This window comes from Pseudomonas sp. FBCC-B545, assembly GCF_059134095.1.
In genome coordinates this window covers 5471201-5528871 of sequence record NZ_CP101441.1, presented here as the reverse complement: position 1 = coordinate 5528871, position 57671 = coordinate 5471201, and the positions used below count along the sequence as shown (strand labels likewise).

Genomic DNA, 57671 nt, shown 5'->3' with positions numbered 1-57671 from the left:
GCGACTGTTCAACCGCCATGCCGGATTCGAACAGGATGCGCAGCAACGGAATGAATGTGGAGATCTCTCGTGCGATGCGTTCCTGGCGGTATTTCGCGCTGAGGACCAGCACGCGCTTGGGCAACAGGTAACCGACCCCCAGGGCAATGGCCGGTGCGATCCACGGCGAGCCCGCATGGGCAAACAGCAGTTGCTGGCCGAGCACGGTCAGGCCCAGCAGCACGATGGGCACGCCGACCTGGCAGGCGGCGAACATGGAGCGCTGGTTGGGCTTACGCCAGCCGACGCGGTTGAGCAAGGTCTGTGTTTCGTTGTCCAGGCTGACCGAGCGCTGTGCCACCGCGCTGGCGCCCAATTGGCGCATCAGGCTGCCAAGTTTGTCTTCGCGGGCCAGTTGGCCTTGCAGGCGTTGGTTGACCATGCGTTGGCGGCGGCGTTGCTCCAGCAGGTTGCCGGCGATCAACACGACGGCGGCGAGTAGCAGCATCAGGCTGATCAGGATGGCCATCTCAAATACTCCGCAACATGCGCCACATGACGAAGGTGCCCGTGATGTCGAGCGCTACCGCACCGAGCAGCAGGTAGCGCCCCGTGCCGTCATTCCACATGCTCATCAGGTAGCCCGGGTTGACCATCAGGAAGTAGCCGACCATGGCGATGGGCAATCCTGCCAATACATAGGCGGTCATGCGTGTTTCACCGGTCATGGCCTTGAGTTGACGGGCACCCTGCTCGCGCTCGCGGATCATCTTGATCAGGTTTTCCAGCAACTCGCTGGCATTGCCGCCGTAGCGGTGGTTGACCTTCAGGCCCAGGGCAAACAGACGAAACTCATCGCGCTCGTAGAACTCGGCAAAATCGCTGGCGGACTCCGGCAGGCTCACGCCCATTTGCACATTGCGCTGGATGCGGCTCATCGCTTGCTTGAGGGGCGCCTCGGTGCTTTCGATTGCACCCAGCACGGCATCGGCCAGGGTGCGTCCGGACTTGAGGCTGCGCACGCTGTGGTCGAGCAGTTGCGGCAATTGTTCGATCATGCGCTGCACCCGCCGTTGGTAGCGCCAGGCGATGTACAAGCGCAACAGCAACGGTGGCACCAGCAGCATGGCAAGCAGGCCCAGCCAGTCGGCCAGCAAGTAGCCCAGCACCATGGCCACCGCCCAGCCGCTCAACCACAGCCCAAGGCGATCGGTGGGTTTGCCCAGGCCGGCGCGCTGGAACATCCGTTCCATGGCGACCCAGCTGTTGTTCGATTCCTGAGGGGCGGGCTGGCCCTCGGCAAGGCGCTCCAGCACGCGGTCGGTGCCGGCCTGGCGCAGCCCGCGCTGGAACAGCCAGATGGACAGGCTGACCAGCAGAACGCAGATAAGCAGCAGGATAAGTCCGGTCATGACGCCTCCCTACAACGGCAATGGCGTTTCGCGCCGCAGCTTGTCGCCGGCCGGGTGCAACGCTTCGCGCAGGAAGCCAAAGCCGGCACGGCGGTCGAAGCGGAACAGGGTATTGGTGACATACACGTCGTCGCGCACGCCGACCACTTCCACCACCTCGCTGACGCAGCGGCGCCCATCGGGCAGGCGCGTCAGCTGAATCACCACATCCAGTGCGGCACAGATCATCTGGCGCAGGGTTTTTTCCGCCACCACGCGCCCGGTCAGGCCCACCAGGGTTTCCAGGCGCAGCAGCGCGTCCTGGGCGTTGTTGGCGTGCACGGTGCTCATGGAACCGTCATGGCCGGTGTTCATGGCGGTCATCACGTCGAGTACTTCGACGCCGCGAATCTCGCCGAGGATGATGCGGTCCGGGCGCATCCGCAGGGCGTTGCGGATCAGGTCGCTGGCCTTGACCTCGCCATGTCCTTCGGCATTGGGTGGGCGGGTTTCCAGGCGCACGACGTGGGGGTGGCCCAGTTGCAATTCGGCCACATCTTCGATGGTGACCAGGCGCTCGTGGGGGTTGATCAATTGGCTGAGAATATTCAGCAGTGTGGTCTTGCCGGTCCCGGTACCACCGCTGATTAGGATATTGCAGCGTTTGCCCACCGCTTCCTGGAAAAACTCGAAGATGCTCTGGTCGATGGTCTGCATCGCCACCAGGTCGCTGCTCTTGAGCATGTCCTTGCGAAATTTACGGATCGACAGGCAGGGGCCGTCCAAGGCGATCGGCGGGATGATCGCATTGACCCGGCTGCCGTCGGGCAGGCGCGCATCGACCATCGGCGACGACTCATCCAGGCGCCGCCCGAGGGGCGCGAGGATACGCTGCATCACCCGCTCCACATGGTGCGCATCGATAAAGCGCAGGTCGCTCTGGTGCAGCACACCATCACGTTCGATAAACACCCGGTGCGGGCCGTTGACCAGGATCTCGGTGACCGACACATCGCGCAGCAGCACTTCCAGCGGGCCGAAGCCGGTCAGCTCATCGACGATTTCTTCGGCCAGGCGCTCCATCTCGTAACGCGAGATCGCCAGGTGCATACGCGTGATGTACTCGGCCACCTTGTCGATGACAAATTGCGCCAGGGATTGGCGCGAGCCTTCCAGCAGGTTCTGTCCGGTCTCTTCGATGGCATCGATGATGTAGCGGTGCAGCACCATTTTCAGGCTGTCGTGGTCGTTGCGCCCGGCGGCTCCACGCGTGGGGGCGCCGAAGAGCTTTTCACCGTTCATCGACCTGACCCCAGTAGACGTTCGAACCAGCGCGTGGACGGTTTTTCCATGCCCTCGGAACGTTTTGCCAGGCGCTCGCCCAACTGACGCAAAGTGTGGGTAAGGGCTTCGCGCGGGGCCAGGGTGAACAGACTTTGCCCCTGGTTCTTGGCATTCAGGCGCACTTCAGGGCTAAGCGGCAGCACCGCGATGCACTCCAGGCCGAAGCTTTTTTCCAGGGTTTCGGTGTCGGGCGCGCAACCCTTGATATAGCGGTCGACCAGCAGTCGGGCGTGGTCGAGCTTCATGCCTTTTTCGCGCCACAGGTTCAGCACCGCGAGGTTGCGCCGGCAGTCGAGCACGCCTTGGTCGGTGCACCACAGCAGTTTGTCGCAGTGGCTGACAAAGGTGCGCAACGGCTCGCTGTCTGCCTGCCCGGTGAGGTTGACCACGATGTGCTGGAAGTGCTGGCGCAAGGCGCTGAGCAACATGTACAGCTCGGCGGCGCTGGTCATTTCCAGGGGCTCGTCGCTGGCGGCATACGCAAGAATGCGCAGGCCCTCGTCGGTGCTGGTAAAGGCGCTGTTGATCAGTGTGGTGTCAAGGCGGCGCAGGTGGCGCAAGGCGTCACCGAAATTGAAGGTACTCTCCAGGCCCAGCAGCGCCAGGCTGTCGCCCCGCGGCAGGCCGAGGTCGAGCAGCAGTGTCTGCTGACCGCTCTTTTGCACCACCATCGCCAAGTGGCTGGCGATCAGGGCGCCGTCGGTATTGCCTTGGGTGCCGTATAGCACCGTCAGGCCACCAAGGTGGGCGTTCGGCGCGGTAGACGGCAGGCGCTTGCTCATGCGTCGCACCAACCCGGCCACTTCGCTGGAGCGTGAACCATAGGCGACAAAATCCCGGGCGCCGGCGCGCATCGCGTTGAGTACCAACTGGTTGTCCATGCCGTCACCGAGGGCGACTACGGCCAGCATCGGCTTGGCTTCCAGGGCGCCTTCGATCAGTGCGCTCTGGGCCACCAGGTGTTCGCGGTCCAGGCCCACGAACACCAGGTTGGCGAAGGTCACGTCCACCAGTGCCAGCAATTCATCCAGGCTGCCACCGCCGACGCTGATCACTTGGCCAAGCGGGGCCAGCGCGCCCTGCAGCCACTCCAGGTCGGTGTTGTTGCGGGTGATTGCCAGGAAGGTCTGGCCCAGGTTATCGCTCATTGGGAAAGTCCACTGCGACGGTCGAAGTTGCCGTTTTCAAGAAAGAACAGGCGGAACCAGTTCGGGTCGTAGTTGCGCAGTTTTTCCCCGGGCAACGACGGCAACTGTGCGTTGGCCGCCAATGGCCGGACCAGGTGCGGGGTGACAATCATCAGCAGCTCTTTTTCCTCGCTGCGAATATTGGAGTCGCGGAAAAACGCGCCAATGATCGGGATATCGCCCAGGCCCGGGAGCTTGGCGATGGTGGAACGGTTGGTACTGCTGATCAGGCCGCTGATGACAAAGCTTTCGCCATCGGCCAGCGACACGCTGGTGTCGGTGCGCCGTACGGTCAGGGCGGGCACCTGGATGCCCTCGATCTGGATCGCGTTGTTGTAATCCAGCTCGCTGACTTCCGGTGCGACTTTCAGGGCGATGCGGTTGTGATCGATCACCGTGGGCGTCAGGGTCAGGCGGATGCCGAACTCCTTGTACTCGATGGAAATGGTATCGCTGCCGGCACTGGGTACCGGGATCGGCACTTCACCTCCAGCCAGGAAGGTCGCGCTCTGGCCGCTCATGGCCACCAGGCTCGGACGCGCCAGGGTGTAGGCAAAGCCACTGCTTTCCAGGGCGTTGATCAACGCCTTGACCCGGCCACCGCCAAACCCGATGTTGAAACTGTCAGCGCTCACCGGCAGCTTGAACACGCTCTCCGCTGGGGAGAGCAGGTCGGGGCTGCCGAGGAAGAAATTCTTGCCCATGCCGAGGATCTTGGTGCTGGCCTCCTTGAGCTTGGTGCGGCTGACTTCGACGAAGCGGATATCGGTCTGTACCTGGCTGGGCAGTGTCGGGTCTTCCGAAGGCGACAACGATTGGCTGGTCAGCGCCGAGGTAGCCTTGCCCTTGACGAATACCATGCTCTGGCGCGGCGCGGTCGAGCAGCCGGTCCACACCATCAGGCTGGTGGCGCCGCTGCCGACGCCGGTCAACAGGAAGTTACGCTCGCCATTGACCCGCACATCGGCGATCTTTGGGTCACCAATGGCCAGGCGCGTGATCGCTACCGGCGATTGCAGCTCGGTTTGCAAGCCTTCGCCCACCTCGACCACGGCGGGCAACTGGCCCAAGGTGCTGCAATTGCCAGGTGCTGCCATCGCCAGGCCCACGGGCAGGCACGGTAGCATCAAGGTCAAGGCCAATTGAGCGTAGCGTGGGCTCATTCAAAGCATCCTTGTTCAATCAGGGGTTTGTTGGGCCGCCGAAGCGCCACGAATCACTTCGACGCCCCGACGCTGGCCGGTGTCGGCAACCGTGGGGGCGATTTTTTTCGGCGGGCCGGTGAGGGCCAGTTGGGTGAATTGGTAGAGGTCGCGGTTGGCGCTTTGCACTTTGTCCGGCGTGTCGCTTTCGCCGGCCCAGTAGCGGCTGAGCAACTGTTCGTCGGCACTGCGCACGGCCAGGCGTAGCGTGCCGGCTTGGGAGGCGAGCATCAGCCGGCTCAGCAACGGTTCGGGCACTGCCAGCACAACGCTGCGCGCAGCGGTACGCCGTTGTGCAGCCTGGGCGCGCTCTTCGGCAGTGGCCGGTGGGGGCACTGCCGGTGTGCCGTCGTTGGCCAGCCCCAATTGGTCGCCGACGCTGAGCAGGCGAATCGCGGGAATGATCACCTGCGCCGATTGCTCGGCATTGGCGTTGTCCTGGCGCAGGAACAGCAAGACGTCGACGTAATCGCCGGGGCTCAGTTGGCCACCGGCACCGATGACCTCATCGACGGCGACCGCCAGCGCACGTTCATTTGCACGGATCATGCGGGCCAGCGGCCCACCGGCGGTGAAGCTTTCATCGTTTAGCCAGGTGCCGGCGCCCAAGGCGCGCAAGGGCGTGCGACCGATGGCCTGGTCGAGGCTGGTCAGGCTGCCGGCCGGAACGGTGCGCAGTTTTTCCACGGCCACGTCGGCAGCGGTAAGGGGGGCAAAAGCGGGCACCGCGTGTACCAGTACCACCACCGGTTGGCGGGTTTGGTCTTCCACGGCAGTCAGGGTTTTTTCAACGGAAATGACAGGTTCCGGCGATGGGGCCACTACGGATTCCGGAGGACGACTCAGCACCAGCCCCCAATACCCTGCAATTAAAGCTGCGACAAGCAGCAAGCCAGCCAGGACCATGCTGATGCGACTGTTCATGACGGCTCTCCCTATCCCGTTGCACTGCTTATGCCCGTTAATACAAACGAGTTAATTTCGCAACTTAGCTGTGATGAACAACTAACGATTTGGCTATTTGAAGGTAGCTCAGCTAGGACGAAATGCCATTACCGTATGAAAAAATTATCTGTAGGCTAAATCTGACCCCCGTAAAATCGGATTTGGGGCGGCAGCGCCGCGACTAATACTTTGTGATTAATTCGTTCTTACAGTTGTGAGTGTCAACTTTGTTGACAATGCTCTAGTGGCACACGGCAATCATCGTGCGGGCCAGCAGTAACGGCGCTTTGTGGCGCATGAAGGAGAAGTCTTATGATCCTTGATCTGTTCTTGAAGTTTTACATTCATGCTCAGTTATTCTTGCGTCGCAGAGACGGAGCATCAGCCATTGAGTATGTGATTATCGTGGCGATAGTTGCGTTGGTGATCATTGGGTTCGGTACTGGGCTGGGCGATAAAATAAAAGGCGTTTTCCAGAAGGTGTCCGATGCACTGCCGGCAGCGACATAACCGTAAGTACTGTAGGTTGTCGTTTCGATGATCTTTTTAATCAGGTACTGCCCATGAGCCCCCCGTCGTCAGCCCGCCAACAAATCCTATTGGTGGACGACGAGGAGGATGCGCTGGTCGAGTTAGCCGAATCCCTCGAAAACGAGGGATTCGTCTGTTTCACTTCCACGTCCGTGACTTTCGCCCTGCAAGAATTGACACTTCATCCTGATATAGCGTTGGTCATCACTGACTTGCGCATGCCCGAGGAAAGCGGGATTTCCTTGATCAAGCGCCTGCGCGAACACACATCGCGCTCGCATTTGCCTGTGATCGTGATGTCCGGCCATGCCGAGATGGATGATGTCAGTGACATGCTGCGTCTGCAGGTGCTGGATCTGTTTCGCAAGCCGATCTATCTGGTGCGCTTGATCGATACCCTCAACAGCCTGTTTCCTCTGCCGAAGTCCCGTCGGTAGTTGGCCCGCGCAGTTCCAAAAAAATGTGGGAGAGGGCTTGCCCCCGATGGCGGTGTGTCAGTCACAGATTTGCTGGCTGGCATTCCCTCATCGGGGGCAAGCCCCCTCCCACATTTTTAGTTAAGGCATCGGCTGGGTCAGAGCTGATAACTGAAACTCAACGTATACCGCGGCCGCCGGTTGTAGCTGTCCAGGGCTATGTCCGACATCGGTTTGGCCGCTTCCAGGGCGATGTTGTAGTACTTGTTGTCGCCAAAGCGCAGGCCCACGGCCGCCGATGACATATCGCTGGCCTTCACCGGCAGCTCGTTGAACCAGGTCTTGGCGCGGTCGAGCACTACATAGGGTTGCAGGACTTTTACCCAGTCACCGGCGCGGTTGTAGCTGTAGTTGACCTCGTAGGCCGCGCCCCAGCCCTTGTCGCCCGAGCCTTGGTCATCGGGGTAGCCGCGGCCGAAGTTCTGCCCGCCGAAGGTGGCGCGCTCGCTGTCGGGCAGGGTGTCGTTACTCCAGTAGAAGGCTCCTGAAAGCACGCCTTGCCAGTTATCGAAGAACTTGTTGCTTTGCACCCCGGACAGGCGCAGGCGGAAGAAGTCGAGGTCGGGCTTTGCCACGTCCAGGTCACTGCGGGCTTTGGCGCCCAAGCCGTCGATACCCCGGTACAAGCCTCCGCTGATAATGCGCAATTGCCGCGCATCAGCCTTGCGCCAATCACCCTCAAACGCCAGGGCACGCAGGTTCGATTCAATATCAAAACGCAGCGGGTAGCCCACCAGTTTGTAGCGGGTGGTCTGGTCCACGGCGTACAGGCGCGTACCCAGGGTCAGCGACTCGGTGGGCGAGGCAATCAGTGGGTGGCTCAGGCCAATGGAGTAGCGGTCCACGGACTGGTGCGGCTTAAGTTGGAAGCCGCCGTCCAGTTGCACATTGGCATTGGGGTCGGCGCGGTAACGTTCGGCGGCCAGTGCGAACTGGCTGCCTTCGGCATTGATGAACTGGTTGTAGTCCACGCGGTAGTAATGCTCTTTATCCTCACCCGGCGGGAACAGGCCGCTGACGGTGAGCTGCTCGCCCATGAAGGTTTGCGAATTGCTGGTGGCACTGAGCAACGCCTGGGTGCCGCCACGGCTTTTCTGCACCAGGCTCATGCTGGTGGTGAAGGGCTTGCGGCTGGCCTGGATCTGCATGTGCGTGGCGCCATCGGTGGTGCCAGGCGGCGGTACTTGCGCTTGCACGGTGAGGCCCGGGATGCGGCTCATCAGGGTGGTATAGCGCTCGAAGGTCTTGCGCGTCAGGGGGCGTTCGGCCAGGAGTTTATTTGCCAGCTTGTCGACGTAGGCCGACACCGAGCCGATGTCGCCGGTCTGTTGGTAATCCTTGATGTAACCCTCCACAAGGACTACGCGGACCAGGCCGTTTTCGAAGTTCTGTTGTGGCAGGAACGCATAGGACAGCAGGTAGCCGTCCTGCTGGTAGCGGCGGGTGATGCCACGGGTGGCTTCGATCAGTTGCGCGAGGTTGGTCTCACGTCCAATCAATGGCGCGTAGGCCTTGGCCGTTTCGGTGAGCGGATAGATCGTCCCGCCTTCGATTTGCAGCTTGCGGATGGTGACCTTGGTGTCCATCAGCAGCGGCTGGCCGGCCGTCGGCGGCGCCTCGGGCACCTGGGTTTGCGGGGTGGCCGGTCGGTAAGCGTCAGCGGGCAGGTTGGGGACCGGCAGGGTGCGGATCGTGTCGTTACTGTTCAGAAAGCTGGGAAGGGGCTCGGCCTGTACGTAGGCACTGAGGGTCATCAATAACAACGGTGTCAACACGCGCATAGGACACTCCATGGTCAACTGCAGCAGCGCTTCGGGCCCGCCGGGTTCTGGAACGCGGTTCGGCAGGGCGGCGGTTCATCACCTATGTCGCCGCCCATAAAAAAGACGAGAGACTGATGAGGGTCTCTCGTCTCAACCAAGCGTAGGCGCTGTAGGGGAGGCCGTCTAATCGGCCAGGTGCAATTCTATTTTCCGGTCAGGCCGTTCAACAAACCGCCAAGACCGCCCGTTGTTGTGGTGCCGCCGGTTGTTGTCGTTGCAGTACCGGTGGTTGTGGTGCTGGCGCCGATGTTCAGGCCGCCAAGCAGGCCACCGCTGGTGCCGCCAGTGCCGCCGGTGACCAGGCCACCCACCGAGCTCACGGTGTTGCCGACCGCCGTAACGGTGGTGCCGAGGGTGTTGGTGACCGGGTTGGCGTTGGCTGTGGTGAGGTTAGTGCCCAGGCTGCTCACAGCGCCGCCGACTTGCGTCACCAGGCCGTTGACTGGAGCACCAACGCCAGTGGTGGTACCAATGTTTTGCGTCAGCGCAGTGACGCCGGAGGTCACGGGGTTCAGGGCTGCGCCGACATTGGTTGCGACTGCTGCGACCGGTGCCGTGGCGCCGGTGTTGGCGACGCCGGTACCACCCAGCACGGTGCCTACGGAGGCGATGGTGTTGCCCAGCGCGCCACCGGTTACACCGGCTGCACTGACGGTGCCGTTGGTGTTGCCCACATTCAGGCCAGTACCCACGTTACTCACAAGGCCACCCACCAGTTCCGGTATGCCGGGGGCTGCAGTGCCACCCGTTGGTGCGACATAACCGCCGGACTTATCGAGTGTGCCACCGACGCCGGTCAGCACGCTGCCGACCACGCTGGTGACAGGGTTGCCGGTGCCGCCAGTGCTGGCGACTTGGGTACCCAGGCTGGTGACCGTCGAGCCGACTTTATCCAGCAGGCCATTGACGGGAGTGCCCAGGCCGGTTGCGGTGCCCAGATTGCCGGTGGTGTTTTCCACCAGCGACACCACAGGCACCACTACTTTGCCACCCAGGGTGTTGGTCAGCGAACCCAGCGGGCCAGTGGTGCTGGCGGTGCTCAGGGTATCGCCGAGCATGGTCACCGTGGTGCCGACTTTATCGACTACGCCGCCGACCGCACCGCCGACACCGCCGGTCAAGCCACCGACCACAGGGACACCGCCGAGGGTGGTCGACAGCGATTGGCCGGTGGTCGAGAGGCCGCCGCCCAGGTCGGCGACGCCATTACCTACGCCTGCCACGGTAATGCCCAGGGAGTTGCTATTGGTGCCCAGCGAGCCCAGGCCGGTGGTCACGCCGGTACCGATACTGGTGACAGCAGTGCCTGCCGAGGTCACCAGGCCGCCAGCGGTAACGCCGACGACGGGTACACCGTTCAAGGTCGAGCCAAGATCACCCACGGCTGCGCCTACATTGCCTACGGTGGTGCCGAGGGTGCCAGCGATCTGGCCGGTGATCAGTGGGGTGGTTGTCGAGCCAGTTCCGCCGCCAGTACCACCACCCGTTCCGCCGGTGCCGCCACCTGTGCCGCCAGTGCCTCCGCCGGTCCCACCAGTACCGCCACCTGTGCCGCCGGTTCCACCCGTGCCGCCGCCCGTACCACCTGTCCCGCCGTCAGTGCCGCCAGTGCCACCGCCAGTGCCGCCAGTGCCGCCAGTGCCGCCGTCAGTGCCGCCGGTGCCACCGCCAGTGCCGCCCGTGCCGCCGTCAGTGCCGCCGGTGCCGCCGCCCGTGCCGCCCGTGCCGCCGTCAGTGCCGCCGGTGCCACCGCCAGTTCCGCCCGTGCCACCACCCGTGCCACCGTCACCGCTACCTGTGCCCGCACCTGCTCCGGCATCCGGTGAGGACGCTGCCACGCTGGATTTATGCCCGCCACCACCGCTGCTGCAGCCACCGAGGCTCATCGCCATGATCAGGGCCAGAGCGGTACTTGCTTTCCAAAACACTACTTGAGTTTTCATGATTGAGTTCCTTGCACCTGGTACAACCTTGGTTGTTTCAAACCTTCGTTACTTCTTGGGGCAGCGATAGGTTTGTCCGTGTGGTCATCACAGACCCAGGTACTCTTTCGTGCAACGCTCAACTTGGTATTAACGATTTATATACATAAGGTCTTAGTCGGCTTAACGACTAATACGAAGGGTGTAATGGAGAATAGGTTGATAAAGCCTTAAATGTTTTAAATCAGTGAGTTGAATAAAAAAACGGACCTCGTGAGGTCCGCTATAACTTTGGGTGTATATATACAATTAAGCAGTATGTTTCAGGCGATCGGCTGCCACTTGCCGAGCATATGCTGAATGTCGCCCGCGCCTTTGAGTGCCAACTCGCCACTGGAACCGGCCGCGCTGCTCATCAATATCACTTCACTGGGCAGGCGCACGGGCTTCTTGAACTCGACTTCGATCTCAATATTGGCAGCCGGCAGATGTTCTCCCAACGCTGCCAGCGTGCGGGCCTTATTCCACAGCCCATGGGCAATGGCCTGGGGAAAACCGAATAACTTGGCCGTCGGCGCACTGAGGTGGATCGGGTTGTAATCGCCCGACACGCGGGCATAGCGGCGGCCGATATCGGCAGGCGCTTTCCAGCGTGTCAGCTCGCTGGTCGGGCCAGGGGCCAGGAAGGTTTTATCCACGGCTTCGCCTTCAAGCTTCACGCCGCGACATAGCATTTGGCTTTCGGCCTCCCAGAGCAGCCCAAGCGCATCCTCGACGACGGTCACAATGTCAAAGGTCGCGCCTTTGGCGTGGGGCTTCAGGTTATGCGCATAGACGCCGATGCTCAGGTCGCCCACGCCACCCAAGGGGCGATGAATGCGGATGCGATTGCTCAGGTGAACCAGCCCCAGCAAGGGGAACGCAAACGTCTTGTCAGTCAGCAACTGCATCTGCAGGCCGAACGCCAGGATATGCGGATAGGTCGCCGGTAGCATCGGGCCGTCGGCAAACCCGCAGACCTTTCGGTAAGCCGCGACGGCCTTGGGGTTGACGCTGACCCGGCAACGCAAGCCGTGTTCAGGCAATGTGCTGCCGGTGATCTTGCGCTTGAGCGCCGCTCGCCAATACAGCGGCAGTAGAGAGGGCGAGCTGTCTAAGGTGTGCCATTGCATGCTTACGCTCCCAAAAGACTTTGCCCGCATACCCGCAGCGCCTGCCCGCTGACCGCACCAGAACCCGGTTGACCGAGCCAGGCCACCGCTTCGGCCACGTCCTGGGGCAAGCCACCCTGGCCTAATGAACTCATGCGACGCCCGGCTTCACGCAGGGCGAACGGGATATGCGCGGTCATCTGGGTCTCGATAAAGCCCGGCGCCACGGCATTGATGCTGATTCCGCGTTCCTTCAACAGGGGCGCCCAGGCCTGGGCCAGGCCGATCAAGCCGGCCTTGCTCGCGGCATAGTTGGTTTGCCCGCGATTACCGGCAATGCCGCTGATGGAGGCCAGCAGCACCACGCGTGCGTTGTCATGCAGGGTGCCGCTGTCGAGCAGGGCCTTGGTCAGCACCTGCGGGGCATTGAGGTTGACGGCCAGCACGGCGTCCCAGTATTCCGGGGTCATATTGGCCAGAGTTTTATCGCGGGTGATGCCGGCGTTGTGTACCAGGATATCGAGACCGTCGGGCAGGTGTTCAACCAGTTGGCTGGCGGCGTCTTCGGCGCAGATATCCAGCACCACCGTGCGCGCATTCAGGCGCGCAGCCAGGGCTTCGAGATCGGCCTTGGCCTGGGGCACGTCGAGCAGAATCACCTCGGCACCGTCGCGGGCCAGGGTTTCAGCGATGGAAGCACCGATGCCACGGGCGGCTCCGGTGACCAGGGCTGTGCGCCCCGCGAGCGGGCGCGTCCAGTCCTCGACCGGGGTGTCGCAGGCCGTCAGGCGGATGACCTGGCCCGAGATATAAGCGCTTTTCGGCGACAGGAAAAACCGCAGCGCACCTTCCAGCTGGTCCTCGGCGCCGTCGCCCACATACAGCAATTGCAACACACCGCCGCCGCGCAACTCCTTGGCCAGGGAGCGGCTGAAACCTTCCAGGGCATGCTGGGCGCTGGCAGCAAACGGATCGCTGAGGCTTTCCGGCGCCCGGCCGAGGATCACCACGTGGGCACTGTGATCAAGGTTTTTCAGCAGCGGCTGGAAGAACTCGCGCAGTTGCTTGAGCTGGTCGGTGTGCTGCAAGTGGCTGGCGTCGAACACCACCGCCTTGAGTTTGGGGCCGTGCCCGGGAATCCAAGCGGTTGCTGTCGAGGCTTCGGTGCCGTAGCTGTAAACCGCGTCGGTGAGTCGATTGGCAAACGCCAGCACCTGGGTCGTCAACGAGCCCCCGCCGAGCAGCAGTGCACCCTCGACCGGGCGCAGTCGTCCGGCCTGCCAGCGTTCCAGGCGTACCGGCGACGGCAGGCCAATGGCGGCGACCAGGCGATGGCCGAGGCTTGAGTTGGCGAAGTCGATATAACGGTCAGACATGGAACGCTCTCCGAAGGCTGGGGTTCAAAGGTTGACCACCCTGGGGTGGCAGTCGTTCGATTGAGCCTAGGCTAGGCTTGATGATTCCACCCACCTTCACAAGGGAGCTTTCCATGACTCAATTGCGCCGTGTAGCGATCATTGGCGGTAATCGCATTCCTTTCGCCCGTTCCAATGGCCCTTACGCCACGGCGAGCAACCAGGCGATGCTGACCGCCGCGCTGGAGGGCTTGATCGAGCGCTATAACCTGCACGGCCTGCGCGTGGGCGAGGTAGCCGCCGGCGCGGTGCTCAAGCACTCCCGAGACTTCAACCTGACCCGCGAATGCGTGCTCGGCTCGCGCCTGTCGCCGCAAACCCCTGCATACGATATCCAGCAAGCCTGCGGCACCGGGTTGGAGGCGGCGTTGCTGGTGGCCAATAAAATTGCTCTGGGCCAGATCGAATGTGGGATTGCCGGCGGCGTAGACACCACGTCCGATGCACCGATCGGGGTGAACGAAGGCTTGCGCAAGCTTTTGCTGCAAGCCAATCGCGGTAAATCCATGGGGGATAAACTAAAAACCTTGTTACAACTTCGTCCCCAACATCTCAAGCCGGAACTGCCGCGCAATGGCGAACCACGCACCGGCTTGTCCATGGGCCAGCATTGCGAACTGATGGCGCAGACCTGGCAGATTCCCCGCGCCGAACAGGACCAGCTTGCGCTTGAGAGTCATCAGAAAATGGCCGCGTCCTACGCCGAAGGCTGGCACAACGACTTGCTCACGCCCTTTCTTGGCCTGACCCGCGACAACAACCTGCGGCCCGACCTGACCCTGGAAAAACTCGCCAGCCTCAAGCCGGCCTTCGAGCGCAGCGCAAAGGGCACGCTCACCGCCGGCAACTCCACGCCGCTCACCGATGGCGCCTCCCTGGTGCTGCTGGGCAGTGAAGCCTGGGCCAAGGAGCGTGGCCTGCCGATCCTGGCGTACCTGCGCGATGGCGAAGCGGCTGCGGTGGATTTCGTCAACGGTGCCGAGGGCCTGTTGATGGCGCCGGTGTATGCGGTGCCGCGCTTGCTGGCCCGCAACGGCTTGACCCTGCAGGACTTTGATTACTATGAGATTCACGAAGCCTTCGCCGCCCAGGTGTTGTGCACGCTCAAGGCGTGGGAAGATGCGGACTATTGCAAGACCCGCCTGGGTCTGGATGCGCCCCTGGGGTCCATCGACCGCAGTCGACTCAACGTCAAGGGCAGTTCCCTGGCGGCGGGCCATCCGTTTGCCGCCACCGGCGGGCGCATCGTCGCCAACCTCGCCAAACTGTTGGATGCGGCGGGCAAAGGTCGCGGGCTGATTTCGATCTGTGCTGCTGGCGGCCAAGGGGTGACGGCGATTATCGAACGCTGATTAACGACAAAATTGGCCCATTGCATGCATTCTTCAGTGGTCAGAGGTCGGTAGCCTCTCCCACCGGCGAGCCGATTGCCGTATAACGAGTGCCACACGCGTGTTTGGTAATACAGGACCCACAATAAAAGCTGATGAAGACTCCTAAACGCATTGAACCCCTGATCGAAGACGGTCTGGTCGACGAAGTGCTGCGCCCACTCATGAGTGGTAAAGAAGCAGCTGTTTATGTGGTGCGCTGCGGCAACGAATTGCGTTGCGCCAAGGTTTACAAGGAGGCGAACAAACGAAGTTTTCGTCAGGCGGCCGAATACCAGGAAGGCCGTAAGGTTCGTAACAGCCGCCAGGCCCGGGCCATGGCCAAGGGCTCCAAGTTCGGCAAGAAAGAAACCGAGGACGCCTGGCAGAACGCCGAAGTTGCGGCGCTGTTCCGCCTGGCCGGTGCCGGCGTTCGCGTGCCCAAGCCGTATGACTTTCTTGAAGGCGTGCTGCTGATGGAGCTGGTGGCCGACGAGTACGGCGATGCGGCGCCGCGCCTGAACGACGTGGTGCTGGAGCCTGATCAGGCGCGTGAATACCACGCCTTCCTGATCTCCCAGATCGTGCTGATGCTATGCACCGGCCTGGTGCACGGCGACCTTTCTGAGTTCAACGTACTGCTCACGCCAACGGGCCCGGTGATCATCGACCTGCCCCAGGCGGTGGATGCGGCGGGCAACAACCATGCATTCAACATGTTGGAGCGCGACGTTGGCAACATGGCTTCCTACTTCGGGCGCTTTGCCCCGGAGTTGAAGAAGACCAAGTACGCCAAGGAAATGTGGGCGCTGTACGAAGCCGGCACCTTGCACCCGGCCAGTGTATTGACCGGTGAGTTCGACGAACCGGAAGAACTGGCGGATGTGGGCGGTGTGATCCGCGAGATCGAAGCGGCGCGGCTGGATGAAGAGCGTCGTCAGGCGATTCGTGCGGCGGATGATGCGCCACCGAGCAAAGTGCCGGACGAACCACCGCCGCCGCCTTGGATGCAGTGATCTTCGGGTAGATGAAGATCAAAATGTGGGAGGGGGCTTGCTCCCGATGGCGGTGTGTCAGCGACAGATGTGTTGACTGACACTCCCTCATCGGGAGCAAGCCCCCTCCCACATTTGGATTTGCGTGTAGCCAGTTAGAGCATCAGGCGCAGCAGTTGCCCGCTGCCAACTCCTTGAGTATCGGGCAGTCCGGTCGATGATCGCCCTGGCAGTGCTCCATCAGGTCCTGCAAGGTATCGCGCAGTTGCCCCAATTCGCGAATCTTGTGATTCAGCTCGTCGATGTGCTGGCGCGCCAAGGCTTTTACGTCGGCGCTGGCGCGTTGGCGGTCTTCCCACAGGGTCAGCAGCTTGCCGACTTCTTCCAGTGAAAATCCCAGGTCCCGCGAGCGCTTGATAAACGTCAGGGTGTGCAGGTCGTCATGGCCATACACGCGATAGCCGCTGTCAGTGCGATGGGGCGTTTTCAGCAGGCCGATGGATTCGTAGTAGCGAATCATCTTTGCGCTCAGCCCGCTGTTGCGGGCGGCTTGGCCGATGTTCATGGGCGTTGATCCTCCAAGTCCTTGGGTTTCCAGGTTTTCAACAACAGTGCATTACTCACCACGCTGACGCTGGACAAGGCCATCGCCGCTCCGGCCAGCACCGGGTTGAGCAGGCCGAAGGCGGCCAGGGGAATGCCGATCAAGTTATACACAAAGGCCCAGAACAAGTTCTGGCGAATTTTCGCGTAGGTCTTGCGGCTGATCTCCAGGGCCGCCGGCACCAGGCGTGGGTCGCCCCGCATTAGGGTGATGCCGGCCGCATGCATGGCCACGTCGGTACCGCCACCCATGGCGATGCCGATATCGGCCGCGGCCAGGGCCGGGGCGTCGTTGATACCGTCGCCGACCATCGCCACCACGCCGGTTTTTTTCAGTTCGGCAACGGCAGCCGCCTTGTAGGCGGGCAGTACCTCTGCGTGCACATCGTCGATACCCAAGGCCTCTGCGACGACCCGGGCACTGCCGTGGTTATCGCCGGTAATCAGGTGGCTGCTGATGTGTTGTGCTTTGAGCTGTTGCACGGCTTCCAGCGCGCCGGGCTTGAGGGTGTCGCCAAACGCGAACAAGCCCAATACGCGGGGCTGCGTGCCTTGCTCGATCAGCCAGGACAAGGTGCGGCCTTCGGCTTCCCAATCCTTGGCGCGCTGAGCCAATTCGCCCGCCTCCAAGCCCGTCTCTTCCAGCAAGCGTCGATTACCCAGCGCCAGTGGCCGACCGTCCAGCGTGCCGGCAATGCCGCGTCCGGTCAGGGACTGGCTGGCGCTCACGTCGGCCACGTCCAGACCTTTCTCCTGGCACGCATCCAGCACGGCCTTGGCCAATGGGTGTTCACTGCCGCGTTGCAACGCGCCGGCCTGTTGCAACAAGAGTGCTTCGTTACCATCCACGGCCGCCAGGTGCGCAATTTTCGGCGCGCCGGAGGTGAGGGTGCCGGTCTTGTCGAACACCACGGCGCTGACCGCATGGGCGCGCTCCAATGCTTCGGCATCCTTGATCAGAATGCCGTGGCGCGCGGCAACGCCGGTGCCGGCCATGATTGCGGTTGGTGTGGCCAGGCCCAGGGCGCAAGGGCAAGCGATCACCAGCACGGCAACCGCATTGATGATTGCGGTTTCCAGGGATGCCCCGTACCACCACCAGCCCACCACCGTGATCAACGCCAAGACCAATACCGCCGGTACAAACACCTGGCTGACTTTATCTACCAGTTTCTGGATCGGCGCCTTGGCGGCCTGAGCGTCTTCGACCAGGCGAATGATGCGCGCCAGCACGCTCTCGGCTCCCAGGGCCAGGGTGCGCACCAATAAACGGCCTTCACCGTTGATGGCGCCACCGGTGACCGGGTCGCCTGGCTGTTTCGGCACCGGCAGGCTTTCACCGCTGATCAGCGCCTCATCGGCATGGCTTTGGCCCTCCACCACTTCACCGTCCACCGGGAAGCGTTCGCCGGGTTTGACCAGCACCAGGTCACCGTGCTTCAACGCATTGATCGCGACGTCTTCTTCGCGGCCATCCTGCACGCGGATCGCCCGTTCCGGACGCAAGGCTTCCAGGGCGCGGATCGCGCTGGCGGTCTGGCGTTTGGCGCGGCTTTCCAGGTATTTGCCCAGCAGCACCAGGGCGATGACTACCGCTGAGGCTTCGAAGTACAGGTGCGGCGTCACGCCTGGGGCGGCGGTGAGCCATTCATAGATGCTCAGGCCGTAGCCGGCGCTGGTGCCGATAGCCACCAGCAGGTCCATATTGCCAGCGCCGGCGCGTACGGCTTTCCATGCGGCAACATAGAAGCGCGCACCGAGGATGAATTGCACCGGCGTGGCCAGGGCAAACTGTATCCAGGCGGGGAGCATCCAGTGCAGGCCGAAGGGTTCCACCAGCATTGGCAGCACCAGCGGCAACGCCAAAATAATCCCCGCTACCAGCGCCCAACGCTCGCGGCGCAGGCGTCGGGCCTGGTCGGCCTCGGTGGCGGTTTCGCTTTGGGGCAGGGTGGCGGTGTAGCCAGCCTTGTCGACTGCGGCAATCAGTACGCTGGCGTCCATCTGGCCGAGCACTTCGATATGGGCGCGTTCGTTGGCCAGGTTGACGCTGACACGCTGTACCCCCGGCACCTTGCCCAGCGCGCGTTCGACGCGGCCGGCGCAGCTGGCGCAGGTCATGCCGCCGATGGGCAGGTCAAATGTGGTGGATCCATTCATGGGACAGTCCTCCAGGAAAAGTTGCCATTAGGATCAACCTTAACCTGTGGGGAAGGTCAAGCGTCTTCAGTATTCCAATGCCGCCGGCTTGAGGTACATGCCGTCCGGGCCTTGGGCGATACGCAATTTGCGTACATCGCCAGCCTTCAAAGTAATGTTCTGCGCGGGTGGCGCCAGCAGGCTGGGCAGGCAGCCTCGGGACTGACCCGGTAGCAGCTTGAGACGCAGCGATACATCGCCCGCAGGCAGATTGAACGAGGTGGCCTGTTCCTGGAACAGGCGCCCGGCCAACTGGTCCTGGATATACAGGCCGATCTCGCAATTGGTCGGCACCTCCAGGCGCTCGCGGGAAATGATCAGCACTGCATAATCTTCAGCGGCGAGGGCCTGGGGCGCGGCGGCAGACAAGTTCAACAGGCCGGCAAAGGCAAAAAATGACCAGCGCATGGCGAATGCTCCGTGGTTCACAGCGAGGAAAGTTGAAGCTTGGCCGACGTCGCCTCCGAATACCAGCCCGGCCGATTTTTTTGAAACTTGACCTTGCCATCGTGGCAAGCTCCAAACTGTGCCCAACCTCATCAAAGGAGTCATGTCATGCAAATATTCAATGTTGAAGGAATGACCTGCGGCCATTGCGTTCGATCGGTGACCCAGGCGGTACAGAGCCAGGACCCGGCAGCGAGTGTCGAAGTTGACTTGGGCGCCAAAGAAGTGCGCGTGGCAAGCAGTTTGCCCTCGGATAAGGTCATCCAACTGATCACCGAAGAGGGCTACACCGCCAAGCTGGCGTGATTTTCTGATCGTTAGCGACCTAACGTAATGTTCACGGCACCCAAGCGCGGCTAGACTGTCGAGCTGCCGACTCACTTGGGTGTCTGATGAACCTTCGCATAATCCTGATTTTGGGCGCCTTGAGCGCCTTTGCGCCGTTGGCGATCGATTTTTACCTGCCGGGCTTTCCGGCGATGGCCACGGCCTTTGCCACCGATGAAAAACATATCCAGTTGACCCTGGCGGTGTACTTCGCCGGCCTGGCCATTGGCCAATTGATCTACGGCCCGCTGGCCGACCGTTTTGGCCGGCGTATACCGCTGCTCAGCGGCGTCACCCTGTTTACCCTCGCGTCCTTCGCCTGTGCCTACGCACCGTCCCTGGAATGGCTGATCGGTGCGCGCTTCGTGCAGGCCCTTGGCGGTTGCGCGGGCATGGTGATTTCCCGGGCGGTGGTCAGTGACAAGTGCGATGCGGTGGGCTCGGCCAAGGTGTATTCGCAATTGATGCTGGTCACCGGCCTGGCGCCGATCCTTGCACCTTTGGCGGGTGGGTTGATGGTCGGGGTGTGGGGCTGGCAATCGATCTTCCTGGCACTGTCGCTGTTCAGCGTAATGGCGGCGATTGCCGTGGCAGTCGGGTTGCCGGAAACTTTCCCGGCCGATCAGCCGCGCCAGCCGTTGTCTGGCTCGTTGCGCCGCTACGGCTCGCTGTTGTCGGACCGCGTATACCTCGGCTATGCCTTGACCGGCGGCATCTCGATTGCCGGGATGTTTGCCTACATCGCCGGCTCTCCCTTCGTATTTATCAAACTCTACGGCGTGCCTGCCGAGCATTACGGCTGGCTGTTCGGTTCCAACGCCGCCGGCTTTATCCTGGTGGCGCAGTTGAATGCGCGGTTGCTGGCCAAGCGCGGCCCGGCGTTTTTGCTGTCGCGCACGGTGTGGGTCTATGTGGCGGCCGCGTTGACGCTGCTGGGTATTGCCGCGCTGCGCACCGAGGCCTTGTGGCCTTTGCTGGTGCCACTGTTTATCTGTATCGCCAGCCTGGGCTGCATTTTGCCCAATACCTCGGCGTGCGCCATGAGCGGGCAGGGCGCCCGGGCCGGCAGTGCGTCGGCGTTGCTCGGTTGCATTCAGTTCGGTGTGGCGGCAGGGGCTGCGTCGTTGGTCGGCGTGTTGCACGACGGCACCGCGATGCCGATGGCCATGGTCATCAGCTTGTGTGGTGTGCTGGCGGTGACGATTGCGATGTCGACCCAGCGCCTGCAACGGGCAAGGGCCGAACAGGCGCAGGTCTGAAATGGGTCAGCCAGCGGCGCAGCGTTGCTGGCCGAGCGGAAAGCGGTGGGGCGCCTGGATACGGGCTTGCAGGGTTTCGGCAAAGGCGCGGGCCTCGGCTTCACTGCGAAAGGTGATGGCTTCGCCGTCGAGACGAACCTGCCATTGGCTGCCTGGGGATTTTGCTAACGCTTTTATCAGGATCTTCATTGCTGACTTCCTCGCGTAAAAGACTCGTGGCAAAGGCGGCCAATATAAACCCGAATCCCCGCAAAAATATGACAAGGGTCAACTCTCGGACTAATGGTGTCGTCCATTACTTACATAAATAACGGACGACACTGACAGTCGTTTTTTCAGAACCCTTCCAGCACGATCTTGCCTTTGGCCTTGCCGCTTTCCAGCAGCGCGTGGGCACGCCGCAGGTTGGCCGCATTGATTACACCGAAGTGCTCGCCCACCGTGGTTTCCAGGATGCCGGCATCGATCAGTTCGGCCACGCGGTTGAGCAAGTTGTGCTGCTCGATCATGTCCGGCGTTTCGAACATCGAGCGGGTGTACATGAACTCCCAGTGCAGCGACAGGCTCTTGCGCTTGAGCTTGCTCACATCCAGCGCCTTGGGGTCATCAATCAGCGCCAGCTTGCCTTGGGGTTGCAGCGCCTCCACCAGTTGATCGAGGTGATGTTCGGTCTGGGTCAGGCTGGCAACGTGGGTCACTTGCGGGTGACCGGCCTGTTTCAGCGCTTCGCTCAGCGGCTGGCTGTGGTCGATCACCAAGTGGGCACCCAGGGCCTTGGCCCAGGCCTGGGTCTCGGGGCGCGAGGCGGTGCCGATGACTTTCAGCGCGGTGAGCTGGTTGGCCAGTTGCGTCAGGATCGATCCCACGCCGCCGGCAGCGCCGACGATCAGCAGGCTCTGGCTTTGATCTTCCTTGCCTTCAATTATCTGCAAGCGTTCGAACAGCAGCTCCCAGGCGGTGATGGCGGTCAACGGCAGTGCAGCGGCTTCGGCAAACCCCAGGCTCTTGGGCATATGGCCGACGATGCGCTCATCTACCGTGTGCAGTTCGCTGTTGCCGCCTGGGCGTACCAGGGAACCGGCGTAGAACACCTTGTCGCCAGCCTTGAACAGCGTCACGGCGCTGCCAACGGCCTTGACCACACCGGCTACATCCCAGCCCAGCACCTTGGCGGCGCCGTTTTCGGGAGCGACGTTCTGGCGCACCTTGGTGTCCACTGGGTTGACTGAGATGGCTTTGACTTCCACCAACAGGTCACGCGGGCCGGCCACGGGCTCCGGCAGTTCGATGTCTTGCAGGGATTTTGGGTCGTGGATCGGCAGTGAGGCGTAGTAGGCAATGGCTTTCATGGCGGCTCCGGTAAAGGGGGCGTGATGCGGACTTGATGTGGGGATCAGGCGAGAAATTTCAGGCGCTTGAGTTCGAAATGTTCGAGCACGTCAGCGGCTGTGGCGCGAAAGCTCTGGATATGCGCGCTCTGGTCATGGTCGGCCAGTGCTGCCTCATCGCTCCAACGTTCGAGCATGTAGAAGGTCTCGGGGTGTTGCAGGTCCTGGTGCAGGTCGTACTGCTCGCAGCCGGCTTCCAGGCGAGTCGGTTCCAGCAAGCCGCGCAGCAAGGGCTCCAGGGTGGCTTGTTGGCCGGGTTTGGCGATCAGCGTGGCGATGACGTTAAAGGCAGTGGACATATTCGACTCCTGGCACGTGATAACGGGATAGAGAGATGATTGGCTATTTCCCGTGCAGATAAAAGCCGCTAAAACAGCAGTCTGTTTCAACCAAATTTTGATAATGGGTGCCAAAGCATGCTGCGTTTTGATGATTTGCAGTTGTTCGTGCGGGCGGCGGACCTGGGCAGCCTGTCTGCAGCAGCGCGGGGCATGGACCTGTCGCCAGCGGTAGCCAGTGCCGCCTTGAAGCGTATCGAGCAGCAACTGGGCGCACGCTTGCTGGCGCGCTCCACTCGCAGCTTGCGCCTGACCGCCGAGGGTGAAGGTTTCCTGGAGTATGCCCGTACCGCGCTGAGCGCTCTGGATGAAGGGCGGCGTCTGTTGGCCAGCGGCCAGGATCATGTCAGTGGTGTGTTGCAACTGTCGGCTCCTTCGGATTTCGGGCGAAACCAGTTGCTGCCATGGTTGGATGAATTCCAGCAGGAACACCCGCAGTTAAACGTACGATTGTTGCTCGGCGATCGCATTGCCGACCTGTTCCGCCAGCCGGTGGACATCGCCTTGCGCTATGGCGAACCCGAAGACTCCAGCCTGATTGCGCTGCCCATCGCCCCGGACAATATCCGAGTGCTGTGTGCCGCCCCCAGTTACCTCGCCCGCCATGGCGAGCCGCGCCATCTGGAACAACTGGCCCAGCACAATTGCCTGCTATACATGCTCGGTACCCGCGTGCATGACCACTGGGGGTTTCATGACGGCAAACGCCAAGTGAGCTTGACGGTCAGTGGTGATCGGTTCAGTGATGATGCCGACGTCGTCCGCCGCTGGGCGGTGGCGGGGATGGGGATTGCCTATAAGTCCTGGCTGGATGTAAGCGCCGACGTGCTGGCGGGGCGCTTGCGCTTGATCCTGCCGGAGCTGCAGGGCGAGCGCACGCCGCTCAACTTGCTGTGTGCCCACCGTGCGCAATTGAGCAAACCGATCAATCTGCTGCGGGGGATGCTCGTGGCACGTTGTGCGACATTGACCGCGCAGCGACCGGGGCGAATGGCTGCTCGGCAATAGCCTGCGCCACGGTCGGAAGTTTCACTCATATCCTGTCCTGATCTGCTCTGTCAGACGCCGCGGAACCGCTGGCCTGCGCACCTATACTTTGGCCTCAACCGCAGCAGAAAATGGTTTAACAGGGAGTGAATACATGGAAGCAGCACCTTGCATCAGTCAGATCGCCAGCTTGCTCGCCGAGCCCAAACGCACGGCCATACTCTGGGCCTTGATGGACGGCTCGGCGAAGTCTTCAGAAGAGCTGGCGACCCTGGCCGGACTGTCGCCGGCATCGGCCAATGCGCATTTGGCGCGTCTGACCGGCAGCGGCCTGCTGCGAACCGAGGCTCGACGGGGCAAGCGGTTGTTTCGCGTGGCGGCTGCGGATGTCAGTGTCGCTATTGATGCGCTGGCCAGTACCACCATGGCCAGCGCGGCGCGCAGCACGCCGAATACCTTGCCGCCGGCGCTTATGGCGCCACCGCTGCTGCGGCGTGCCCGCCTGTGCCACGGCCATCTCGGCGGCGAGCTGGCGGCTGGGCTGTACCAGCGGATGTTGGAGGCAGGCTGGGTAGAACGCCATGAGCAGCGTACCGAGGTCACGGTCAAGGGCGCGCAGTATTTGGCAGGCCTGGGTATTTTTACCCAGGCCCTGGCGGCGCCGCTGGTCTGCGATTGCTTCGACTGGAGCCAGCAGCAGCCGCATCTGGGCGGGGCGTTGGGAGCGGGGTTGTTGCAGCTGTTCCTGCAGTCGGGCTGGATCAGTGTGGTCAACGAGTCGCGGGCCTTGCAGGTTTCCGCTATCGGGCTCGCGGAAATCAACCGGCTGGCGGCAGTGTAGGTGCCTCGTCAGTGGTTTGCGTCGTTCAGGGTTTCAGTCAGGTCGCATCCAGCAATAGCCAGGGATAACGATGTCGCACACTCGCCGAGGGATTTTTCACAAGGGGGTGTGGCATGGGTATACAGGGCTATAGCGCAGCGGAACGGTTGGAGCGGCTGCCGATCAGTGGTTACCATCGAATCATTTTCATCATCATCGCCTTGGCGTTTTTCTTCGACTCCATGGACTTGGCGATGATGACCTTCCTGTTGGGCTCGATCAAAACCGAGTTTGGCCTGAGCACCGCCCAGGCCGGATTACTGGCCAGTTCGAGCTTTTTCGGCATGGTGGTCGGCGCTTCGCTGTCCGGCATGCTTGCCGATCGCTTCGGGCGCAAGCCGGTGTTCCAGTGGAGCATCGTGTTGTGGGGCGTCGCCAGTTACTTGTGTTCCACGGCGCAGACGGTGGAGATGCTGACGTTGTTTCGTATTCTGCTGGGCATTGGCATGGGCATGGAGTTTCCCATCGCTCAGTCGATGCTGTCGGAGCTGATTCCGGCCAAGGGGCGCGGGCGCTATATCGCGTTGATGGATGGTTTCTGGCCGTTGGGTTTTGTGGCCGCAGGCGTGCTGTCTTACTTCCTGTTACCGGTGATTGGCTGGCGCGACATCTTCCTGGTGTTGGCGGTGCCGGCGGTGTTTGTGTTGGCCATCCGGTTCTTTATCCCGGAATCACCGCGCTGGCTGGAACAGGCCGGAAAGCATGACGCGGCGGACAAGGTGTTGCTGGGCATTGAGCAGAAGGTACGCGAGTCCCTGGGCCAAGCTGATTTACCCGAGCCGGTTGCCCTGCCACGGGTCGAGACTGTGCCGGGGACTTTCTTCTCCGCGTTCCAGCAGCTGTGGTCGGCGCAGTACCGCCAACGCACAATGATGATCTGGAGTGTGTGGTTTTTTGCCTTGCTCGGCTTTTACGGGCTGACATCGTGGTTGAGTGCGTTGTTGCAGCAATCGGGTTTTGCCGTGACCCAGTCGGTGTATTACACCGTGATCATTTCCCTGGGCGGGATCCCGGGCTTCCTGATGGCGGCGTGGCTGGTTGAACGCTGGGGGCGTAAGCCGGTGTGCGTTGTGACGCTGCTGGGCGGCGGGGTGATGGCGTTTTTGTATGGGCAAAGTGCGGTGTTTGGCGGCAACGTCGGCCTGCTGATTACTTCGGGGCTGCTGATGCAGTTCTTCCTGTTTGGCATGTGGGCCGTGCTGTACACCTACACGCCGGAGTTGTATCCCACTTCGGCGCGGGCGACAGGCTCTGGGTTTGCTTCGGCGGTTGGCCGGGTTGGCTCATTGCTGGGGCCGTTGGTGACCGGGCTGGTATTCCCGATAACAGGGCAGGGCGGGGTGTTTGCCCTGGGCGCGCTGTGCTTTGCAGTCGCGGCGCTGGTGGTGTGGGTGTTTGGGATGGAGACGAAGGGCAAGACGTTGGAAGAGCTCACCCAAGTCTAAAGCTCAATACAAAACCTATGTGGGAGGGGGCTTGCCCCCTCCCACATTTAGCATGCATTCATTTAATGATGGCTGGTTATGGCTTTACGAGCCGCGCATCCAGGCTGTTTTGCGCCAGGCGCTTGGCCTGGTCCTGGGTCATGCCCAGGGAGGTGTACAGCGCGTGGAAGTTCTCGGTGACATAGCCGCCGAAGTACGCCGGGTCATCCGAGTTCACAGTCACCTTCACGCCACGCTCGAGCATGTCGAGGATGTTGTGCTGGGCCATGTCGTCGAACACGCAGAGCTTGGTATTGGACAGCGGGCACACGGTCAACGGAATCTGTTCGTCGATGATGCGCTGCATCAGGCGTTCATCTTCGATGGCACGTACGCCATGGTCGATACGCTGGATCTTCAGCAGGTCGATGGCTTCCCAGATGTACTCGGGCGGGCCTTCTTCACCGGCGTGGGCCACGGTCAGGAAGCCTTCGTGACGGGCACGGTCGAATACGCGCTGGAACTTGCTCGGTGGGTGGCCCATTTCCGAGCTGTCCAGGCCCACGGCCACGAACGCGTCACGGAACGGCAGGGCCTGGTCGAGGGTTTTCTCGGCTTCGGCTTCGCTCAGGTGGCGCAGGAAACTGAGGATCAAGCCGCTGGTGATACCCAGTTGCTGCTCGCCATCCTTAAGTGCCGCGGCGATGCCGTTGAGCACCACTTCGAACGGCACGCCACGGTCGGTGTGGGTCTGCGGGTCGAAGAAGGGTTCGGTATGAATCACGTTCTGGGCCTTGCAGCGCAGCAGGTAGGCCCAGGTCAGGTCGTAGAAATCCTGGGACGTGCGCAGCACATCGGCGCCTTTGTAATACAGGTCGAGAAACTCTTGCAGATTATTGAAGGCATAGGCCTTGCGCAGGGTTTCGACGTCGTTCCACGGCAGCGCAATCTTGTTGCGCTCGGCCAGGGCGAACAGCAACTCAGGCTCCAGCGAACCCTCCAGGTGCAGGTGCAATTCAGCCTTGGGCAGGGCGTTGAGCCAATCGTACATTTTTAAAATCTCATCAGGTGCAATGGCGGCATTCTACAGGCCATGGCTGAAATAATCGGCAAAACCTGACCAGCAGGAGAGTATTTGTCTCACCCTCGCAAGGTTGATGTGAACTAAGGTGTAACGAAACGTTAGCGGCTTGGCGCAGTCTGTACCCCATCAATGACTGATTCGCCGTATGAAAAGGCCCGGAATGCTCACATCCCTCAAGCAAGAAAAATTCATGTTGCTGGCGCTGATTGCCGCCATTGCCGCCTACCCGCTGGAGCACTGGATGCTCCACAGCGGGCAACTGGTGGCGCTGCTGGCAGGCTTGGCGCTGATCGCCTTTATCGTGATGGCTTCGATGCGCGTCGCGCACCATGCCGAGCAACTGGCGGAAAAGGTAGGTGACCCCTACGGCACCATGATCCTGACCCTCGCCGCGGTATTGGTGGAAGTGGTGATCCTGGCGATCATGATGAGCAACGAGCCATCGCCCACGCTGGTGCGTGACACCATCTACTCGGCGGTGATGCTCGATATCAACGGCATCCTCGGTCTGGCCGCGCTGATGGGCGGCATCAAGCATGGCGAGCAGTCTTACAACGATGATTCGGCACGCACCTACAGCGTAATGATCCTTACCGCTATGGGTGTGTCGATGGTGGTGCCGGAGTTTATCCCCGAAGCGGATTGGAAAATCTACTCGGCCTTCACCATTGGCGCGATGGTGGTGCTTTACACCTTGTTCCTGCGCATGCAGGTGGGGCCGCACAGCTACTTTTTCAGCTACAGCTACCCGGAAAAGCGCCGCAAGAAAACTCCGGAGGAGGAGCAGGCGCCGCCGGTCAACCTGGCGTTTTCCATCGGCACGCTGGTCTTTGGGGTAATCGTGATCGGCGCATTGGCCGAGGTGATGTCCAAGACCCTCGACCTGGGCCTGGAAGGCACCGGCGCACCGCCGGTGATCACGGCGATTGTGGTGGCGGCTATTTCTGCCGCACCGGAAATCCTGACGGCACTGCGCGCTGCGTTGGCTAACCGCATGCAGTCGGTGGTGAATATTGCGTTGGGGGCATCGTTGTCTACGGTGATCCTGACGGTGCCGGTGATGGAGGCCATGGCCCTGTATTCCGGCCAGCCGTTCCAGATGGCGATGACGCCGGTGCAGACGGTGATGGTGTTTATCACGCTGATTGTCAGTGCGATCAACCTGAACGATGGCGAAACCAATGCCATCGAGGGCATGACCCATTTTGTGTTGTTTGCGACCTTTATCATGTTGTCGTTGCTGGGGCTGTAACCAGACTTCTAAGAACACCCTAGAATCAAATGTGGGAGGGGGCTTGCCCCCGATGACGGTGTTTCAGGCACTTATATGTCACTGATCCACCGCTATCGGGGGCAAGCCCCCTCCCACATTTTGAACCTCGTTTGGCTTAGGTTCCGGCGATTAACTGCCGCGCCGCCTGGCTGTGATCGGCGATCAAACCTTTCAGGTCCAGGCCTTCGACCTGCCCGTCGATGACTCGCCACTTTCCGCCAATCATCACCCGATCCGCCCGATCCGCACCGCACAACAGCAGCGCTGAAATCGGATCGTGGCTGCCGGAGAAGCGCAGTTCGTCCAGCTTGAATAGCGCCAGGTCAGCCTGCTTGCCTACCGCCACTTCACCAATATCCGTACGCCCCAGCAACTGCGCCGAACCTTTGGTTGCCCAGCCCAGCACGCCTTCTGGGGTGATCTTTTCTGCGCCATAACGCAGGCGCTGAATGTACAGGGCCTGGCGCGCTTCAAGGATCATGTTCGACGCGTCGTTGGAAGCGGAACCGTCCACGCCCAGGCCGATGGGGGCGCCGGCGGCAAGCAGATCGAGGGTCGGGCAGATGCCGGAGGCCAGGCGCATGTTCGAGCTTGGGCAATGGCAGATGCCTGTACCGGCGGCGCCCAGGCGTGCGATTTCATCCGGGTTGAAGTGAATGCCATGGGCCAGCCAGGTGCGTGGGCCGAGCCAGCCGACGCTGTCGAGGTAATCCACGGTACGCAGGCCGAAACGTTGCAGACAGAAGTCTTCTTCGTCGAGGGTTTCCGCCAAATGGGTGTGCAGGCGCACATCCAGACGGTTGGCCAGCTCGGCGCTGGCTTGCATGATCTCGGGGGTGACCGAGAACGGCGAACACGGCGCCAGGGCTATCTGGATCTGTGCTCCGTCGCCACGCTGGTGGTATTCGCGGATCAGGCGCTGGCTGTCGTCGAGGATCACCTGGCCTTGTTGTACGGTCTGCTGCGGCGGCAGGCCACCATCTGCTTCGCCCAGGCTCATGGAGCCGCGGGTGAGCATGGCGCGCATGCCCAGTTCGCGCACGCTTTCTACCTGCACATCAATGGCGTTTTCCAGGCCATCGGGGAACAGGTAGTGGTGGTCGGCTGCGGTGGTGCAGCCTGAGAGCAGCAATTCAGCCAAGGCGACTTTGCTGGCCAGGGCAAGTTTTTCCGGGGTGAGCCGTGCCCATACCGGGTACAGGGTTTTCAACCAGGGAAACAACGGCTGGTTGACCACCGGGCCCCAGGCGCGGGTCAGGGTTTGATAGAAGTGATGGTGGGTGTTGATCAGCCCAGGCAAGACCACATGCTCGCGAGCGTCGAACACCTGTGCACAGGGTTGTGCCGGTTCTTGGCCTTGGGCCAGCACTTCGGTGATCACACCGTCTTGCAGCACCAGGCCGCCGCGGGCATCGAGGCCATTGGCAGTGAAAATCGCGAGAGGGTTTTTTAACCAGATACGGGTCGCAGGCATTGGCCGGCTCCTCTGAATGATGGGTTCAGGTTTGCCAGCTCAGTGTTGCCCTGTCTGCTGATCCAGGGTCGCCGGGGAGGGCGAGGTGGCTAGATTACGTGTAGTTCATTACCGGGTCTAGCTGTAGGAGCAGGGACAGTGTGGGAGGGGGCTTGCTCCCGATGGCTGAGTGTCAGTCAATGCTGTGTGGACTGGCCCACCGCTATCGGGAGCAAGCCCCCTCCCACAGTTGATCTGTGTATTTACCAGGCGATGGTGTCGCCCTTGTAGTCCACGAAGTGGTGGCCGCCTTTGCCGGTGTAGGCATTCACCTGATCCACCAGGCCGCGCACGCTGGTGTCGACGTCAATATGTGCATTTTCGCCGCCCATGTCGGTCTTCACCCAGCCCGGATGCATCGACAGCACGGTCAGCTTGTGATCGCCCAGTTGGGTGATAAAGCTGTTGGTCATCGAATTGAGTGCAGCCTTGCTGGCCTTGTACAGCGCCAGATCCGAACCGTCGGGAATGGTCACGCTGCCCAGTACCGAGCTCATGAAGGCCAGCACACCGGTGTCTTTGCGGATCTGCCCGACAAAGCGCTGGGCCAGGTTAATCGGTGCCACTGCGTTGGTGAAGAACAACTGGCCGACTTCCGCCAGGGTGGCGTGGCCGGGCTCCTGGTTCGCCGGACCCTTGACGCCAGCGTTGACGAACAGCAGGTCGAAGGTGCGGTCTTTCAGGCGTTGGGCCAGGGCGATCACGGCTTGCTGGTCGTCCATGTCCAACTTCTCGACCTGCACCGGCCCCACGGCTTTCAGCGCATCGGCTTTGTTCGGATCGCGCACGGTGGCGGTCACGTCCCAGCCATCCTGGAGCAATTGCTTGACCAGGCCAAGGCCCAGCCCGCGTGAGGCGCCGATGATCAGTGCGGTTTTTGGCGTAGACATGAAAGGCTTCCTTTGAAATCGCGGTTCAGGGAGTTCAGCACGTAACAGTAGCAGTTTCAGCGTTGCAGCAGGATGCGCCCACGGCTCAGGTCGGCGAGCTGGGCTTGCAGGGTGTCGATGTGTGCCTCCCCCAGTGCAAGTTGCAGCTCCACGCCGTTGGCGGTGAAGGTTTCTTCCACCACCAGGCCTGCGAGTTCAGCGACACGCAGCTTCACCAGGTTCAGCTCGGAAAACCCACAGGCGCAGCTCAGTGGCACACGGCTGATCAGTTCGATGCGCTCGGCATTTTGCAGGCATTTGTTTGCCCCGCCGCCATAAGCACGGGCCAGCCCGCCGGTACCCAGCTGGATGCCGCCGTACCAGCGGATTACCAGCACCGCGACCTGATCAAAGCCCTGTGCCTCGATGGCCGCAAGAATCGGGCGCCCGGCGGTGCCACCTGGTTCGCCGTCATCGTTGCTGCGATATTGGTCGGCCAGCTTCCAGGCCCAGCAGTTATGCGTGGCGTTCAGGTCGCTGTGTTGCTCGAAAAAAGCCTGGGCGTCCTGCGGGCTGGTGATGGGTGCCGCCAGGGTGATAAAGCGGCTTTTGCGGATTTCTTCACGAAATTCGCAAAGGCCTGTCAGCGTAAAAGACATAACTCGCTTCGTTTATTGGGCTGGCTTGATGCCGCAGCCTTTGAGGATGATCTGGATCAGATTGGTGCCAGCGTCTTCCATGTCCTGCTTGGTCAGCTTGGTGCGACCGGTGACGCGGCAGATCTGGGTGGCGAAGTCAGCGTAGTGCTGGGTGCTGCCCCACAGCAGGAAGATCAAATGCACCGGGTCGACGGGGTCCATTTTGCCGGCGTCGATCCAGGCCTGGAACACCGCCGCCCGGCCACTGAACCAGGCGCGATAGTCCTGGCTGAAATATTCGGTGAGGCATTCGCCGCCGCTGATGATCTCCATGGCGAAGATCCGCGAGGCTTGTGGCTGGCGTCGCGAAAATTCCATCTTGGTGCGGATATAGCGCGTGAGCGCCACGGCTGGGTCGTCCTCGGCGGTCAGCGCGTTGAAGGTGCTGTCCCACAGTTCGAGGATATTGCTGAGTACCGCGATGTACAGCCCCAGCTTGTTGGTGAAGTAGTAGTGCAAGTTGGCCTTGGGCAACCCGGCACTGGCAGCAATGGTATTCATGCTGGTGCCTTTGTAGCCATGGCGGGCGAATTCATCTTCAGCAGCCTGGAGAATCGCTTGTTCGTTCTTTTGCCGAATGCGGCTGGCGGGTTTACCGGCGTGGTTGCTGTGGGCAGGAACTTCGAGGCTCATGGAGGTTTCCGTGCTGATCGATAGAGACGACGTGTGCACAGATAACCCACCCTAAAGCCCCAGACAAGTCCCGATGCAATAAAACCGTCAAAGCGGTTCCAGGCTGTCGCTTTCTCGCGTGTGATTTACGGCAGTGGTACTCGGCTTGGCTTCCGGCAGTAACAGGCACAAGAGGATGGCGGTGAGGCCGCCGCTGGTGATGGCGGAGTCGAACAGGTTCTGCACCAGTGTTGGCATCAGGTGCAGCAGGTTGGGCTGGGCAGCGATACCCAGGCCGACGCCGAACGAGGTGGCGATGATCAACATGCTGCGTCGGTCCAGCGGCGCCTGGGCAAGAATACGCACGCCGGCAGCGGCCACACTGCCGAACATCACCAGGGTCGCGCCGCCCAGCACTGGTTTGGGAATTTGCTGCAGCACGGCGCCGATCAGCGGAAACAGGCCGAGACAGAACAGCAACGCGCCGATATATAAGCCGACGTAACGACTGGCCACGCCGGTGAGTTGGATCACGCCATTGTTCTGGGCGAAGGTGGTATTGGGGAAGGCGCTGAAGGTGGCGGCGATCATGCAGCTCACGCCATCGCCCAGCACGCCGCCCTTGAGTCGGCTTATATAAGAGGGGCCGCTGATCGGTTGGCGGGCAATCATGCAATTGGCAGTGAGGTCGCCGACGGTTTCGATACTGCTGATCAGATAAATCAGCGCTATCGGCAGGAAGGCGCTCCAGTCAAAGTTGAAACCGAAGCGGAACGGCGTAGGCAGGCTGATCAGGGGCAGGTCAGGCAGGGCCTGGGGAGTGAGTTTGCCGCTGAACCATGCGGCCAGGCTGCCCAGGGCCAGGCCGATGATGATCGCTGAGAGGCGTACCCATGGGGTGTTGGAGCGGTTGATCAGAATGATCGTCAGCACCACGAACAAGCCGAGCGCCAGGTTGGCGGGGGCGCCAAAGTCCGGTGCATTGAAGCCGCCGCCGAGATCGGTGATGCCCACCTTGATCAGGCTGATGCCGATCAACGTAATCACAATCCCTGTAACCAGGGGCGTGATGACTCGGCGCAGTTGGCCGATAAAGCGGCTCAGCACGATCTGTACCGCCGCGCCGAAGAAGCACACGCCGAAGATCATCGCCAGAATATCTTCCGGGCTACCGCCGCGTTGCTTCACCAGAAAGCCTGCCGACAACACCGCGCCTAGAAACGCAAAGCTGGTGCCTTGCAGGCAGATCATCCCGGCGCCTATACCAAACGGCCTGCGTGCCTGGATGAAAGTACCTACGCCCGAGACCATCAGCGCCATGCTGATCAGGTAGGGCAAGTGGGCGGTGAGGCCGAGGGTAGAGCCGATGATCAGCGGTGGGGTGATGATGCCGACGAACGCCGCCAGTACATGTTGCAGTGCTGCCAACAGTGCGGGCAGTGGTTTCGGGCGGTCGTTGAGGCCGTAGATCAGGTCGCTGGAGCTGGAGGATTCTGGGGGCATGGCGGTTAACTCGAGGCGGACGGTTCAAGGTCCCTGTGCCTTGCAAAAAACTGTCCACCTGTTCAGCTTTTACCCTGAAGCCCGAGTTAGCGGGTTGCGGCCAGGCTTTCCAGGAAGCTTTCCAGCACCAAATGAGGGCGCCGACCCTTGCGTGTGACCGATGCCAGGCTCAAATCGTAAAAACGTGTAGCTGGTTTCAGTGCGCGCAGTCGGCCTTGTTGCACCCACAAGCTGGCGTAGTGGTCGGGCAAGTAGCCGATGTAGCGGCCGGTAAGGATCAAAAACGCCATGCCTTCACGGTCCGAAGCACTGGCGGTGCAGTTTAGCGCCTGGTAGTGGGCCTGGATCTGCGCGGGCAGGCGGAAGGTAGGAGCTATGGCGTCCTGGTCGTCGATGCGTTCGTCTTCCAGCTGTTTGTTATCGGCATAAAACAATGGGTGGCCGACTGCGCAGTAGAGTAGCGAGCGTTCGCTGTACAGCGGCTGGTACTCCAGGCCCGACAGCGCGCTGGCCTGGGGCACGACGCCGACGTGCAGGCGCCCGTCGAGCACACCTTGCTCCACCTCATTGGGGGCGATCATGCGGATCTGGATTTGCACGTCCGGGCCTCGCTCCTTCAACTGTGCCAGTGCATGGGTGATGCGCATATGGGGCAGGGTGACAAGGTTGTCGGTAAGGCCGATGATCAATTCGCCGCGCAGGTGCTGGTGCAGGCCGTTGACCTCAGTGCGAAAGCTTTCCAGGGCACTCAATAATTGCAGGGCTGACTGATAGACCTCGCGACCTTCCTCGGTCAGTGAAAACCCGGCGCGGCCGCGTTGGCAGAGCCTTAGCCCGAGGCGCTGCTCAAGGTCGCTCATCTGTTGGCTGATCGCCGAGCGGCCGATGCCGAGCACGGCTTCCGCTGCCGAGAAGCCGCCGCACTCCACCACGCTGCGAAAAATGCGCAACAAGCGAATATCAAAGTCGCTGACTTGCGCCAAAGGGTCGGGACGACGGCTGCTCATAGTTTAGTGAAGTCCTGACTGAAGGTTAGAAGAGTTGGATTTCATCGACTTTAGCCCCGTGGCAATTTAGCTGCAACAACGCTTTTCCGATCCCGACGCTGCCTTTTGCCTTGCGAGGTTTTGCTGATGAACATGCCCGAAAACGCCCCATCGTCCCTGGCCAGCCAACTGAAGTTGGACGCGCACTGGATGCCCTACACCGCCAACCGTAACTTCCAGCGTGACCCGCGCCTGATCGTGGCCGCCGAAGGCAGTTGGTTGACTGATGACAAGGGGCGCAAGGTCTACGATTCGTTGTCGGGGCTGTGGACCTGTGGCGCCGGGCATACGCGCAAGGAAATCCAGGAAGCCGTGACCAAGCAACTGGGTACCTTGGACTATTCTCCAGGTTTCCAATACGGTCATCCGTTGTCTTTCCAACTGGCGGAAAAGATTACCGACTTGACCCCAGGCAACCTGAATCACGTGTTCTTCACCGACTCCGGCTCCGAGTGTGCCGATACCGCAGTGAAGATGGTGCGCGCTTACTGGCGCCTGAAAGGCCAGGCCACCAAGACCAAGATGATCGGACGCGCCCGCGGCTACCACGGTGTGAATATCGCTGGTACCAGCCTGGGCGGCGTCAACGGTAACCGTAAGTTGTTTGGCCAGGCGATGATGGATGTTGACCATCTGCCTCACACCTTGCTGGCGAGCAATGCGTTCTCCCGTGGTATGCCGGAGCAGGGCGGTATTGCGCTGGCCGATGAATTGCTCAAGTTGATCGAGCTGCATGACGCGTCGAACATCGCGGCAGTGTTTGTCGAGCCGATGGCCGGTTCCGCTGGCGTGCTGGTGCCGCCACAGGGTTACCTCAAGCGTCTGCGTGAGATTTGCGATCAGCACAATATCCTGTTGGTGTTCGACGAAGTGATCACCGGTTTCGGCCGTACCGGCTCGATGTTCGGCGCCGACAGCTTCGGCGTGACCCCAGACCTGATGTGCATCGCCAAGCAGGTCACCAATGGTGCGATTCCGATGGGCGCGGTGATTGCCAGCAGCGAGATCTATCAGACCTTCATGAACCAGGCGACTCCGGAGTACGCCGTGGAATTCCCCCACGGTTACACCTACTCGGCGCACCCGGTGGCTTGCGCGGCTGGCCTGGCGGCATTGGACCTGTTGCAGAAGGAAAGCCTGGTGCAGAGCGTAGCCGAAGTCGCGCCGCACTTTGAGAATGCGCTGCACGGTCTGAAGGGCAGCAAGAATGTGATCGACATCCGTAACTACGGTCTGGCCGGTGCGATCCAGATTGCCCCGCGTGACGGGGATGCCATCGTGCGGCCATTCGAGGCTGGCATGGCCTTGTGGAAAGCCGGTTTCTACGTGCGCTTTGGCGGTGACACCCTGCAGTTCGGGCCAACGTTCAACAGCAAGCCGCAGGATCTGGATCGTCTGTTTGACGCGGTCGGTGAAGTGCTGAACAAGATCGACTGATTTTTCCTTCTATATAGAACAATTTTTCAGGAGCCCTGCATGAGCCTTATCCAGCATTTGATCAACGGCCAGTTGGTCAGCGACAGTGGCCGTACCGCCGATGTGTACAACCCATCCACGGGCCAGGTGATTCACCAGGTGCCGTTGGCCAGTCGCGAAACCATTCAAAGCGCGATCGACTCGGCCAAGGCGGCGTTCCCGGCCTGGCGTAATACGCCGCCGGCCAAGCGTGCGCAGGTGATGTTCCGTTTCAAGCAATTGCTGGAGCAGAACGAAGCGCGTATCTCGCAGTTGATCAGCGAAGAACACGGCAAGACTTTGGAAGACGCGGCGGGCGAGCTCAAGCGCGGGATCGAGAATGTGGAGTACGCGTGCTCGGCACCGGAGATTCTCAAGGGTGAGTACAGCCGTAACGTGGGGCCTAACATTGATGCGTGGTCGGACTTCCAGCCGTTGGGCGTGGTGGCGGGGATTACGCCGTTCAACTTCCCGGCCATGGTGCCGTTGTGGATGTACCCGCTGGCGATTGTGTGCGGTAACTGTTTCATCCTTAAGCCGTCCGAACGTGATCCAAGCTCGACGCTGTTGATCGCGCAACTGTTGCAGGAGGCCGGCTTGCCTAAAGGTGTACTGAGTGTGGTGCACGGCGACAAGGGTGCGGTGGATGCATTGATCGAAGCGCCGGAAGTAAAAGCCTTGAGCTTTGTAGGCTCGACGCCGATTGCCGAGTACATCTATTCCGAAGCGACCAAGCGCGGCAAGCGCGTACAAGCGTTGGGCGGGGCGAAGAATCACGCAGTGCTGATGCCGGATGCAGATCTGGATAATGCCGTGAGTGCCTTGATGGGGGCGGCGTATGGTTCTTGCGGTGAGCGTTGCATGGCGATTTCGGTGGCTGTGTGCGTCGGCGATCAAGTGGCGGATGCGTTGATCGCCAAGTTGGTGCCGCAGGTCAAGGCGTTGAAAATTGGTGCGGGGACCTCTTGTGGCCTGGATATGGGGCCATTGGTGACGGGCCAGGCGCGGGATAAGGTCAGTGGCTACATAGAAGAAGGTGTGGCTGCGGGTGCGGAGTTGGTGGTTGATGGTCGCGGCTTGAGCATTGCCGGGCATGAGCAAGGCTTCTTCCTCGGTGGCAGTCTGTTCGATCGCGTGACCCCTGAGATGCGCATCTATAAAGAAGAAATCTTCGGACCGGTGCTGTGTGTGGTGCGGGTCGACAGCCTGGAAGCTGCAATGCAGCTGATCAATGATCACGAATATGGCAATGGCACCTGCATCTTTACTCGTGATGGTGAGGCGGCGCGGCTGTTCTGTGACGAGATTGAAGTGGGCATGGTGGGGGTCAATGTGCCGCTGCCGGTTCCGGTTGCCTATCACAGCTTTGGTGGTTGGAAGCGCTCGCTGTTTGGCGATCTGCATGCCTACGGGCCGGACGGAGTGCGTTTCTACACCCGTCGCAAGGCGATTACCCAGCGTTGGCCGCAACGGGCTAGCCATGAAGCGTCGCAGTTCGCCTTTCCTAGTCTGTAAGGCTCGGTAAGTGGAAAGCCGGCTCCTTCGGGCGGGCTTTCGCGTTTTCGGGGCTTTTTTGACCCATATGACAGAAATGTGAAAAAGAAGGTTGACGGCAGATTCTGGAAGCCTATAATTCGCCCCACTTCCGGCGCAGTCGAAACGGAAAACTCCTTGGTAAACAATGAGTTATGAAGTTTTCGGCAGCAAGTAGCTTCAGTTCATCGAAGTCCAAAGGAAGTTGAAAAAGAGGTGTTGACAGCAGCGTGTAACGCTGTAGAATTCGCCTCCCGCTGATGAGAGATCAGAAGCGCAAGTGGTTGAAGTTGTTGAAGAAATCTTCGAAAGCTTCTGAAAATAATCACTTGACAGCAAATGAGGCTGCTGTAGAATGCGCGCCTCGGTTGAGACGAAAGCTCTTAACCAACCGCTCTTTAACAACTGAATCAAGCAATTCGTGTGGGTGCTTGTGGAGTCAGACTGATAGTCAACAAGATTATCAGCATCACAAGTTACTCCGCGAGAAATCAAAGATGTAACCAACGATTGCTGAGCCAAGTTTAGGGTTTCTTAAAAACCCAAAGATGTTTGAACTGAAGAGTTTGATCATGGCTCAGATTGAACGCTGGCGGCAGGCCTAACACATGCAAGTCGAGCGGTAGAGAGAAGCTTGCTTCTCTTGAGAGCGGCGGACGGGTGAGTAATGCCTAGGAATCTGCCTGGTAGTGGGGGATAACGTTCGGAAACGGACGCTAATACCGCATACGTCCTACGGGAGAAAGCAGGGGACCTTCGGGCCTTGCGCTATCAGATGAGCCTAGGTCGGATTAGCTAGTTGGTGGGGTAATGGCTCACCAAGGCGACGATCCGTAACTGGTCTGAGAGGATGATCAGTCACACTGGAACTGAGACACGGTCCAGACTCCTACGGGAGGCAGCAGTGGGGAATATTGGACAATGGGCGAAAGCCTGATCCAGCCATGCCGCGTGTGTGAAGAAGGTCTTCGGATTGTAAAGCACTTTAAGTTGGGAGGAAGGGTTGTAGATTAATACTCTGCAATTTTGACGTTACCGACAGAATAAGCACCGGCTAACTCTGTGCCAGCAGCCGCGGTAATACAGAGGGTGCAAGCGTTAATCGGAATTACTGGGCGTAAAGCGCGCGTAGGTGGTTTGTTAAGTTGGATGTGAAATCCCCGGGCTCAACCTGGGAACTGCATTCAAAACTGACTGACTAGAGTATGGTAGAGGGTGGTGGAATTTCCTGTGTAGCGGTGAAATGCGTAGATATAGGAAGGAACACCAGTGGCGAAGGCGACCACCTGGACTGATACTGACACTGAGGTGCGAAAGCGTGGGGAGCAAACAGGATTAGATACCCTGGTAGTCCACGCCGTAAACGATGTCAACTAGCCGTTGGGAGCCTTGAGCTCTTAGTGGCGCAGCTAACGCATTAAGTTGACCGCCTGGGGAGTACGGCCGCAAGGTTAAAACTCAAATGAATTGACGGGGGCCCGCACAAGCGGTGGAGCATGTGGTTTAATTCGAAGCAACGCGAAGAACCTTACCAGGCCTTGACATCCAATGAACTTTCTAGAGATAGATTGGTGCCTTCGGGAACATTGAGACAGGTGCTGCATGGCTGTCGTCAGCTCGTGTCGTGAGATGTTGGGTTAAGTCCCGTAACGAGCGCAACCCTTGTCCTTAGTTACCAGCACGTAATGGTGGGCACTCTAAGGAGACTGCCGGTGACAAACCGGAGGAAGGTGGGGATGACGTCAAGTCATCATGGCCCTTACGGCCTGGGCTACACACGTGCTACAATGGTCGGTACAGAGGGTTGCCAAGCCGCGAGGTGGAGCTAATCCCAGAAAACCGATCGTAGTCCGGATCGCAGTCTGCAACTCGACTGCGTGAAGTCGGAATCGCTAGTAATCGCGAATCAGAATGTCGCGGTGAATACGTTCCCGGGCCTTGTACACACCGCCCGTCACACCATGGGAGTGGGTTGCACCAGAAGTAGCTAGTCTAACCTTCGGGAGGACGGTTACCACGGTGTGATTCATGACTGGGGTGAAGTCGTAACAAGGTAGCCGTAGGGGAACCTGCGGCTGGATCACCTCCTTAATCGACGACATCAGCTGCTCCATAAGTTCCCACACGAATTGCTTGATTCATTGAAGAAGACGATAAAGAAGCAGCCTAAAGGGTTGTAGCTTAGTTGGTTAGAGCGCACCCCATGCTTTGTGGTAAAGAGCAGGGTGAGGTCGGCCTTAGCAGCTCGAAATTGGGTCTGTAGCTCAGTTGGTTAGAGCGCACCCCTGATAAGGGTGAGGTCGGCAGTTCGAATCTGCCCAGACCCACCAATTTTGTGTGGGAAACGCCTGTAGAAATACGGGGCCATAGCTCAGCTGGGAGAGCGCCTGCCTTGCACGCAGGAGGTCAACGGTTCGATCCCGTTTGGCTCCACCACTACTGCTTCTGTTTGTATAAAGCTTAGAAATGAGCATTCCATCGCTGTGATGGTGAATGTTGATTTCTAGTCTTTGACTAGTTCGTTCTTTAAAAATTTGGGTATGTGATAGAAAGATAGACTGAACGTTACTTTCACTGGTAACGGATCAGGCTAAGGTAAAATTTGTGAGTTCTCTTAACTGAGAAATTCGAATTTTCGGCGAATGTCGTCTTCACAGTATAACCAGATTGCTTGGGGTTATATGGTCAAGTGAAGAAGCGCATACGGTGGATGCCTTGGCAGTCAGAGGCGATGAAAGACGTGGTAGCCTGCGAAAAGCTTCGGGGAGTCGGCAAACAGACTTTGATCCGGAGATGTCTGAATGGGGGAACCCAGCCATCATAAGATGGTTATCTTGTACTGAATACATAGGTGCAAGAGGCGAACCAGGGGAACTGAAACATCTAAGTACCCTGAGGAAAAGAAATCAACCGAGATTCCCTTAGTAGTGGCGAGCGAACGGGGACTAGCCCTTAAGTGGCTTTGAGATTAGCGGAACGCTCTGGAAAGTGCGGCCATAGTGGGTGATAGCCCTGTACGCGAAAATCTCTTAGTCATGAAATCGAGTAGGACGGAGCACGAGAAACTTTGTCTGAATATGGGGGGACCATCCTCCAAGGCTAAATACTACTGACTGACCGATAGTGAACTAGTACCGTGAGGGAAAGGCGAAAAGAACCCCGGAGAGGGGAGTGAAATAGATCCTGAAACCGTATGCGTACAAGCAGTGGGAGCCCACTTTGTTGGGTGACTGCGTACCTTTTGTATAATGGGTCAGCGACTTATTTTCAGTGGCGAGCTTAACCGAATAGGGGAGGCGTAGCGAAAGCGAGTCTTAATAGGGCGTCTAGTCGCTGGGAATAGACCCGAAACCGGGCGATCTATCCATGGGCAGGTTGAAGGTTGGGTAACACTAACTGGAGGACCGAACCGACTACCGTTGAAAAGTTAGCGGATGACCTGTGGATCGGAGTGAAAGGCTAATCAAGCTCGGAGATAGCTGGTTCTCCTCGAAAGCTATTTAGGTAGCGCCTCATGTATCACTGTAGGGGGTAGAGCACTGTTTCGGCTAGGGGGTCATCCCGACTTACCAAACCGATGCAAACTCCGAATACCTACAAGTGCCGAGCATGGGAGACACACGGCGGGTGCTAACGTCCGTCGTGAAAAGGGAAACAACCCAGACCGTCAGCTAAGGTCCCAAAGTTATGGTTAAGTGGGAAACGATGTGGGAAGGCTTAGACAGCTAGGAGGTTGGCTTAGAAGCAGCCACCCTTTAAAGAAAGCGTAATAGCTCACTAGTCGAGTCGGCCTGCGCGGAAGATGTAACGGGGCTCAAACCATACACCGAAGCTACGGGTATCACGTAAGTGATGCGGTAGAGGAGCGTTCTGTAAGCCTGTGAAGGTGAGTTGAGAAGCTTGCTGGAGGTATCAGAAGTGCGAATGCTGACATGAGTAACGACAATGGGTGTGAAAAACACCCACGCCGAAAGACCAAGGTTTCCTGCGCAACGTTAATCGACGCAGGGTTAGTCGGTCCCTAAGGCGAGGCTGAAAAGCGTAGTCGATGGAAAACAGGTTAATATTCCTGTACTTCTGGTTATTGCGATGGAGGGACGGAGAAGGCTAGGCCAGCTTGGCGTTGGTTGTCCAAGTTTAAGGTGGTAGGCTGGAATCTTAGGTAAATCCGGGATTCTAAGGCCGAGAGCTGATGACGAGTTATCTTTTAGATGACGAAGTGGTTGATGCCATGCTTCCAAGAAAAGCTTCTAAGCTTCAGGTAACCAGGAACCGTACCCCAAACCGACACAGGTGGTTGGGTAGAGAATACCAAGGCGCTTGAGAGAACTCGGGTGAAGGAACTAGGCAAAATGGCACCGTAACTTCGGGAGAAGGTGCGCCGGTGAGGGTGAAGGACTTGCTCCGTAAGCTCATGCCGGTCGAAGATACCAGGCCGCTGCGACTGTTTATTAAAAACACAGCACTCTGCAAACACGAAAGTGGACGTATAGGGTGTGACGCCTGCCCGGTGCCGGAAGGTTAATTGATGGGGTTAGCTAACGCGAAGCTCTTGATCGAAGCCCCGGTAAACGGCGGCCGTAACTATAACGGTCCTAAGGTAGCGAAATTCCTTGTCGGGTAAGTTCCGACCTGCACGAATGGCGTAACGATGGCGGCGCTGTCTCCACCCGAGACTCAGTGAAATTGAAATCGCTGTGAAGATGCAGTGTATCCGCGGCTAGACGGAAAGACCCCGTGAACCTTTACTATAGCTTTGCACTGGACTTTGAATTTGCTTGTGTAGGATAGGTGGGAGGCTTTGAAGCGTGGACGCCAGTCTGCGTGGAGCCAACCTTGAAATACCACCCTGGCAACTTTGAGGTTCTAACTCAGGTCCGTTATCCGGATCGAGGACAGTGTATGGTGGGTAGTTTGACTGGGGCGGTCTCCTCCTAAAGAGTAACGGAGGAGTACGAAGGTGCGCTCAGACCGGTCGGAAATCGGTCGTAGAGTATAAAGGCAAAAGCGCGCTTGACTGCGAGACAGACACGTCGAGCAGGTACGAAAGTAGGTCTTAGTGATCCGGTGGTTCTGTATGGAAGGGCCATCGCTCAACGGATAAAAGGTACTCCGGGGATAACAGGCTGATACCGCCCAAGAGTTCATATCGACGGCGGTGTTTGGCACCTCGATGTCGGCTCATCACATCCTGGGGCTGAAGCCGGTCCCAAGGGTATGGCTGTTCGCCATTTAAAGTGGTACGCGAGCTGGGTTTAGAACGTCGTGAGACAGTTCGGTCCCTATCTGCCGTGGACGTTTGAGATTTGAGAGGGGCTGCTCCTAGTACGAGAGGACCGGAGTGGACGAACCTCTGGTGTTCCGGTTGTCACGCCAGTGGCATTGCCGGGTAGCTATGTTCGGAATAGATAACCGCTGAAAGCATCTAAGCGGGAAACTAGCCTCAAGATGAGATCTCACCGGGACCTTGAGTCCCCTGAAGGGCCGTCGAAGACTACGACGTTGATAGGTTGGGTGTGTAAGCGCTGTGAGGCGTTGAGCTAACCAATACTAATTGCCCGTGAGGCTTGACCATATAACACCCAAGCAATTTGACTACTCTAACGAGCATCAGATTGCGGTGTGTGAAGACGAAATGAACCGAAAGTTCGACGCTCACAAAGCACCGACAGCTGTCACATACCCAATTTGCTGAAGCGAGGCCAGCTGGCCACGACTCAGTACCCGAATTTCTTGACGACCATAGAGCATTGGAACCACCTGATCCCATCCCGAACTCAGTAGTGAAACGATGCATCGCCGATGGTAGTGTGGGGTTTCCCCATGTGAGAGTAGGTCATCGTCAAGATTAAATTCCGAAACCCCAATTGCGAAAGCAGTTGGGGTTTTGTTTTGGGCGCTCGGAAAGTGTCCACCTTGTCCCCGTACGCCTGACACTCTCTCCCTCTCAGCCCCGACAAAATTGCACAGTTATTTCTGAACCAGACCACTAGAATAGCCACCTAACCATTTTTAGAGTCAGAGCCCTATCTATGCCCGATCCGGTTGATGCCATTGAGGCGTCAGACTTACCACTGGACGACCTGGTGGCATGCCATGAGTGCGACTTGCTGATGCGCAAGCCAACGCTCGCCCGCGGCGAAAAAGCCCAATGCCCGCGTTGTGGTTACGAGCTGTACGCTCATCGCCACAATGTCGTCGAACGAAGCCTGGCCTTGGTGCTCGCAGCCCTACTGCTGTACGTCCCTGCGAACTTTCTGCCCATCATGCAGCTCAATCTACTCGGACAGACCTCGCAGGACACTGTATGGAGCGGCGTTGTCGGCCTGTTCGATTCCGGCATGCAAGGCGTTGCCGTAGTGGTGTTCCTGTGCAGCATGGGCATTCCTTTGCTCAAGCTGCTCTGCCAATTAGCCGTGCTGCTCAGCATTCGCTGGAAGATCGGCCGCAGTTATGGGCTGCTGCTGTACCGCATCTACCACCACATGAAGGATTGGGGGATGTTGGAGGTCTACTTGATGGGCGTGCTGGTGGCAATCGTAAAACTTGCCGACATGGCTTCCATTACGGTTGGCCTGGGCCTGGCCTGTTTCATCAGTCTATTAATGGTTCAAGTACTGCTGGAGGTGGTGATGTCGCCCCACCAGGTCTGGCGAGCACTCTCAGGAGAGGATGATCATGCGGGCGATTGATGCAGGCATTCTGGTGTGTACCGAATGCCATGAATTGAACAAGCAGGAAGCGGATGCCGACGAGCAGCTCTGCACCCGTTGCGGTGCGTTGATCCATGCTCGGCGTCCCAACAGCCTTACACGCACTTGGGCATTACTGGTGACCGCGGCGATTCTGTATATCCCCGCCAACCTGTTACCAATCATGACCGTGAACTCCCTCGGCCAAGGCGATCCCAGCACCATCATGGCCGGTGTGATCCAGCTGGTGCAGCACGGGATGTTTCCCATCGCCGCTGTGGTATTCATCGCCAGTATCCTGGTGCCGACGTTCAAGTTGGTAGGCATCGGCCTGCTGCTGTTCTCGGTGCAGCGTCACCAACCGCTGTCCGCGCAACAACGCATTGTGATGTACCGCTTTATCGAATTCATTGGCCGCTGGTCCATGCTGGATATCTTCGTGATCGCCATCCTGGTGGCGGTCGTTAACTTTGGGCGACTTGCCAGTGTCGAGGCCAATCTCGGTGCTGCAGCATTCGCCAGTGTGGTGATCTTGACGATGCTTGCCGCAGTAACTTTCGATCCCCGACTGATTTGGGATAACACGGAGTCGGACGACGACCATGAGTGAATTGCCTAAAGCTAAAACCCGCCCAGCCTCCAATTGGTCGGCCATTTGGGTGTTGCCCCTGATTGCCCTGATCATCGGCGGCTGGCTGGGATGGCGTGCCTATTCCCAGCAAGGCATCGAGATCCAGGTTCGCTTCGAGAGCGGCGAAGGTATCCAGGTCAACAAAACCGAAGTGGTTTACAAAGGCATGACCGTAGGCAAGGTCAAAGCCTTGGCCCTGGATGACGAGGGCAGCAATCGCGGGGTGATTGCTACCATCGAGATGAACAAGGATGTCGAACAATACCTCAAGACCAACACCCGCTTCTGGTTGGTCAAGCCCAGCGTCAGCCTGGCCGGCATTACCGGCCTGGAGACCCTGGTCTCGGGTAACTACATCGCCGCCAGCCCAGGCGATGGCGAGCCAACGCGCAAATTCAAGGCACTCTCCGAAGAACCACCGTTATCCGATGCCAAGCCCGGCTTGCACCTGACCCTAAAGGCCGACCGCCTGGGCTCGCTGAACCGCGGCAGCCCGGTGTTCTACAAGCAGATTCAGGTCGGCCAGGTCAAAAGCTACCTGTTGTCTGAAGACCAGAGTACCGTCGAGATCAAGGTCTATATTGAGCCAACCTACGCCAATTTGGTGCGCAAACACACGCGCTTCTGGAACGCCAGCGGCATCAGCATCGACGCCAATCTCTCCGGGGTGAAGGTGCGCAGCGAATCGCTGTCCAGCATCGTTGCAGGCGGCATCGCCTTTGCCACGCCGGAGAATCGCAAAGACAGCCCGCCCACCGACCCGAGCCTGCCGTTCCGCCTATACGAAGATTTCGATGCCGCCGCAGCGGGTATCAAGGTCAAGGTCAAGCTCACCGACTTCGAAGGCCTGCAGGCCGGCCGGACTCCGGTCATGTACAAGGGCATTCAGGTCGGTAGCCTGAAAACCCTGAAGATCGACCCGGACCTGTCCAGTGCCAGCGCCGAGTTGACTCTTGATCCATTGGCCGAAGATTACTTGGTTCAGGACACGCAATTCTGGGTGGTCAAGCCGTCCATCTCCCTGGCTGGTATCACTGGCCTGGAGGCACTGGTCAAAGGCAACTACATCGCCATCCGTCCGGGTGACAAAGGTACGCCGCCCCAGCGGGAATACGTGGCTCGTGCCAAGGCGCCGCCTTTGGACCTGCGCTCCCCAGGCCTGCACATGGTGTTGCTCACCGACAGCCTGGGCTCGCTGGATGTCGGCAGCCCGATTCTGTACAAGCAGGTCAAGGTCGGTTCGGTACAGAGCTACCAGTTTTCGCGCAAGAAAAAACAATTGGTGATCGGCGTTCATATCGAGAAGGAATATGAAAGCCTGGTCAACGGCTCCACGCGTTTCTGGAATGCCAGCGGCGTTACCCTCACCGGCGGGCTTACCGGCGGCATTCAGGTCAAGAGTGAATCCCTGGCCAGCCTGATGGCCGGCGGTATCGCCTTCGAAACGCCGGAACCGAATGTGCCGCTCAAACGCCGCATCCCGCGCTTCCGTCTGTTTGCTGACCGTGAAGCCGCCAACCAGCACGGGACCCTGGTGACCATCAAGGTCGACCGCGCCGACGGCCTGAGTCCAGGCACACCGGTACGCTTCAAGGGCCTGGATGTGGGCAAGATCGAGAGCGTCGATCTCAGTGCCGACATGCAATCGGTGCTGCTCAAAGCGCGTATCACCCAAGTGGCGGACCGCATCGCTCGTTCTGGCAGCCAGTTCTGGGTGGTCAAGCCTGAACTGGGGCTGATGAAGACGGCCAACCTGGAAACCCTGGTCACCGGCCAATACATCGAGGTGCAACCGGCGATGAAAAATGCCGGCCCGCAGAAGAGTTTTGTCGCCCTGGCCCAGCCACCTGAAGCAGTGCATCAGGAAGCGGGCCTGAGCCTGACACTCAGCGCCGCTCGCCGTGGTTCGTTGAAGGAAGGCGTGCCGGTCACCTACCGTGAAGTCACCGTGGGCAAAGTTACCGGCTATGAGTTGGGCCAAACCGCCGACCGTGTGCTGGTGCACATCCTGATCGAACCCAAATACGCGCCACTGGTACGCAGTGGCAGCCGCTTCTGGAACACCAGTGGCTTCGGGCTCGACTTCGGCCTGTTCAAAGGTGCGACGGTGCGCACCGAGTCCCTGGAGACGTTGGTGGCCGGCGGGATCGCCTTTGCCACGCCTGATGGCGAGCGCATGGGCAACCCCGCACGGCCGCAACAGACGTTCCCATTGTTCGACAAATTTGAAGATGAGTGGCTGACCTGGGCGCCTAAGATCCCGCTGGGCAAATAGACCGAGGCGCGGCCATCGGGGGCAAGCCCCTCTCCCACATTTTGACTGTATTCACAAATCAGAGTGTGGGAGGGGGCTTGCCCCCGATGAGGCCCTGAAAATCACCGCAAACCTCACAAAAAAAGGCCGCGATCCATAAGATCGCGGCCTTTTTGCATTTCAGCGCAACACGTCAGACCTCATCCAGCTCCGGCTCGTCCGCCTGCACATTCACTGTCGCCTTCACCACATCATGGCGACGGATGTACTTCCAGTCCGCCTCATCGATGTAGATGCCGTTCGGCCCGCTGCCGCCTTCCAGATCGATCGCCACCTGGGCGGACACCTGCGGCTTCACACTCGCCAGGATCGGCACAAAGCCCAGTTGCAGGCTGGTTTCCAGCAATGCGGCCTGGTTCTTCTCATCGATGTCTGCCGCTTCGTCGAGGTAGTACGGCAAACGCACACGACCAGCCTGGTCACGGTCCATCAGGTGCAACAACAAGTACATGTTGGTCAGCGCCTTGATGGTCATGGTGGTGCCGTTGGAAGCCGCACCGTCGATGTCGGTATGGATTACCGGCTGGCCGTGTACCTTGGTGATCTCGAACGCCAGTTCGAACAGATCCTTTAGGCCCAGTTGGTTATGGTTGGCAGCCACCAGGCGTGCCAGGTATTCCTTGGCCTCTTCGTTCTTGTTGTCCTGCTCGGCGCTCTGGCTGAGGTCGAACACCGACAGCGTCTCGCCTTCTTCATACTGGCCGGCACTGTGGATGATCTGGTCGATATGCTTGAGGGCTTCCTTGTTCGGCGCCAGCACGATGCGGAAGCTTTGCAGGTTGGAGACCTGGCGCTTGTTGATCTCGCGGTTGAACAGCGCCAGCTGGTGTTCCAGGCTGTCGTAGTCGCTGCGGATGTTGCGCAGGGTCCGGGCAATATCGGTGACCGCCGCACGCCGAGCCTTGCCGAGGGTCAGCGCCTCGTCGGTACGGTGCGCATAGGCGTTGATCAGCAGTTGCAGGCGACGTTCGACGTCATCCTCACTGTCGAACTTGGCCACCCCCTTGAGGCGCACCTGGGCGTACAGCGCTTCGATCTGACCATCGGCGCGCAGCAAGCCCTGCCAGCTGTCCTGATAGTCATTGAGCAGCGGCAGCAGGTTGTCCATGGAGTCGTCGACCGGGTCCATGAACGGTGTGCCGAACGGCAGGTCTGCCGGCAACAGCTGGCGACGACGCAGCGCGTCATCCAGCGTACGTTGCTTGGCTTCCATGTCGCCGATCTGGCGGCCGACCAATTGCAGCTTGGCCGACAGTTGCTGCACGCGCTCGGTAAACGCATCGCTGGAGCGCTTCAACTCGTCCTGGGCGGCTTCCATCTGCGCCAGTTGTTCGAGCTTTTCGCCTTCTTCGGCACTCAGGGTCTGAGTGCGACGGAAGTCTTCCAAGGCCTTCTGGGCGTCCAGCACCTGCTGGTACAGCGCTTCGGTCTGGGTCTTGCTCGCGGCGCGGTCGGAAACCACGACCTGCTGGGTTTTCAGTTGCTTGAGTTCTTTTTCCAGGCGCTCTTTCTGGTCACGCAATGCGGCGCGATCCGCCAGGGCCTGCAAGGCCGGAGGCTCGATGTGCGAGATGTCGATGGACAGCCCCGGCACTTCAAAGCGTTCGCCCTTGAAGCCATCGAGGATCTGTTCCAGGGATTTGACCCACTGGCCGTCCTCGTCCAGCGTGATGCCATGCTCACCCAGCGGCAGGCTGAACAACGAACTGTTGAACAGGCGCATCAGGCGCTCGACATCCTGCTGCGAGAATTCTTCGCGCAGTTTGGCGTAGCTGTTGTTGTCGGCGTGATCGAGCTGCTGCTTGACGGACTTCAAGCGTTTTTCCAGGTCGCGCAGACGCTCGTCCAGATCCTCGGCGCTGAACTGCCGCGACTGCGCCAAGGCGCCCGCCAGTTCATCGTGGGCATCCTTAGCGGCCAGCAATTGCTGCTCCAGCACCTTGACGTCATTCACCAGCGCGAAGCGATGCTTGAGCACCGACAATTCGCCCAACCAGCGCTGGATGCCGCTGATTTCCCGCTCCAGACGCATCAGTTCCTGGGTGCCACCGCGTTGGTCGTTCTGCAGCGCATCCTGTTCGTTGCGGTAGTGCTCGGCCTGAATGGTCAGCTCTTCCTTGCGCGCACTGGCGTAGTCCGACCAGGTGCCCAGCAATGAATCCAGCAACGGTGACAGGCGATGCAGTTTGCCGCGCAAGGCGTCGCGCTGTTTCACGCCATTGGCCAGCGCCTCGACCAACGGCCCGGCCGCCACCAGCGAGTTGTAGTCCTGCTCCATGCGTCGCACATCGCGGAAAGCTTCTTCGCACGCGGCGATGTAGTCGACACTGCCGGAGCGCAGGCTGTGTTCGAACGCATCGAGGAACAGCTGCTTGAGCTTGGCCGCCGTAATTTCGCGCATGTGCAACAGGTTGATGAACAGCGCGCGGAAGGTCTTCAGGCTCTGTTCGCTGGTGGAACGCAGCGGGATCAGGGTCAGGTCCAGCGGGATCGATGTATGGCCGCCCACCAGCAAGCGCCGCAGTTCATCAGGCTTGAGTTCGTAGGCTTTGAGACCCTCGCGCTCAAGGTTGGTGAACAGTTCTTTCTGGCGCAGGCAGGTGTCGTTTTTCTGGTAGTGGGCCAGGTCGAGCTTGCCGGCATAGGCAAAGAACTGGTGACCGAAACCTCCGCCTGGCCCACGCCCGACCACGCCGATGACGTGCGGGCCGTGGGGCAGGGAGACCTCCACCAGGATGTAACTGGTGTCGGTGGCAAAGTAGAAGCGCCGCGATTGTTCCAGGGTGTACTTGCCGAAACTCATGTCCGACATGCGCGCCAGGATCGGGAACTGCAAGGCGTTGATGGATGCGGATTTACCCAGGTTGTTCGCGCCATACACCGACAGCGGTTCTTCCAGCGGGAACAAGCCCAGGCTGTAACCGGCGGTGTTCAATAGGGCGAAGCGGCGGATGCCGTAGCGTTCCTTACTCATGCGTCGGTCTCCTGTTCTTCGGCAATGGCACGGGCCAGGGCGTCTTCTTCACTTTCCTCATTGAAGGCGCTCAGGTCCAGCGGGTCATCGGTCTCCAGCAGTTTTTCATCGCTGTCTTCGTCGATGATCACCGGCGCCGGCAGCGGCAGTACGCTGTGAACGCTGGCGGCAAGGTCGCGGTCCTGCTGCACGGAGAGGCACACGTCGAGGAAGCGGTGCATCGGCGGCAGGAAGCGGTAGATGCCATTGTCTTCGCTGGCAAAACCCAGTTGGGTCATGCGGCGCATGATTCTTTCTTCGAGTTCTTCCTGGGTCTGCACTTCGGCCTGGATAAACAGGTCGCGGTATTTCTCCAGCAGCGAAGGCAATTCATCGCGGCCCAGGCTGCCGCCGTCGAGCACGGCAATCGGGTCGCGACCCTGGTCGGCCAGATGCTCGACGAGGATGAAGGTAAACAAGGCCAGGCGCTGGGCCGTCTTGTTGACCTGCGCGCTGGCAATGGCGGAATCCGGCACGAAGTAATAGAAACCGCGGGTATCGCACACCAGCTCGAAGCCCAGGGCCTTGAACAGCGTGCGGTACTGGTCCTGGAAGTTCGACAGTTGCGCGTACAGCTCCGGATCACGGCGGCTGACGTGGTAACCCTTGAACAGCTCGCGAAAGATCGGCGCCAGCTGGGACAGTTCGGATAGATCAAGATGCATAAGGCGTGCTCGCAGAATTCTCGGTGGCGTCGCTGCCGGCCGGGAGCAGGGCGAAGGAGCGCAGGCTGACCTGGTGCTCGTGGGTGTGGTAATCGCGGCGTTCCAGGCGTTCGCGCTTGAAGCGTTTCTCCCGGGACAGGCGCGAAAACCAGTACAGCAATTCGTCGGTAGCGCCGTCCGGTTCCTGCTCCAGCAGCCAGGTCATCAGGTCCGGCATCGGCAGTGCGTCTTCGCAGCGCTCGAGCATTTCCTTGACCGTACGCGGCGCGCGCTGGGCTTCGCCCTTGTGGGATTTGTGCGCCTTGGGGAAACGCGCCGGTTTCGGCTCGAAATTCGCCAGGGCATACACATAAGCTTCGACCTGGCTGGCACTGCCCAGGAAGGTGCTTTGTGGCCGGGTAAACATCGGCATTGCAGCCTGTGGCACTGCGTCCAGGCCCTTGCGGCGGATCGCCGACAGGGCCAGCGCCGCGCCACGGGTCACGGCGTTGTGTCGGCGCGCTTCTTCGCGCAGCGGCAACAGCAGCTCGCGCGCATGGCGCAAGGTCAGCTGGGCGCTGGTCTGCATTTCGAGGATGCGCGCGTGGGTACGCAGCAGCATGTCGTCGTCCACCAAGTGGCCAAGACGCTGTTGCTCGGTAAGCATGCGCAGCAGCACGTTCTCGACCTTGCGCACACCTTGCTCGAAGGCACCGTCGGCGTTCACCAGCTGGATCATCGGCTCGACGTATTCGTCCCAGGTCGCCAAGACCTCGGCGTAGCGCTGGCGCAACGGAATCTGGCGGTCGCTGGTCTTGGCGCGGTCGGCCACGGCGGCGAGGGCCTGTTCGTCGTTGGCGAGCTTTTTCAGCACATCGCGCACGCGCATGTCCAGCAGGCGCAGTTGCCGCGCCAGGTCATGGCCGTCGCGGATGTCGAAGGCGTCCTGGATATAACCGGCCAGGCGCTCGAGGTGGCGCAGGTAGGCTTCGATTTCCAGGCACAGGCCAAGCCGGTGCTCCTTGCGCAGGTAGGCGAGGAAGTCATGGATCTGCGCGTTGAGCTCGAAACGGTTCGGGCTCTTGGCCACAGGCACCAGGATATCCAGGCGAATCCACACGTCCAGCAGGCTGGTGATGTCCTGGGGCGTGCTGTCCAGTTGTTGGGCGGCCAATTGTGCGCGCAGCTCGGCAAGGCTCAGTGTGCCTTGGTCGAAGTGTTCGCACAGAGGCTCGAGTAAGGCCCAGTGTTCGGCGAGGGCGCGCAGGACGCGCTTGGGTTCGATCATGGGAATGGCCGGCTGGTTGGCGATTAAAAGTCGCGATTGTACTGCATCAGGCGCGGGATTTATCCACAGCCGGTCAGTGCACAGTGGGCGATTGTTACCCAACAGCGGTAGAATCCCCGCTCTTTACTTATCCACAAGTGGCCGAGCTGTGCTTATCGAGTCCCGACGTCGCGCTTACTTGACCGCCATGCAGGTGGTCAACTGGCTGCCCCGCACCGAACTGCCGTTTGCCGCGCCGTCGCGGCCCGAGTTGTTGCAAGCGCTTGAACCCTATGAGGCGTTCGAGACTTCGGGAGAGGAAGCGGCCGCGCCCGTGGCAGTGGTCAAACCCGCCCCCGAGATGCGCCCTGCAGTCGAACGGGCCAAGATCGAAGTGCCACGCCCTTCGCCAGTGACCAAGGCGGTCAAGGTCGCCGAAGAGGCAGCGCCGGTAGTCAAGGCGCCGGTAGTGCCGCCGCCACGCTTTGCCTTGCAATTGCTGCGGGCCGGGCGTTGCCTCTTGCTGGTGGAACTGCCCACCGGCGAGCGTTTCCAGTCACGCGACCCGGCCTACCTGCTGCTCAAGGACATGCTGCGCGCCGCCGGCCTGCCCGACAGCCCCCAGATCATCGGCGAGCCTGTACGCTGGCCGCTGCTGGTGCGCGGCACTATGGACCAGGGCCCCGAAGCTGCACGGGATTTCGTCCAGGGTTTTGTCTCGGCGCGCCTGGAAGACGAATCCTGCGTGTGCCTATGGTTGATCGGCCTGCCCGCCGTGCGGTTTGCCGGCGAAGCCAATGCCGAGGCCTGGTACCGCGAGTTGCAGGTCGACAGCCTGGGCTCGGTGTGGGCCCTGCCGGGCCTGGAATTATTAATGGAAGAGCCACAGCGTAAGGCTGATGTCTGGCAAGCCATGCGCCGGCTGATGGCGCGCTGGAAAACAACTGATGAGTGAGGCTTTATCCTTCCGCCCGATGACCGAGGCCGACCTCGACGCCGTGCTGAAAATCGAATATGCGGCGTTCAGCCATCCCTGGACCCGTGGCATCTTTCTCGACGGGCTGGGCAAGTATCAAATCTGGCTGATGTTCGAAGGTGAGCAGCAGGTGGGCCATGGGGTGGTGCAGATCATTCTCGATGAAGCGCACTTGCTGAACATCACCGTTAAACCGGAAAACCAGGGGCGCGGATTGGGTTTGGCGCTGCTGGAACACCTGATGTCCCGTGCCTATGCGGCCAATGCCCGGGAGTGCTTCCTGGAAGTGCGCGACAGCAATACCGGCGCGTTTCGGTTGTACGAGCGCTATGGCTTCAACGAGATCGGTCGCCGCCGGGATTATTACCCGGCTGTCGGTGGCCGCGAGGATGCTGTCGTCATGGCCTGCACCCTGGTCGACTGAACACCGGAACCAATCTGGGAGGGGGCTTGCTCCCGATAGCGATGGGTCAGTGACTTATTAAGTGCCTGACACACCGCCGTCGGGAGCAAGCCCCCTCCCACATTTTGTGCGGCGTTGTGTCAGCGTTTGCCGTTGAGCGGGTCCAGATCGGCCAGTTCGGCCTCATCCAGGCCATCTCCGCCGCCAATATCCTCTTCACCAACAACGCTCAGATCATAGTCCGCCGGGCTGTCTTCTCCTTCCTCCCGAGCATCTCTGGCACCATCCTCATGAATCAGCGTTTCCGGGCTCATATCATCATCGGTCGATTCATGGTCATCGGTCGAAGCCCCGGTCATCCCGGCCTCTCGTGCCCGTTCGTCGGGCATCAGGTGCTCGCGCTCGCCATGCGGGATTTCATCGCCGATTTCCGCTGTCTGGTCTTCCTGGTCAAAATCCAGCTCGCGCATTTCACCCATGCGGTCTTCGTTATCGTCAATAGGTTCCGGCTGGGTTGCGCCGTAGGGACGTCGTGATTCAGTCATGGCCAATCCTCATACTGTGGGGCTTATAGTGTGTGGACAGGCGTGGCTCCCTAAAGATTCAAGCTAATTAACACTCGGCGTGACCTGGACGAGGGGTTGTCAGTCACAAAACTGCGCATCATTCCTGAGGCTTTCCCTGATGAACGAACTACAAGACCTGCTTGATAACAACGAACGCTGGGCGGATGCGATCAAACAGGAAGATCCCGAATTCTTCGCCAAGCTCGCCCGCCAGCAGACCCCGGAGTACTTGTGGATCGGCTGTTCCGATGCCCGTGTACCGGCCAACGAGATCGTCGGCATGTTGCCCGGTGATCTGTTCGTGCACCGCAACGTCGCCAACGTGGTGCTGCACACCGACCTCAATTGCCTGTCGGTGATCCAGTACGCAGTCGACGTGCTCAAGGTCAAGCACATCCTCGTCACCGGCCACTATGGCTGTGGCGGCGTGCGTGCATCGATGCAGGACCGCCAGTTCGGCCTGATCGACGGCTGGCTGCGCACTATTCGTGATCTCTACTACGAGAACCGCGACCTGTTGGCTCAACTGCCAACTGAAGAAGAACGCGTTGATCGCATGTGCGAACTCAATGTGATCCAGCAGGTGGCCAATGTCGGCCACACCAGCATTGTGCAAAATGCCTGGCACCGTGGGCAGAGCCTGTCGATCCATGGCTGCATCTATGGCATCAAGGATGGCCGCTGGAAGAGCTTGAACACCACCATCAGTGGTTTCGAGCAGCTCCCGCCGCAGTACCGCCTACGTCCGCTGGGCGAAGCCTAAGACCGCTTGTGTTCGCGCCACCAGGTCATGAAAGCCTGGCCTTCGGCGTTCAGCGGTTCCTTGCTGCCGGTGATCCAACCCCGGCAGTTCAGCTCGCCGCAATGGCAAGCGAACTGCCGGGCCAGTGCGTCTTCGGTCATGGCGTAATCAAGGGTCAGCAGGCTACCGGCGAGGATGGGTTGCACCGTCCATAGCTCCAGGTACGTGGTGTCCAGGAACACGTTCGGGTTGCAGGAGTGCTGCAACAGGCCGCAGAACCAACAATCGTACAAATGGATACGCGGCGATAGCTGCAGCGTATGCGGGCGTCGGTCGCTGACGGCGTAGCCAGAAACCTGGGCAATGCGCACGCGGCTGTCAAAGGCAATGCGCGCCATGACACCGCCCGTCATCCCGTGGGTGCCTCGCTTGATCTGGAAGTGCTCGGTCGAGGGGTAACCTTGCTCCACGAGCAGCGTCTTGAAGGGATACAGGCAGCTACTCACCGCGGTTTTAGCCTTATCCATGGCTTGAGTTTTCATTACTCTCCTGAACGGGGCTGCATGGACCTGCGGGTATTAGGTGACTGCCAGTCTTGCAGCAAATGGGCGCGGCCCAAGATTCGCCGAAGTTGGGCCCGATATCTACTGTCAATCTTGACAGTAGAGACGGTTTGTTCGCGTTAAAGCACAGGCGCCATGATGGTGGGCACTGGGGCGACATTTTTCAGCTGTTTCAACTGCGCCTTGATAGACGGTGTAGCGCACTTGGCATTGGCCTGCTCCGGCGTCAGGTGGCGCACCGAGGTGTAGAACAACTCACAGGTCTGCTCCTTGCGTGTGACTTGCCAGGTGTTCATGCACGCCTTGAGTAACACATTCGCATCGCTGGCGGGTTTCTGGCCCATGCCGGCTTGCCAGCAGGCCGCGCTCAAATCCTGGCCCATTACTTTCAACCCGGCGTCGTCAGCCTTTTGTTCATCGCCGTCATAGCTTGCCGGGTCCGCCGCATACCAGATGTAGCTGGGGTGGTTGGCGCCCAGCACGGATACGTTTTTGCCGGCTGCCGGGCTGATTTGTGCCAGTTCCAGCACGCCCACATTCTGGCCGTATTGTTGCTTGATCCAGCTGCGCACCGGCGCGCCGAATGCCACCATCGGCAGTGACCCATTGGCGCGCAGGCTCAGTTCCCTGACCATGCGGGTCTGGTACTCGGTGAAGTAGCTGTAGACTTTTTCCAGGTCTTTACCTGCATTGGACGGCGCGGCGATGGGGGCGATATCGATGATGGTCTGGTAGGCCGGCGTTTCGCTGGCCGGGATACCGTTGTCGGTGAGCAGCGCCGCCCAGCGGTCAGTGGTGGCCGACTCCAGATAGTCCTGGGCCTGGGTGAGTGAGTAATCCGGTGGGAAGTGCAGCAGTTCGATGCTCTTGCGGTTCTCCAGGGCCATGCCCAGCGGCAGGAACAGATCCCAGTTATAAGCCCACTTGCCGTCGCTATTGAGTCGGCTGGCGCCTTGATAAGCCAGGTCCGCAGTGTTGAGCAAGGTGGTCAAGGATTGACCGTAGGTATCCGGTACGCCGCTGAAGGTCGCCGCGATCTGGCCGTCGTGGGTTTTCACGCTGACCTTGGCCCGGCTGTAACCGTCACGCTGCAGGCTTTGGTTCAAATAGTGCTCGGCGGTCTGTTCCAGCGTCCACGGCCGAAAGCAGATCACATTGCAATTATTAGGGAACGCAAACAGCTGGGTGACACGTTGCGTACTGCCCAGTGGCACCTCGATGTCGGCCTGTACGACCGCACTCGCCAGCAGTGCGGCCAGGGTGAAGGACAGCCTGGTCGGTTTAAACATAGTTGGTTCCTTGTCAGCGAAGCCCGTCTGCGCGGGATAAAAGCCCACCTGCACACAGTAGCGGCTGATCAGGAAGTTCGCGTGTTAAATCGCCAGGCATGTCGTTATTGGATAAGCCCCTACAGGTTGAACTGCAAGGCGTTGGTCAAATCGCCCATGGGCTTCTGGCCGCGGGCAATCATCGCGTCATCGCGCTGCTTGAGGCCTTCCAGGGTTTCCAGTTGGAACACCCGGGTGACCAAGCGCAAGATGGATGCTGTGTCATAGACCGTATGGTCCACCGTGCCTTTGCGCGCAAACGGCGACACCACCAGGGCCGGCACCCGCGTGCCCGGACCCCAGCGGTCACCCTTGGGCGGCGCCACATGGTCCCACCAGCCACCGTTTTCATCGACGGTGACCACCACTACCATGTTTTTCCACTGCGGGCTTTCTTGCAGCACCTTCAAGGCGCGGGCGATATGGCGGTCACCCGAGGCGATATCGGCATAACCGGCGTGCATGTTCAGGTTGCCCTGGGGCTTATAGAAACTCACGGCAGGCAGCTTGCCGGCCTGTGCATCGGCGAAGAACTTGTTGGTCGTCGACTCATCGCCCAAGCCAGCGTCGCGCAGGCGCTTTTCACGTTCAGCGCGGTTTTGCGGGCCTTGCTGCTTGAAGTAGTTGAACGGTTGGTGGTGGTACTGAAAGTTCGGAATCTTGGGGATGCCACCGGAATCCTTGAACTGCTCCAAAGTGGCTTGCCACGCCCCGGCGTACCAGGCCCAGTCGACGTTCTTTTTCGACAGCTTGTCGCCAATGTGCTCGTGGGTTTGCGGCACCAGTACGTTGGGCAGGTCTGGTTTGGAATAATCCGGATTTTCCGGGTCGCGAATCCAAGTGGGCCAATACGGTGGGGCCAGGGTGTTCACCCCGTAGCCATCCGGTGTCAGCGCACTGGGGCCGAATTGCGGCGGGCCGGTCATCGCGCTGGCCGGGGACTTGTCCAAAGGTTTGAGGCGCGTGTCGGTGGGGTCATCGCTTTGCAATGTGGCGATCTGCGCCTTGGCCACCGACTGCGCGGCATCAGGATAGAACGGCGCCGTGGCGCTGATCAGGTATTGGTGATTGAGGAACGAGCCACCAAATGCGCCCTGGAAAAAGTTATCGCAGAGTACAAACTCCTTGGCCACGTCCCACAGGCGCAGGGAATAACGGCTCTGGGCATAATGGCCCATGACCAGGCCACCGGAATCGCCCCAGGCGACAAAACCGTCGTTTTTGCCGTCGTTGATCTGCATCTGGTTCTGATAGAACACATGCCACAAGTCGCGGGTCACCAGGCTCAATGGCAGGTCTTCGGCGTTAGGACCCTTGAGAGCGTACGGCGCGTTGGGCAGGTTTTGCTGGAATTGCACTTCGC

Annotated in this window: 48 protein-coding genes, 2 tRNA genes and 3 rRNA genes (2 of these 53 running past the window's edge); 23 read left to right on the top strand and 30 right to left on the bottom strand. The window is 60.0% G+C overall.

The genetic code is table 11. The annotated features are described in order from the left end of the window. The 6 genes in view from NMB39_RS25575 to cpaB are tightly spaced (at most 15 nt apart) and all read right to left on the bottom strand, a layout consistent with a single transcriptional unit that may run on beyond the window. Positions 1-508, bottom strand: the 5' portion of a protein-coding gene (locus tag NMB39_RS25575; RefSeq protein ID WP_494339906.1) for a type II secretion system F family protein. The gene continues 380 nt to the left of window position 1, outside the view; the window shows 508 of its 888 coding nt (coding positions 1-508); the start codon lies at positions 506-508; its stop codon lies off the left edge, out of view. Between the two features lies 1 nt (position 509). Continuing rightward, positions 510-1391, bottom strand: a complete 882-nt coding sequence (locus NMB39_RS25570; protein ID WP_306956965.1) for a type II secretion system F family protein — start codon at positions 1389-1391, stop codon at positions 510-512. Positions 1392-1400: 9 nt separating this feature from the next. Beyond that, entirely contained in the window at positions 1401-2672 is a 1272-nt protein-coding gene (locus NMB39_RS25565; protein WP_046070741.1) for a TadA family conjugal transfer-associated ATPase, read from the bottom strand. Further along, complete coding sequence (locus NMB39_RS25560; protein ID WP_494339907.1) at positions 2669-3862, bottom strand: CpaE/TadZ family protein; 1194 nt, start codon at positions 3860-3862, stop codon at positions 2669-2671. Before NMB39_RS25560 ends, NMB39_RS25565 begins: the two co-directional genes overlap by 4 nt. Further along, positions 3859-5064: a type II and III secretion system protein family protein gene (locus NMB39_RS25555; RefSeq protein WP_198721394.1), complete on the bottom strand. Its 1206-nt coding sequence runs from the start codon at positions 5062-5064 to the stop codon at positions 3859-3861. Before NMB39_RS25555 ends, NMB39_RS25560 begins: the two co-directional genes overlap by 4 nt. Before the next feature lie 15 nt (positions 5065-5079). Continuing rightward, positions 5080-6027, bottom strand: a complete 948-nt coding sequence (cpaB, locus tag NMB39_RS25550; protein ID WP_124399208.1) for a Flp pilus assembly protein CpaB — start codon at positions 6025-6027, stop codon at positions 5080-5082. A gap of 333 nt (positions 6028-6360) precedes the next feature. Here cpaB and NMB39_RS25545 point away from each other — a divergent pair, with 333 nt between their 5' ends. Continuing rightward, the gene (locus NMB39_RS25545; protein WP_003188231.1) at positions 6361-6558 is read left to right on the top strand and encodes a Flp family type IVb pilin; all 198 of its coding nucleotides are present in this window, start codon (positions 6361-6363) and stop codon (positions 6556-6558) included. Positions 6559-6611: 53 nt separating this feature from the next. Continuing rightward, complete coding sequence (locus NMB39_RS25540; RefSeq protein WP_046070745.1) at positions 6612-7016, top strand: response regulator; 405 nt, start codon at positions 6612-6614, stop codon at positions 7014-7016. 137 nt (positions 7017-7153) lie between these two features. On the opposite strand, the gene NMB39_RS25535 is transcribed toward NMB39_RS25540, so the two are convergent. From NMB39_RS25535 to NMB39_RS25520, 4 genes are all read right to left on the bottom strand, one after another. Continuing rightward, entirely contained in the window at positions 7154-8836 is a 1683-nt protein-coding gene (locus NMB39_RS25535) for a ShlB/FhaC/HecB family hemolysin secretion/activation protein (RefSeq protein ID WP_057025685.1), read from the bottom strand. Positions 8837-9021: 185 nt separating this feature from the next. Next, positions 9022-10821, bottom strand: coding sequence for a collagen-like triple helix repeat-containing protein (locus NMB39_RS25530; RefSeq protein ID WP_494339908.1), 1800 nt, complete (start codon positions 10819-10821; stop codon positions 9022-9024). 302 nt (positions 10822-11123) lie between these two features. Then, positions 11124-11972: a MaoC family dehydratase gene (locus NMB39_RS25525; RefSeq protein WP_494339909.1), complete on the bottom strand. Its 849-nt coding sequence runs from the start codon at positions 11970-11972 to the stop codon at positions 11124-11126. 2 nt (positions 11973-11974) lie between these two features. Continuing rightward, positions 11975-13327 (bottom strand): 3-oxoacyl-ACP reductase, encoded by a 1353-nt coding sequence (locus NMB39_RS25520; protein ID WP_494339910.1) that lies wholly within the window; start codon positions 13325-13327, stop codon positions 11975-11977. 113 nt (positions 13328-13440) lie between these two features. Between NMB39_RS25520 and NMB39_RS25515 the strand changes: the two genes are divergently transcribed. After that, positions 13441-14718: an acetyl-CoA C-acetyltransferase gene (locus NMB39_RS25515; RefSeq protein WP_494339911.1), complete on the top strand. Its 1278-nt coding sequence runs from the start codon at positions 13441-13443 to the stop codon at positions 14716-14718. Between the two features lie 134 nt (positions 14719-14852). Continuing rightward, positions 14853-15752, top strand: coding sequence for a PA4780 family RIO1-like protein kinase (locus NMB39_RS25510; protein WP_005784460.1), 900 nt, complete (start codon positions 14853-14855; stop codon positions 15750-15752). 142 nt (positions 15753-15894) lie between these two features. Here the strand turns inward: NMB39_RS25510 and cueR are convergent, their stop codons facing one another. The 3 genes from cueR to NMB39_RS25495 form a co-directional block, all read right to left on the bottom strand. Next, a complete protein-coding gene (cueR, locus tag NMB39_RS25505) occupies positions 15895-16296 on the bottom strand; it encodes a Cu(I)-responsive transcriptional regulator (RefSeq protein ID WP_046070750.1) in 402 nt (133 codons plus the stop codon). Continuing rightward, positions 16293-18494: a heavy metal translocating P-type ATPase gene (locus NMB39_RS25500; protein WP_057025681.1), complete on the bottom strand. Its 2202-nt coding sequence runs from the start codon at positions 18492-18494 to the stop codon at positions 16293-16295. The genes cueR and NMB39_RS25500 overlap by 4 nt, the downstream gene beginning before the upstream one ends. A gap of 66 nt (positions 18495-18560) precedes the next feature. Beyond that, a complete protein-coding gene (locus tag NMB39_RS25495) occupies positions 18561-18941 on the bottom strand; it encodes a hypothetical protein (protein ID WP_494339912.1) in 381 nt (126 codons plus the stop codon). 147 nt (positions 18942-19088) lie between these two features. Here NMB39_RS25495 and NMB39_RS25490 point away from each other — a divergent pair, with 147 nt between their 5' ends. Together NMB39_RS25490 and NMB39_RS25485 are read left to right on the top strand one after the other, a co-directional pair. Further along, a complete protein-coding gene (locus tag NMB39_RS25490) occupies positions 19089-19286 on the top strand; it encodes a heavy-metal-associated domain-containing protein (protein ID WP_057010836.1) in 198 nt (65 codons plus the stop codon). Between the two features lie 86 nt (positions 19287-19372). After that, positions 19373-20566 carry a multidrug effflux MFS transporter gene (locus tag NMB39_RS25485; RefSeq protein WP_464005888.1) on the top strand — a complete coding sequence of 398 codons (1194 nt, stop codon included), beginning with the start codon at positions 19373-19375 and terminating at the stop codon, positions 20564-20566. Positions 20567-20572: 6 nt separating this feature from the next. On the opposite strand, the gene NMB39_RS25480 is transcribed toward NMB39_RS25485, so the two are convergent. From NMB39_RS25480 to NMB39_RS25470, 3 genes are all read right to left on the bottom strand, one after another. Further along, complete coding sequence (locus NMB39_RS25480; RefSeq protein ID WP_124399218.1) at positions 20573-20755, bottom strand: hypothetical protein; 183 nt, start codon at positions 20753-20755, stop codon at positions 20573-20575. 146 nt (positions 20756-20901) lie between these two features. Then, a complete protein-coding gene (locus tag NMB39_RS25475; RefSeq protein WP_057025677.1) occupies positions 20902-21915 on the bottom strand; it encodes a zinc-binding alcohol dehydrogenase family protein in 1014 nt (337 codons plus the stop codon). 44 nt (positions 21916-21959) lie between these two features. Beyond that, positions 21960-22253 (bottom strand): putative quinol monooxygenase, encoded by a 294-nt coding sequence (locus NMB39_RS25470; RefSeq protein ID WP_198719626.1) that lies wholly within the window; start codon positions 22251-22253, stop codon positions 21960-21962. Between the two features lie 117 nt (positions 22254-22370). Here NMB39_RS25470 and vimR point away from each other — a divergent pair, with 117 nt between their 5' ends. The 3 genes from vimR (at position 22371) to NMB39_RS25455 (ending at position 25604) form a co-directional block, all read left to right on the top strand. Beyond that, positions 22371-23300 (top strand): transcription regulator VimR, encoded by a 930-nt coding sequence (vimR, locus tag NMB39_RS25465; RefSeq protein WP_494339913.1) that lies wholly within the window; start codon positions 22371-22373, stop codon positions 23298-23300. A gap of 133 nt (positions 23301-23433) precedes the next feature. After that, positions 23434-24120 (top strand): ArsR/SmtB family transcription factor, encoded by a 687-nt coding sequence (locus NMB39_RS25460; protein ID WP_057025674.1) that lies wholly within the window; start codon positions 23434-23436, stop codon positions 24118-24120. Positions 24121-24233: 113 nt separating this feature from the next. Further along, entirely contained in the window at positions 24234-25604 is a 1371-nt protein-coding gene (locus tag NMB39_RS25455; RefSeq protein WP_057025673.1) for an MFS transporter, read from the top strand. 76 nt (positions 25605-25680) lie between these two features. On the opposite strand, the gene NMB39_RS25450 is transcribed toward NMB39_RS25455, so the two are convergent. Then, positions 25681-26634: an adenosine deaminase gene (locus NMB39_RS25450; RefSeq protein WP_043051475.1), complete on the bottom strand. Its 954-nt coding sequence runs from the start codon at positions 26632-26634 to the stop codon at positions 25681-25683. A gap of 193 nt (positions 26635-26827) precedes the next feature. Between NMB39_RS25450 and NMB39_RS25445 the strand changes: the two genes are divergently transcribed. Next, positions 26828-27919: a calcium:cation antiporter gene (locus tag NMB39_RS25445; protein ID WP_046070761.1), complete on the top strand. Its 1092-nt coding sequence runs from the start codon at positions 26828-26830 to the stop codon at positions 27917-27919. Positions 27920-28055: 136 nt separating this feature from the next. On the opposite strand, the gene NMB39_RS25440 is transcribed toward NMB39_RS25445, so the two are convergent. From NMB39_RS25440 to NMB39_RS25415, 6 genes are all read right to left on the bottom strand, one after another. After that, the gene (locus tag NMB39_RS25440; protein WP_494339914.1) at positions 28056-29414 is read right to left on the bottom strand and encodes an 8-oxoguanine deaminase; all 1359 of its coding nucleotides are present in this window, start codon (positions 29412-29414) and stop codon (positions 28056-28058) included. 242 nt (positions 29415-29656) lie between these two features. After that, the gene (locus NMB39_RS25435; protein WP_494339915.1) at positions 29657-30343 is read right to left on the bottom strand and encodes an SDR family oxidoreductase; all 687 of its coding nucleotides are present in this window, start codon (positions 30341-30343) and stop codon (positions 29657-29659) included. Between the two features lie 56 nt (positions 30344-30399). Then, positions 30400-30981, bottom strand: coding sequence for an IMPACT family protein (locus NMB39_RS25430; protein WP_057025670.1), 582 nt, complete (start codon positions 30979-30981; stop codon positions 30400-30402). A 12-nt stretch (positions 30982-30993) separates the two neighbouring features. Beyond that, the gene (locus tag NMB39_RS25425; RefSeq protein WP_043051758.1) at positions 30994-31653 is read right to left on the bottom strand and encodes a TetR/AcrR family transcriptional regulator; all 660 of its coding nucleotides are present in this window, start codon (positions 31651-31653) and stop codon (positions 30994-30996) included. Positions 31654-31740: 87 nt separating this feature from the next. Beyond that, positions 31741-33135: a uracil-xanthine permease family protein gene (locus NMB39_RS25420; RefSeq protein WP_494339916.1), complete on the bottom strand. Its 1395-nt coding sequence runs from the start codon at positions 33133-33135 to the stop codon at positions 31741-31743. Positions 33136-33221: 86 nt separating this feature from the next. Beyond that, positions 33222-34142: a LysR family transcriptional regulator gene (locus NMB39_RS25415; protein ID WP_043051756.1), complete on the bottom strand. Its 921-nt coding sequence runs from the start codon at positions 34140-34142 to the stop codon at positions 33222-33224. Positions 34143-34268: 126 nt separating this feature from the next. On the opposite strand from NMB39_RS25415, the gene aptA reads away from it, so the two are divergent. The 10 genes from aptA (at position 34269) to NMB39_RS25365 (ending at position 46767) form a co-directional block, all read left to right on the top strand. Continuing rightward, positions 34269-35618, top strand: a complete 1350-nt coding sequence (aptA, locus tag NMB39_RS25410; RefSeq protein WP_306956980.1) for an omega-aminotransferase AptA — start codon at positions 34269-34271, stop codon at positions 35616-35618. A 39-nt stretch (positions 35619-35657) separates the two neighbouring features. After that, a complete protein-coding gene (locus NMB39_RS25405; RefSeq protein WP_057025667.1) occupies positions 35658-37151 on the top strand; it encodes a CoA-acylating methylmalonate-semialdehyde dehydrogenase in 1494 nt (497 codons plus the stop codon). 572 nt (positions 37152-37723) lie between these two features. Continuing rightward, positions 37724-39260: ribosomal RNA gene (locus NMB39_RS25400) — 16S ribosomal RNA — on the top strand. Positions 39261-39422: 162 nt separating this feature from the next. Continuing rightward, positions 39423-39499, top strand: a tRNA-Ile gene (locus NMB39_RS25395). Between the two features lie 30 nt (positions 39500-39529). After that, a tRNA-Ala gene (locus NMB39_RS25390) sits at positions 39530-39605 on the top strand. Between the two features lie 247 nt (positions 39606-39852). Next, positions 39853-42744: ribosomal RNA gene (locus NMB39_RS25385) — 23S ribosomal RNA — on the top strand. 157 nt (positions 42745-42901) lie between these two features. Further along, positions 42902-43017: ribosomal RNA gene (gene rrf, locus NMB39_RS25380) — 5S ribosomal RNA — on the top strand. The 16S, 23S and 5S rRNA genes sit together here with 2 tRNA genes alongside, the layout of an rRNA operon. 184 nt (positions 43018-43201) lie before the next feature. Then, positions 43202-43861: a paraquat-inducible protein A gene (locus NMB39_RS25375; protein ID WP_198719309.1), complete on the top strand. Its 660-nt coding sequence runs from the start codon at positions 43202-43204 to the stop codon at positions 43859-43861. Then, positions 43848-44471 (top strand): paraquat-inducible protein A, encoded by a 624-nt coding sequence (locus tag NMB39_RS25370; RefSeq protein WP_043051825.1) that lies wholly within the window; start codon positions 43848-43850, stop codon positions 44469-44471. Before NMB39_RS25375 ends, NMB39_RS25370 begins: the two co-directional genes overlap by 14 nt. Further along, a complete protein-coding gene (locus NMB39_RS25365) occupies positions 44464-46767 on the top strand; it encodes a PqiB family protein (protein WP_494339917.1) in 2304 nt (767 codons plus the stop codon). Before NMB39_RS25370 ends, NMB39_RS25365 begins: the two co-directional genes overlap by 8 nt. A gap of 172 nt (positions 46768-46939) precedes the next feature. On the opposite strand, the gene mksF is transcribed toward NMB39_RS25365, so the two are convergent. The 3 genes from mksF to mksB are packed head-to-tail and all read right to left on the bottom strand — an operon-like array spanning position 46940 to position 51751. Beyond that, complete coding sequence (gene mksF / locus NMB39_RS25360; RefSeq protein ID WP_057024814.1) at positions 46940-49780, bottom strand: Mks condensin complex protein MksF; 2841 nt, start codon at positions 49778-49780, stop codon at positions 46940-46942. After that, positions 49777-50484 (bottom strand): Mks condensin complex protein MksE, encoded by a 708-nt coding sequence (gene mksE / locus NMB39_RS25355; protein WP_057024815.1) that lies wholly within the window; start codon positions 50482-50484, stop codon positions 49777-49779. The genes mksF and mksE overlap by 4 nt, the downstream gene beginning before the upstream one ends. Continuing rightward, positions 50474-51751 (bottom strand): Mks condensin complex protein MksB, encoded by a 1278-nt coding sequence (gene mksB, locus NMB39_RS25350; protein ID WP_057024816.1) that lies wholly within the window; start codon positions 51749-51751, stop codon positions 50474-50476. Before mksB ends, mksE begins: the two co-directional genes overlap by 11 nt. Positions 51752-51938: 187 nt before the next feature. On the opposite strand from mksB, the gene NMB39_RS25345 reads away from it, so the two are divergent. Both NMB39_RS25345 and rimI read left to right on the top strand, forming a co-directional pair. Next, positions 51939-52685, top strand: a complete 747-nt coding sequence (locus NMB39_RS25345; protein WP_494340566.1) for an energy transducer TonB — start codon at positions 51939-51941, stop codon at positions 52683-52685. After that, on the top strand, positions 52678-53130 hold the full coding sequence (gene rimI / locus NMB39_RS25340; protein WP_003188286.1) for a ribosomal protein S18-alanine N-acetyltransferase: 453 nt from the start codon (positions 52678-52680) through the stop codon (positions 53128-53130). Before NMB39_RS25345 ends, rimI begins: the two co-directional genes overlap by 8 nt. Before the next feature lie 119 nt (positions 53131-53249). Here the strand turns inward: rimI and NMB39_RS25335 are convergent, their stop codons facing one another. Beyond that, the gene (locus NMB39_RS25335) at positions 53250-53654 is read right to left on the bottom strand and encodes a hypothetical protein (protein WP_057024818.1); all 405 of its coding nucleotides are present in this window, start codon (positions 53652-53654) and stop codon (positions 53250-53252) included. A gap of 139 nt (positions 53655-53793) precedes the next feature. Here NMB39_RS25335 and can point away from each other — a divergent pair, with 139 nt between their 5' ends. Beyond that, entirely contained in the window at positions 53794-54438 is a 645-nt protein-coding gene (gene can, locus NMB39_RS25330) for a carbonate dehydratase (protein ID WP_046070813.1), read from the top strand. Here can and NMB39_RS25325 read toward each other — a convergent pair. The 3 genes from NMB39_RS25325 to NMB39_RS25315 all read right to left on the bottom strand — a co-directional run. After that, entirely contained in the window at positions 54435-54959 is a 525-nt protein-coding gene (locus tag NMB39_RS25325) for a hypothetical protein (protein WP_057024819.1), read from the bottom strand. The genes can and NMB39_RS25325 overlap by 4 nt on opposite strands. Positions 54960-55099: 140 nt before the next feature. Next, entirely contained in the window at positions 55100-56269 is a 1170-nt protein-coding gene (locus tag NMB39_RS25320) for a hypothetical protein (RefSeq protein ID WP_057024820.1), read from the bottom strand. 119 nt (positions 56270-56388) lie between these two features. Continuing rightward, positions 56389-57671, bottom strand: the 3' portion of a protein-coding gene (locus NMB39_RS25315; protein ID WP_494339918.1) for an acid phosphatase. It continues 418 nt past the right edge of the window; the window shows 1283 of its 1701 coding nt (coding positions 419-1701); its start codon lies off the right edge, out of view; it ends in the stop codon at positions 56389-56391.

Bases quoted from the DNA above. Each gene is read 5' to 3' on its own strand.
- NMB39_RS25570 (WP_306956965.1), bottom strand. From the start codon at position 1,391: ATGACCGGACTTATCCTGCTGCTTATCTGCGTTCTGCTGGTCAGCCTG.
- NMB39_RS25565 (WP_046070741.1), bottom strand. From the start codon at position 2,672: ATGAACGGTGAAAAGCTCTTCGGCGCCCCCACGCGTGGAGCCGCCGGG.
- NMB39_RS25560 (WP_494339907.1), bottom strand. From the start codon at position 3,862: ATGAGCGATAACCTGGGCCAGACCTTCCTGGCAATCACCCGCAACAAC.
- NMB39_RS25555 (WP_198721394.1), bottom strand. From the start codon at position 5,064: ATGAGCCCACGCTACGCTCAATTGGCCTTGACCTTGATGCTACCGTGC.
- cpaB (WP_124399208.1), bottom strand. From the start codon at position 6,027: ATGAACAGTCGCATCAGCATGGTCCTGGCTGGCTTGCTGCTTGTCGCA.
- NMB39_RS25545 (WP_003188231.1), top strand. From the start codon at position 6,361: ATGATCCTTGATCTGTTCTTGAAGTTTTACATTCATGCTCAGTTATTC.
- NMB39_RS25540 (WP_046070745.1), top strand. From the start codon at position 6,612: ATGAGCCCCCCGTCGTCAGCCCGCCAACAAATCCTATTGGTGGACGAC.
- NMB39_RS25535 (WP_057025685.1), bottom strand. From the start codon at position 8,836: ATGCGCGTGTTGACACCGTTGTTATTGATGACCCTCAGTGCCTACGTA.
- NMB39_RS25530 (WP_494339908.1), bottom strand. From the start codon at position 10,821: ATGAAAACTCAAGTAGTGTTTTGGAAAGCAAGTACCGCTCTGGCCCTG.
- NMB39_RS25525 (WP_494339909.1), bottom strand. From the start codon at position 11,972: ATGCAATGGCACACCTTAGACAGCTCGCCCTCTCTACTGCCGCTGTAT.
- NMB39_RS25520 (WP_494339910.1), bottom strand. From the start codon at position 13,327: ATGTCTGACCGTTATATCGACTTCGCCAACTCAAGCCTCGGCCATCGC.
- NMB39_RS25515 (WP_494339911.1), top strand. From the start codon at position 13,441: ATGACTCAATTGCGCCGTGTAGCGATCATTGGCGGTAATCGCATTCCT.
- NMB39_RS25510 (WP_005784460.1), top strand. From the start codon at position 14,853: ATGAAGACTCCTAAACGCATTGAACCCCTGATCGAAGACGGTCTGGTC.
- cueR (WP_046070750.1), bottom strand. From the start codon at position 16,296: ATGAACATCGGCCAAGCCGCCCGCAACAGCGGGCTGAGCGCAAAGATG.
- NMB39_RS25500 (WP_057025681.1), bottom strand. From the start codon at position 18,494: ATGAATGGATCCACCACATTTGACCTGCCCATCGGCGGCATGACCTGC.
- NMB39_RS25495 (WP_494339912.1), bottom strand. From the start codon at position 18,941: ATGCGCTGGTCATTTTTTGCCTTTGCCGGCCTGTTGAACTTGTCTGCC.
- NMB39_RS25490 (WP_057010836.1), top strand. From the start codon at position 19,089: ATGCAAATATTCAATGTTGAAGGAATGACCTGCGGCCATTGCGTTCGA.
- NMB39_RS25485 (WP_464005888.1), top strand. From the start codon at position 19,373: ATGAACCTTCGCATAATCCTGATTTTGGGCGCCTTGAGCGCCTTTGCG.
- NMB39_RS25480 (WP_124399218.1), bottom strand. From the start codon at position 20,755: ATGAAGATCCTGATAAAAGCGTTAGCAAAATCCCCAGGCAGCCAATGG.
- NMB39_RS25475 (WP_057025677.1), bottom strand. From the start codon at position 21,915: ATGAAAGCCATTGCCTACTACGCCTCACTGCCGATCCACGACCCAAAA.
- NMB39_RS25470 (WP_198719626.1), bottom strand. From the start codon at position 22,253: ATGTCCACTGCCTTTAACGTCATCGCCACGCTGATCGCCAAACCCGGC.
- vimR (WP_494339913.1), top strand. From the start codon at position 22,371: ATGCTGCGTTTTGATGATTTGCAGTTGTTCGTGCGGGCGGCGGACCTG.
- NMB39_RS25460 (WP_057025674.1), top strand. From the start codon at position 23,434: ATGGAAGCAGCACCTTGCATCAGTCAGATCGCCAGCTTGCTCGCCGAG.
- NMB39_RS25455 (WP_057025673.1), top strand. From the start codon at position 24,234: ATGGGTATACAGGGCTATAGCGCAGCGGAACGGTTGGAGCGGCTGCCG.
- NMB39_RS25450 (WP_043051475.1), bottom strand. From the start codon at position 26,634: ATGTACGATTGGCTCAACGCCCTGCCCAAGGCTGAATTGCACCTGCAC.
- NMB39_RS25445 (WP_046070761.1), top strand. From the start codon at position 26,828: ATGCTCACATCCCTCAAGCAAGAAAAATTCATGTTGCTGGCGCTGATT.
- NMB39_RS25440 (WP_494339914.1), bottom strand. From the start codon at position 29,414: ATGCCTGCGACCCGTATCTGGTTAAAAAACCCTCTCGCGATTTTCACT.
- NMB39_RS25435 (WP_494339915.1), bottom strand. From the start codon at position 30,343: ATGTCTACGCCAAAAACCGCACTGATCATCGGCGCCTCACGCGGGCTG.
- NMB39_RS25430 (WP_057025670.1), bottom strand. From the start codon at position 30,981: ATGTCTTTTACGCTGACAGGCCTTTGCGAATTTCGTGAAGAAATCCGC.
- NMB39_RS25425 (WP_043051758.1), bottom strand. From the start codon at position 31,653: ATGAGCCTCGAAGTTCCTGCCCACAGCAACCACGCCGGTAAACCCGCC.
- NMB39_RS25420 (WP_494339916.1), bottom strand. From the start codon at position 33,135: ATGCCCCCAGAATCCTCCAGCTCCAGCGACCTGATCTACGGCCTCAAC.
- NMB39_RS25415 (WP_043051756.1), bottom strand. From the start codon at position 34,142: ATGAGCAGCCGTCGTCCCGACCCTTTGGCGCAAGTCAGCGACTTTGAT.
- aptA (WP_306956980.1), top strand. From the start codon at position 34,269: ATGAACATGCCCGAAAACGCCCCATCGTCCCTGGCCAGCCAACTGAAG.
- NMB39_RS25405 (WP_057025667.1), top strand. From the start codon at position 35,658: ATGAGCCTTATCCAGCATTTGATCAACGGCCAGTTGGTCAGCGACAGT.
- NMB39_RS25375 (WP_198719309.1), top strand. From the start codon at position 43,202: ATGCCCGATCCGGTTGATGCCATTGAGGCGTCAGACTTACCACTGGAC.
- NMB39_RS25370 (WP_043051825.1), top strand. From the start codon at position 43,848: ATGCGGGCGATTGATGCAGGCATTCTGGTGTGTACCGAATGCCATGAA.
- NMB39_RS25365 (WP_494339917.1), top strand. From the start codon at position 44,464: ATGAGTGAATTGCCTAAAGCTAAAACCCGCCCAGCCTCCAATTGGTCG.
- mksF (WP_057024814.1), bottom strand. From the start codon at position 49,780: ATGAGTAAGGAACGCTACGGCATCCGCCGCTTCGCCCTATTGAACACC.
- mksE (WP_057024815.1), bottom strand. From the start codon at position 50,484: ATGCATCTTGATCTATCCGAACTGTCCCAGCTGGCGCCGATCTTTCGC.
- mksB (WP_057024816.1), bottom strand. From the start codon at position 51,751: ATGATCGAACCCAAGCGCGTCCTGCGCGCCCTCGCCGAACACTGGGCC.
- NMB39_RS25345 (WP_494340566.1), top strand. From the start codon at position 51,939: ATGCAGGTGGTCAACTGGCTGCCCCGCACCGAACTGCCGTTTGCCGCG.
- rimI (WP_003188286.1), top strand. From the start codon at position 52,678: ATGAGTGAGGCTTTATCCTTCCGCCCGATGACCGAGGCCGACCTCGAC.
- NMB39_RS25335 (WP_057024818.1), bottom strand. From the start codon at position 53,654: ATGACTGAATCACGACGTCCCTACGGCGCAACCCAGCCGGAACCTATT.
- can (WP_046070813.1), top strand. From the start codon at position 53,794: ATGAACGAACTACAAGACCTGCTTGATAACAACGAACGCTGGGCGGAT.
- NMB39_RS25325 (WP_057024819.1), bottom strand. From the start codon at position 54,959: ATGAAAACTCAAGCCATGGATAAGGCTAAAACCGCGGTGAGTAGCTGC.
- NMB39_RS25320 (WP_057024820.1), bottom strand. From the start codon at position 56,269: ATGTTTAAACCGACCAGGCTGTCCTTCACCCTGGCCGCACTGCTGGCG.